The sequence below is a fragment of the Sphingomonas adhaesiva genome, from assembly GCF_002374855.1.
Classification (GTDB): domain Bacteria; phylum Pseudomonadota; class Alphaproteobacteria; order Sphingomonadales; family Sphingomonadaceae; genus Sphingomonas; species Sphingomonas adhaesiva.
This window is the reverse complement of the sequence record NZ_NWVC01000003.1, coordinates 1-57,092: the sequence shown is the minus strand read 5'-3', so window position 1 is coordinate 57,092 and position 57,092 is coordinate 1. Positions and strand designations below refer to the sequence as shown.

The 57,092-nt window shown below is 70.4% G+C and carries 48 protein-coding genes and 1 pseudogene (1 of these 49 running past the window's edge); 19 read left to right on the top strand and 30 right to left on the bottom strand.

Features of this window, described 5'->3' with window-relative positions:
• Together COA07_RS07695 and COA07_RS07690 are read left to right on the top strand one after the other, a co-directional pair.
• On the top strand, positions 1-376 hold the 3' portion of the coding sequence (locus tag COA07_RS07695) for an XdhC family protein (protein WP_066710252.1). Its footprint begins 548 nt before the window's first position; only the last 376 of its 924 coding nucleotides appear in the window; its start codon lies off the left edge, out of view; it ends in the stop codon at positions 374-376.
• A complete protein-coding gene (locus COA07_RS07690) occupies positions 363-998 on the top strand; it encodes a nucleotidyltransferase family protein (protein ID WP_066710249.1) in 636 nt (211 codons plus the stop codon). The genes COA07_RS07695 and COA07_RS07690 overlap by 14 nt, the downstream gene beginning before the upstream one ends.
• 3 nt (positions 999-1,001) lie before the next feature.
• Here COA07_RS07690 and COA07_RS07685 read toward each other — a convergent pair whose 3' ends face one another.
• From COA07_RS07685 to COA07_RS07635, 11 genes and pseudogenes are all read right to left on the bottom strand, one after another.
• On the bottom strand, positions 1,002-2,210 hold the full coding sequence (locus COA07_RS07685; protein WP_066710242.1) for an ABC transporter permease: 1,209 nt from the start codon (positions 2,208-2,210) through the stop codon (positions 1,002-1,004).
• Positions 2,210-3,016: an ABC transporter ATP-binding protein gene (locus tag COA07_RS07680; RefSeq protein ID WP_245842066.1), complete on the bottom strand. Its 807-nt coding sequence runs from the start codon at positions 3,014-3,016 to the stop codon at positions 2,210-2,212. The genes COA07_RS07685 and COA07_RS07680 overlap by 1 nt, the downstream gene beginning before the upstream one ends.
• The gene (locus COA07_RS07675) at positions 2,940-4,355 is read right to left on the bottom strand and encodes an efflux RND transporter periplasmic adaptor subunit (protein ID WP_096640749.1); all 1,416 of its coding nucleotides are present in this window, start codon (positions 4,353-4,355) and stop codon (positions 2,940-2,942) included. Before COA07_RS07675 ends, COA07_RS07680 begins: the two co-directional genes overlap by 77 nt.
• A complete protein-coding gene (locus COA07_RS07670) occupies positions 4,355-5,821 on the bottom strand; it encodes an efflux transporter outer membrane subunit (protein WP_066710864.1) in 1,467 nt (488 codons plus the stop codon). Before COA07_RS07670 ends, COA07_RS07675 begins: the two co-directional genes overlap by 1 nt.
• A gap of 86 nt (positions 5,822-5,907) precedes the next feature.
• Positions 5,908-7,902: an acetyl-CoA carboxylase biotin carboxylase subunit gene (locus tag COA07_RS07665; RefSeq protein WP_066710861.1), complete on the bottom strand. Its 1,995-nt coding sequence runs from the start codon at positions 7,900-7,902 to the stop codon at positions 5,908-5,910.
• A gap of 101 nt (positions 7,903-8,003) precedes the next feature.
• Positions 8,004-9,011 carry a biotin synthase BioB gene (gene bioB / locus COA07_RS07660; RefSeq protein WP_066710858.1) on the bottom strand — a complete coding sequence of 336 codons (1,008 nt, stop codon included), beginning with the start codon at positions 9,009-9,011 and terminating at the stop codon, positions 8,004-8,006.
• Positions 9,011-11,173: a methylmalonyl-CoA mutase gene (gene scpA / locus COA07_RS07655; RefSeq protein WP_066710855.1), complete on the bottom strand. Its 2,163-nt coding sequence runs from the start codon at positions 11,171-11,173 to the stop codon at positions 9,011-9,013. The genes bioB and scpA overlap by 1 nt, the downstream gene beginning before the upstream one ends.
• On the bottom strand, positions 11,170-11,763 hold the full coding sequence (locus tag COA07_RS07650; RefSeq protein ID WP_066710853.1) for a histidine phosphatase family protein: 594 nt from the start codon (positions 11,761-11,763) through the stop codon (positions 11,170-11,172). The genes scpA and COA07_RS07650 overlap by 4 nt, the downstream gene beginning before the upstream one ends.
• Positions 11,760-12,548 carry an enoyl-CoA hydratase-related protein gene (locus COA07_RS07645; RefSeq protein ID WP_066710850.1) on the bottom strand — a complete coding sequence of 263 codons (789 nt, stop codon included), beginning with the start codon at positions 12,546-12,548 and terminating at the stop codon, positions 11,760-11,762. Before COA07_RS07645 ends, COA07_RS07650 begins: the two co-directional genes overlap by 4 nt.
• A gap of 11 nt (positions 12,549-12,559) precedes the next feature.
• Entirely contained in the window at positions 12,560-12,979 is a 420-nt protein-coding gene (gene mce, locus COA07_RS07640; RefSeq protein ID WP_066710847.1) for a methylmalonyl-CoA epimerase, read from the bottom strand.
• Positions 12,980-13,066: 87 nt separating this feature from the next.
• Positions 13,067-14,604: pseudogene (locus COA07_RS07635) on the bottom strand (acyl-CoA carboxylase subunit beta).
• Positions 14,605-14,713: 109 nt separating this feature from the next.
• On the opposite strand from COA07_RS07635, the gene COA07_RS07630 reads away from it, so the two are divergent.
• The gene (locus COA07_RS07630; protein WP_245842065.1) at positions 14,714-16,069 is read left to right on the top strand and encodes a helix-turn-helix domain-containing protein; all 1,356 of its coding nucleotides are present in this window, start codon (positions 14,714-14,716) and stop codon (positions 16,067-16,069) included.
• Between the two features lie 7 nt (positions 16,070-16,076).
• On the opposite strand, the gene COA07_RS07625 is transcribed toward COA07_RS07630, so the two are convergent.
• Complete coding sequence (locus COA07_RS07625; protein WP_066712917.1) at positions 16,077-18,821, bottom strand: [protein-PII] uridylyltransferase; 2,745 nt, start codon at positions 18,819-18,821, stop codon at positions 16,077-16,079.
• 218 nt (positions 18,822-19,039) lie between these two features.
• Between COA07_RS07625 and COA07_RS07620 the strand changes: the two genes are divergently transcribed.
• Positions 19,040-20,167 (top strand): aspartyl/asparaginyl beta-hydroxylase domain-containing protein, encoded by a 1,128-nt coding sequence (locus COA07_RS07620; RefSeq protein WP_245842064.1) that lies wholly within the window; start codon positions 19,040-19,042, stop codon positions 20,165-20,167.
• Between the two features lie 108 nt (positions 20,168-20,275).
• Here COA07_RS07620 and mutS read toward each other — a convergent pair whose 3' ends face one another.
• Entirely contained in the window at positions 20,276-22,861 is a 2,586-nt protein-coding gene (gene mutS, locus COA07_RS07615) for a DNA mismatch repair protein MutS (RefSeq protein WP_096640878.1), read from the bottom strand.
• 132 nt (positions 22,862-22,993) lie between these two features.
• Here mutS and COA07_RS07610 point away from each other — a divergent pair, with 132 nt between their 5' ends.
• The gene (locus COA07_RS07610; protein WP_066712602.1) at positions 22,994-23,488 is read left to right on the top strand and encodes a methylated-DNA--[protein]-cysteine S-methyltransferase; all 495 of its coding nucleotides are present in this window, start codon (positions 22,994-22,996) and stop codon (positions 23,486-23,488) included.
• On the opposite strand, the gene COA07_RS07605 is transcribed toward COA07_RS07610, so the two are convergent.
• The 6 genes from COA07_RS07605 to COA07_RS07580 all read right to left on the bottom strand — a co-directional run bounded on the left by COA07_RS07605 (position 23,478) and on the right by COA07_RS07580 (position 27,691).
• Entirely contained in the window at positions 23,478-24,311 is an 834-nt protein-coding gene (locus COA07_RS07605) for an EamA family transporter (protein ID WP_066712604.1), read from the bottom strand. The two genes, COA07_RS07610 and COA07_RS07605, sit on opposite strands and share 11 nt — an antisense overlap.
• A gap of 33 nt (positions 24,312-24,344) precedes the next feature.
• Complete coding sequence (locus COA07_RS07600) at positions 24,345-25,922, bottom strand: cisplatin damage response ATP-dependent DNA ligase (protein WP_066712611.1); 1,578 nt, start codon at positions 25,920-25,922, stop codon at positions 24,345-24,347.
• 55 nt (positions 25,923-25,977) lie between these two features.
• Positions 25,978-26,163: a DUF1328 domain-containing protein gene (locus COA07_RS07595; RefSeq protein ID WP_066712615.1), complete on the bottom strand. Its 186-nt coding sequence runs from the start codon at positions 26,161-26,163 to the stop codon at positions 25,978-25,980.
• 35 nt (positions 26,164-26,198) lie between these two features.
• A complete protein-coding gene (locus COA07_RS07590) occupies positions 26,199-26,708 on the bottom strand; it encodes a Dps family protein (protein WP_066712623.1) in 510 nt (169 codons plus the stop codon).
• Positions 26,709-26,805: 97 nt separating this feature from the next.
• A complete protein-coding gene (locus COA07_RS07585) occupies positions 26,806-27,372 on the bottom strand; it encodes a TMEM165/GDT1 family protein (RefSeq protein ID WP_096640747.1) in 567 nt (188 codons plus the stop codon).
• Positions 27,373-27,382: 10 nt separating this feature from the next.
• Entirely contained in the window at positions 27,383-27,691 is a 309-nt protein-coding gene (locus COA07_RS07580) for a hypothetical protein (RefSeq protein ID WP_066487211.1), read from the bottom strand.
• Positions 27,692-27,852: 161 nt separating this feature from the next.
• Between COA07_RS07580 and rpmG the strand changes: the two genes are divergently transcribed.
• On the top strand, positions 27,853-28,020 hold the full coding sequence (gene rpmG / locus COA07_RS07575) for a 50S ribosomal protein L33 (protein WP_028967260.1): 168 nt from the start codon (positions 27,853-27,855) through the stop codon (positions 28,018-28,020).
• 138 nt (positions 28,021-28,158) lie between these two features.
• On the opposite strand, the gene COA07_RS07570 is transcribed toward rpmG, so the two are convergent.
• Complete coding sequence (locus tag COA07_RS07570; RefSeq protein ID WP_066713606.1) at positions 28,159-28,521, bottom strand: response regulator; 363 nt, start codon at positions 28,519-28,521, stop codon at positions 28,159-28,161.
• Between the two features lie 34 nt (positions 28,522-28,555).
• Between COA07_RS07570 and COA07_RS07565 the strand changes: the two genes are divergently transcribed.
• From COA07_RS07565 to COA07_RS07550, 4 genes are read left to right on the top strand one after another with little or no spacing between them, the layout of a single operon-like run.
• On the top strand, positions 28,556-28,834 hold the full coding sequence (locus tag COA07_RS07565) for a DUF3572 domain-containing protein (RefSeq protein WP_066713601.1): 279 nt from the start codon (positions 28,556-28,558) through the stop codon (positions 28,832-28,834).
• The gene (locus COA07_RS07560; protein WP_066713610.1) at positions 28,831-29,484 is read left to right on the top strand and encodes an HAD family hydrolase; all 654 of its coding nucleotides are present in this window, start codon (positions 28,831-28,833) and stop codon (positions 29,482-29,484) included. Before COA07_RS07565 ends, COA07_RS07560 begins: the two co-directional genes overlap by 4 nt.
• A 31-nt stretch (positions 29,485-29,515) precedes the next feature.
• Positions 29,516-29,986 (top strand): RidA family protein, encoded by a 471-nt coding sequence (locus COA07_RS07555; protein ID WP_066712802.1) that lies wholly within the window; start codon positions 29,516-29,518, stop codon positions 29,984-29,986.
• A gap of 31 nt (positions 29,987-30,017) precedes the next feature.
• The gene (locus COA07_RS07550; RefSeq protein ID WP_066712799.1) at positions 30,018-31,148 is read left to right on the top strand and encodes a GNAT family N-acetyltransferase; all 1,131 of its coding nucleotides are present in this window, start codon (positions 30,018-30,020) and stop codon (positions 31,146-31,148) included.
• 20 nt (positions 31,149-31,168) lie between these two features.
• Here the strand turns inward: COA07_RS07550 and COA07_RS07545 are convergent, their stop codons facing one another.
• From COA07_RS07545 to COA07_RS07535, 3 genes are read right to left on the bottom strand one after another with little or no spacing between them, the layout of a single operon-like run.
• Positions 31,169-32,863: a hypothetical protein gene (locus COA07_RS07545; RefSeq protein WP_245842063.1), complete on the bottom strand. Its 1,695-nt coding sequence runs from the start codon at positions 32,861-32,863 to the stop codon at positions 31,169-31,171.
• Between the two features lie 10 nt (positions 32,864-32,873).
• Complete coding sequence (locus COA07_RS07540; protein WP_096640745.1) at positions 32,874-34,667, bottom strand: hypothetical protein; 1,794 nt, start codon at positions 34,665-34,667, stop codon at positions 32,874-32,876.
• A 20-nt stretch (positions 34,668-34,687) separates the two neighbouring features.
• Entirely contained in the window at positions 34,688-36,199 is a 1,512-nt protein-coding gene (locus COA07_RS07535; RefSeq protein WP_066711561.1) for an NAD(P)/FAD-dependent oxidoreductase, read from the bottom strand.
• Positions 36,200-36,342: 143 nt separating this feature from the next.
• On the opposite strand from COA07_RS07535, the gene COA07_RS07530 reads away from it, so the two are divergent.
• Entirely contained in the window at positions 36,343-38,769 is a 2,427-nt protein-coding gene (locus tag COA07_RS07530) for a hypothetical protein (protein ID WP_245842062.1), read from the top strand.
• Positions 38,770-38,947: 178 nt separating this feature from the next.
• Here COA07_RS07530 and COA07_RS07525 read toward each other — a convergent pair whose 3' ends face one another.
• Positions 38,948-40,192, bottom strand: coding sequence for an argininosuccinate synthase (locus tag COA07_RS07525; protein ID WP_066711562.1), 1,245 nt, complete (start codon positions 40,190-40,192; stop codon positions 38,948-38,950).
• A 116-nt stretch (positions 40,193-40,308) separates the two neighbouring features.
• Here COA07_RS07525 and COA07_RS07520 point away from each other — a divergent pair, with 116 nt between their 5' ends.
• Both COA07_RS07520 and COA07_RS07515 read left to right on the top strand, forming a co-directional pair.
• Positions 40,309-42,351 (top strand): S46 family peptidase, encoded by a 2,043-nt coding sequence (locus tag COA07_RS07520; protein WP_066711563.1) that lies wholly within the window; start codon positions 40,309-40,311, stop codon positions 42,349-42,351.
• A gap of 87 nt (positions 42,352-42,438) precedes the next feature.
• Positions 42,439-42,876: an EF-hand domain-containing protein gene (locus tag COA07_RS07515; RefSeq protein WP_066712588.1), complete on the top strand. Its 438-nt coding sequence runs from the start codon at positions 42,439-42,441 to the stop codon at positions 42,874-42,876.
• 231 nt (positions 42,877-43,107) lie between these two features.
• On the opposite strand, the gene COA07_RS07510 is transcribed toward COA07_RS07515, so the two are convergent.
• Complete coding sequence (locus COA07_RS07510; RefSeq protein ID WP_066712590.1) at positions 43,108-44,331, bottom strand: SAM-dependent methyltransferase; 1,224 nt, start codon at positions 44,329-44,331, stop codon at positions 43,108-43,110.
• A 108-nt stretch (positions 44,332-44,439) separates the two neighbouring features.
• Here COA07_RS07510 and thrC point away from each other — a divergent pair, with 108 nt between their 5' ends.
• Positions 44,440-45,837 (top strand): threonine synthase, encoded by a 1,398-nt coding sequence (gene thrC / locus COA07_RS07505; protein ID WP_066712593.1) that lies wholly within the window; start codon positions 44,440-44,442, stop codon positions 45,835-45,837.
• A complete protein-coding gene (locus COA07_RS07500) occupies positions 45,837-46,718 on the top strand; it encodes an RsmD family RNA methyltransferase (protein WP_066712596.1) in 882 nt (293 codons plus the stop codon). Before thrC ends, COA07_RS07500 begins: the two co-directional genes overlap by 1 nt.
• Positions 46,719-46,727: 9 nt before the next feature.
• On the opposite strand, the gene COA07_RS07495 is transcribed toward COA07_RS07500, so the two are convergent.
• The 3 genes from COA07_RS07495 to COA07_RS07485 are packed head-to-tail and all read right to left on the bottom strand — an operon-like array spanning position 46,728 to position 48,348.
• Positions 46,728-47,363, bottom strand: coding sequence for a heme exporter protein CcmB (locus COA07_RS07495; protein ID WP_096640743.1), 636 nt, complete (start codon positions 47,361-47,363; stop codon positions 46,728-46,730).
• Positions 47,363-47,941, bottom strand: a complete 579-nt coding sequence (ccmA, locus tag COA07_RS07490) for a heme ABC exporter ATP-binding protein CcmA (RefSeq protein ID WP_096640741.1) — start codon at positions 47,939-47,941, stop codon at positions 47,363-47,365. The genes COA07_RS07495 and ccmA overlap by 1 nt, the downstream gene beginning before the upstream one ends.
• Positions 47,938-48,348: a metallopeptidase family protein gene (locus COA07_RS07485; protein ID WP_245842061.1), complete on the bottom strand. Its 411-nt coding sequence runs from the start codon at positions 48,346-48,348 to the stop codon at positions 47,938-47,940. The genes ccmA and COA07_RS07485 overlap by 4 nt, the downstream gene beginning before the upstream one ends.
• A gap of 52 nt (positions 48,349-48,400) precedes the next feature.
• Between COA07_RS07485 and COA07_RS07480 the strand changes: the two genes are divergently transcribed.
• Positions 48,401-48,703: a 4a-hydroxytetrahydrobiopterin dehydratase gene (locus COA07_RS07480; protein ID WP_066486435.1), complete on the top strand. Its 303-nt coding sequence runs from the start codon at positions 48,401-48,403 to the stop codon at positions 48,701-48,703.
• Positions 48,704-48,709: 6 nt separating this feature from the next.
• Here the strand turns inward: COA07_RS07480 and COA07_RS07475 are convergent, their stop codons facing one another.
• Positions 48,710-49,498: an SDR family oxidoreductase gene (locus tag COA07_RS07475; protein WP_066713408.1), complete on the bottom strand. Its 789-nt coding sequence runs from the start codon at positions 49,496-49,498 to the stop codon at positions 48,710-48,712.
• A gap of 69 nt (positions 49,499-49,567) precedes the next feature.
• Between COA07_RS07475 and COA07_RS07470 the strand changes: the two genes are divergently transcribed.
• Both COA07_RS07470 and COA07_RS07465 read left to right on the top strand, forming a co-directional pair.
• A complete protein-coding gene (locus COA07_RS07470; RefSeq protein ID WP_096640739.1) occupies positions 49,568-50,335 on the top strand; it encodes an ATP-binding cassette domain-containing protein in 768 nt (255 codons plus the stop codon).
• Positions 50,332-51,879, top strand: a complete 1,548-nt coding sequence (locus COA07_RS07465; RefSeq protein ID WP_096640737.1) for an ABC transporter permease/substrate-binding protein — start codon at positions 50,332-50,334, stop codon at positions 51,877-51,879. The genes COA07_RS07470 and COA07_RS07465 overlap by 4 nt, the downstream gene beginning before the upstream one ends.
• On the opposite strand, the gene COA07_RS07460 is transcribed toward COA07_RS07465, so the two are convergent.
• On the bottom strand, positions 51,868-54,714 hold the full coding sequence (locus COA07_RS07460; protein ID WP_096640735.1) for a TonB-dependent receptor: 2,847 nt from the start codon (positions 54,712-54,714) through the stop codon (positions 51,868-51,870). The two genes, COA07_RS07465 and COA07_RS07460, sit on opposite strands and share 12 nt — an antisense overlap.
• A 144-nt stretch (positions 54,715-54,858) precedes the next feature.
• On the opposite strand from COA07_RS07460, the gene COA07_RS07455 reads away from it, so the two are divergent.
• A complete protein-coding gene (locus tag COA07_RS07455; RefSeq protein ID WP_096640733.1) occupies positions 54,859-57,015 on the top strand; it encodes a TonB-dependent siderophore receptor in 2,157 nt (718 codons plus the stop codon).
• Positions 57,016-57,092 lie beyond the last annotated feature (77 nt).

Below are 57,092 nucleotides of genomic sequence, written 5' to 3'. Positions count from 1 at the left end.
GATCGACCCGCGCGGCCGCTTCCTGACGGAGGAACGCTTCCCCGGCGTCACCCTCGACGATCGCTGGCCGGACGAGGCGGTCGCCGCGTGGAAGCCCGGCCCCGCCACCGCGGTCGTCACGCTCAGCCACGATACCAAGATCGACGATCCCGCCCTGCTCGCCGCGCTCGCCAGCGATGCCGCCTATGTCGGCGCGCTCGGCAGCCGCCGCAGCCACGCCGCCCGGCGGGAGCGGCTGGCCGCGTCGGGCGTTACCCCCGAACAGCTCGATCGCGTCGACGGCCCGGTGGGGATCGATATCGGCGCGATCGGCCCGGCGGAGATTGCGCTGTCGATCGCCGCCGCCATGGTGGGAGCATTCCATGATCGCGGTTGAACGCAGCGTCCTCATCCTCCTCGCCGCCGGCCGGTCCGAACGGTTCGGCGACGTCGGCAGCAAGCTCGACCAGCCGTTCCTGGCCCGCCCGCTCGGCATGCACGTCGCGGTCGCGCTGGAGGATATGCCGTTTCAGGAACGCATCGCGATCGTCGACGGATGCAAGCTCGATTACGGCGCGCACGGCTACCGCGTGCTCCACAACGACGATCCCGAACGCGACATGGCCTCGTCGGTGCGGATGGGCGTCGACTGCGCGAAGGCGCTGGATGCGCAGGCGGTGGTGATCGCGCTCGCCGACATGCCGCGCGTCACCGCCGCGCACATCTACCGCCTGTTCGACGCCGCCGACAGCCCCGATGCAGTGGTCGCCTCCAGCGACGGGGTCGCGCCGCGCCCGCCCGCCTTGTTCGGGCGCAACCGCTTCGACGACGTGCTGGCGATCCGCGGCGATCAGGGCGCGCGCGATCTGATCCAGGCCGGGCGGCATGTGGTGACCAACGCGGCGGAGCTGATCGACGTCGACACCCGTGCCGATCTCGCCGCGCTGCGCGATCTGGTCCACGCGCCCGAGGCGCTCAACCGCACCGATTCGCACGCGCTGCGCGATGGCGGGAAATAGCGCCTATTCGTGCCGCAGCGCGTCGATCGGATTCAGCGCGGCGGCGCGGCGCGCGGGGAAATATCCGAACACCACCCCGATCAGCGCGGAAATGGCGAAGGCGACGACGTTGATTTCCGGCACGAACAGGAACGGCAGCCCGCCCGCCCACGACAGCGCGCCGATCGCCACCTGCGCCAGCACCAGTCCCACCAGCCCGCCCAGCATCGACAGCACCACCGCCTCGACCAGGAATTGCAGCAGCACCTCGCTCGCCACCGCGCCGATCGCCAGCCGGATGCCGATCTCGCGGGTACGTTCGGTCACCGACACCAGCATGATGTTCATGATCCCGATCCCGCCCACGATCAGGCTGATCGCCGCCACCGCGGTAACGATCCGCGTCAGCAGCTGGGTGGTGCTGGTCAGCGTGTCGCTGATCTGCTTGGTGTCGAAGATATTGAAATCGTCCTGCCGCCCGCCGGTGATGTTGCGCCGCTCGCGCAGCAGGTCGGTGATCGACGCCTGCACCGACGCGTTAGAATATCGCTGGTCGACGCCCACCAGCATCAGCCGCACGTCGCGCGTGCCGGTGAAGCGGCGCTGCACCGCGTTGATCGGCATGATGACCACATCGTCCTGGTCGCCGCCGAAGCCCGCCTGCCCGCGCGTCGACAGCACGCCGATCACGTCGCAGCTGACATTGCCCAGCCGGAACCGCAGCCCCACCGCCTCGCCCCCGCGGAACAGGTTCTGGCGCACGGTATTGCCGATGATGCACACCGCCTTGCCCGCCGATTGCTCCGCCGGGGTCCAGTTGCGCCCGCTCACCAGCGGCCATGGCTGGACCGTGAAATAGGCGTTGGTGGTGCCATTGATCGTCGTCGACCAGTTCGCGCCTTCGTAGATGGCGGTGGCCGACGCCTGTGCCTGCGGGGCGACGGCGGTGACGCCCGCGATCTGCGTGGCGATGGCGGTGACGTCCTCCGGCTTGAAATCGGGCGGGCGCGGACCACCGCCGCCGCGGCCGAAGCCCTGCCCGGGGCGGATCTGCAGGATGTTGGTGCCCAGCGAGGAGATGTTCTGCTGCACCTGCGCCGTCGTCGCCTTGCCCAGCGTCACCATCGTCACGACCGCGCCGACGCCGATCACAATCCCCAATATGGTCAGGAACGAGCGCAGCAGGTGCCGCCGGATCGACCGGATCGCCAGCAGGAAGGTCGTCCCCAGCATCAGCCGCGCTCCACCCCAACGGCCGCGACCGGCACACCCGGCGGATGCTGCGCCTCGATCCGCTCGACCAGTCCGTCGCGGAAATGCACGACGGTGCGGGCATAGGCGGCCATGTCCGGCTCGTGCGTCACCATCAGCACCGTGATCCCGCTGTCGCGGTTCAGCCCGGTCAGCAACTCCATGATCTCCACCGACCGTTCGGAATCGAGGTTGCCGGTCGGCTCGTCGGCCAGCAGCACGTCGGGCTGGGTCACGATCGCGCGGGCGATCGCCACGCGCTGCTGCTGCCCGCCCGACAGCTCCGCGGGGGTATGATCCCACCAGCGATCCAGCCCGACCTTCTCCAGCGCACCCATCGCCGCGGCACGCCGCGCCTTCTTGTCGTCGCCGCGGTACAGCAGCGGCAGTTCGACATTCTCCAGCGCGCTGGTGCGGCTCAGCAGGTTGAACCCCTGGAACACGAAGCCCAGGTAGCGCCGCCGCAGCAGCGCGCGCTGGTCCCGGTCCAGCGCCTCGACATGATGGCCGCGGAACAGGAAGGTGCCGCCGCTCGGCACGTCCAGGCACCCCAGGATGTTCATTGTCGTCGACTTGCCCGAGCCGGACGGCCCCATCACCGCGACGAAATCGCCGGTGGCGATGTCAAGGTCGACGCCCTTCAGCGCGCGGAACTGCGTGGCGCCCTCGCCATAGACCTTGGTGACGCCGCGCAGCTCGATCAGGGGCGGGTTACTGGCCACCCGCGCCGCCCCCGCCGGGCCGCCCGCCCGCCCGCCGCCGGCTGCCGCCGCCGCCGCCCGCCGCATCGTCGCCGCTCGCCAGCTGGCCGGTGATGACCTGCATCCCCGGATTCAGAGCGCCGGACAGCACCTCGGTCAGCGTGCCGTTGGTGTCGCCGGTCGTCACCTGCACCGGCTGCGGCGTGCCGTCGTCGCCCTTGACGTAGACCGTCTGCTGCGCGCCGCGCGTCAGCGTCGCGGTGCGATCCGCCCCGCCGCCGCCCCGCCGCCGCCCGCGCGGCACCAGCGATCCGGCGATCCCGCCGCCGCGTCCGCCGTCGCCCGCCCCGCTGTCGGGCTTGAACCGGAACGCGGCGTTCGGGACCAGCAGCGCGTTGCGCTTGTCGGCGGTGACGATATCGGCGGTCGCGGTCATGCCGGGGCGCAGCTGGAACGTCGGGTTGGCGACCGTCAGGTCCGCGGCATAGGACACCACCTGCCCCGTCGTCGCGCCGGTGGCGCTGCTGCCGGTCGAACTCGACGATGCGGTCGCGTTGCTGACCGTCAGGTTCGATCCCAGGTCGACGCGCGTAATCGTCGCGGGGAAGGTGCGCCCCGGAAAGGCATCCACGGTAAACGTCGCCTTCTGCCCGGTGCGCACCTCGCCCACGTCTGCCTCGTCGATCGCGACCTCCAGCTTCATCTTCGACAGGTCTTCGGCGATGACGAACAGGGTCGGGGTGTTGAACGATGCCGCCACCGTCTGTCCGGGGTCGACCTGCCGCGCCAGCACCACGCCGTTGACGGGGGAGCGGATGATCGCCCGCGCGCGCTGCGTCTGCGACTGCGCCAGCTGCGCACGCGCCGCGGTCACGTTCGCCTCCGCCACGCGCAGCGCGGCCACTGCCCGCTTCGCATCGGCCTGCCCGGTCTGCAATTCCGCCTTCGACGGGACACGGCCGTTCGACAGCCGCGACACCTCTTCCAGCCGCGCCAGCTGTGCCTGCGCCTCCGCCACCGTGGCGCGCGCCTGATTGACCTGCGCGACGTTCGCGGCCAGCTGCGCCTGCCCCGCGCGGATCTGGTCGTCGATCTGCTCGGGATCGATCAGCGCCAGCGGCTGCCCCGCAGTGACGCGGTCGTTGACGTCGACGACAACGCGCGTGACCAGCCCCGACAGCTGCGATCCGACCGTCACCTGGTTGGTCGGCGCCAGCTTCCCCGTGGCCGACACCGTGACGGTCAGATTGCCGCGCTGGACCGGCACCGTCGCGTAATCGGGCTTGTCCGATCCGCCGAACACGCATTTCGACAGCAGCAGCGCCGCAGCGACCAGCACCACCGCCAGCACGATCCACTTGATCCGGCGGCGCCATGCCGGCTGCGGCGTGACGCCCAGGAATTCGTCGGTAGCAGGATCGGCCATCAGCGGGTTCCGTCGGTAGCGGTGGTGGCGGGCGCTTCGGGGACGACGGTGGCATCCCACCCGCCGCCCAGCGCGCCGTACAATTGGATCAGCGCGGTGGCCGCATCGGCATGCGCCTGCGCCGCGGCGTTGCGCGCCGACAGCAGCGTCGCCTCCTGCTGGCTCAGCGTCGTGAAGTCGGTCAGCCCGCTGCGGTATTGCGCGCGCGACAGCAGCGCGGCGGCATTGGCCGCGTCATAGGCGATCGCCAGCTCCCGCTCGCGCCGGCGCGCGGTGTCGAGCGCGACGACGCCGTTCTCGACATCCTCCAGCGCGGTCAGCACGATGCCCTTGTACGCCGCCAGCGCGCCATCGGCGGCGGCACGCTGCCCGCGCACCTGGCTGCGCAGCCGGCCACCGTTGAAGATCGCCTGCGTCAGCCCGGCGAACAGACCGCCGGTGACGGTGTCGAGCAGGCCGCCCACCCCCGCAGCGCGGGTGTTGATGTTCCCGCTGATCGCCAGGTTGGGGTAGAGCGCCGCCTCCGCCACGCCGATCCGCGCCACCGCCGCCGCCAGCGCGCGTTCGGCCGAACGCACGTCCGGGCGCTGGCGCAGCACGTCGGCGGGGATGCCCGCGCCGACCATTGCGGGACCGTTGGGGATCGGCCGCGCGACCGCCAGCAGCGGCCGGAGCGCGCCGGGCGCCTGCGCGGTCAGCACGCCCAGCCGCGCGACCGCGGAGCTATATTGCTGCTCAAGCGAGGGGATAGACGCGGCGGTCTGCGCCCGCTGCGCCCGCGCCTGTTCCTGATCGAGCGAGGAGACCAGCCCGGCCTGTACCCGGAAACCGGCAATCTCCAGATTGTCGTCCTGCAACGCCAGGCTGGCGCGCGCATTGCCCAGTTGCGCCTGGTACAGCCGCGCGAGGACGTAATTGCGCGCCACCTCCTGCTCGACCGTCAGCAGCGTCGTGGCATAATCGAAGCCGGAGGACTGATATTGCGCGCGGCTCGCCTCGATCGTGCCGCGCACGTCCCCGAACAGGCCCAGCTGATATTGCGCGCTGGCGCCCAGCGAGAAATTGTTCGCGCCGCCGCCGCCGACATTCTGAACCGTGCCGTCGGGCAGCGTGATTGTCTGCCCCCCGCCGCGCAACGTCTCCGACCGGCTGTAGCCCGCGCTGCCGCTCAGGCTGGGGAACAGGTCCGCGCGGCTCTGTACCAGCGCTTCGCGCGCCTGCCGCAGCCGCGCGACCGCCTGCGCCACGTCCAGATTGGCCGCGGCCGCCTGTTCGACCAATTGCCCCAGCACCGGATCGTCGAAGCGCCGCCACCAGCGCGTCAGATCCTCGCGCGAGGGCGCCGCCGGCACGGAATATGACGCCGGAACGCCCAGTGCGGCGGCGGATTGCGGCTGATAGTCAGGCCCGACGCTGCACCCCGCCACGGCAAGGGCAGCGACCGCCGCGGGGACGAGGCGCTTCATGACATCGGCATGAAGCCCGCCCCCCGCGGCGTCCAGTACGAAAATGTCGCAGAATGTCGCAAGGCCGCATCACCGCGGCAATACGATCACTCCAGTTCCAGGATCACCTGATCCACCGCCAGGCTGTCGCCCGCCGCCGCGCTGACCGACTTGACCGTCGCGGCCTTCTCGGCGCGCAGGATGTTCTCCATCTTCATCGCCTCGACCACCGCCAGCGGCTGCCCAGCCTCCACCTTGTCGCCCGGCGCGACGTCCAGCCGCACCAGCAGCCCCGGCATCGGCGCGATCAGGAACTTCGACAGGTCCGGCGGCACCTTGTCGATGAGATGCTGTGCATAGGGTGCGATGCGGGCCGGCAGCACGCGCACCTTGTGGCTGGCGCCGCGCGCGTTGAGCGTGAAGCCGGTGCGCGTCCGCGTCAACTTGACGGTCAGCGGCGCGCCCGCTTCCTCGTCGAGCGGCTCGACCACGAGCAGCCGGTCGCCCGGCGTATATTCGATCGCGACCGGCAGGTCCGTACCGTCGACGGTCAGCCCGTCAGTCGAGATCGTCACGACATGATCTGCCTTGCCGATGCGCACCACCCAGTCGGCGGGCGGGCGCAGCCGGCCGCCCAGCTGGCCATCGACACGCCGCGCGCGATCCGCCTCCGCCGTCGCGGCGAACGCCGCCACCCCGGCGAGCGTGCGCAGCACGTCGTCCGACGCGGGCGCGCCGTGGAAGCCCTCGGGATATTCCTCCGCGATGAACCCGGTGGTGATGTTGCCCGACCGGAAACGCGGATGCTGCATCAGCGCCGACAGGAAATCGAGGTTGGTGCCCGGCCCCTCGATCTCGAACGCGTCCAGCGCGGCGACCTGCTTGTCGATCGCCTCTTCGCGCGTGGCGCCATGCGTGACCAGCTTGGCGATCATCGGGTCGTAGAACATGCTGACCTCGCCGCCCTCGGCCACGCCGTCATCGACGCGAACGCCGTCGCCGGCCTCCGGCGGCTGATAGCGGACCAGCCGGCCGATCGACGGCAGGAAGCCGCGATACGGATCCTCGGCATAGACGCGGTTTTCCACCGCCCAGCCGTTGATCTTCACGTCCTTCTGCGCGAACGCCAGCTTCTCGCCCGCCGCCACGCGGATCATCTGCTCGACCAGGTCCAGCCCGGTGATCTCCTCGGTGACCGGGTGCTCCACCTGAAGCCGGGTGTTCATCTCCAGGAAGTAGAAGCTCTCGCCGGTCTTGTCGGCGCCGCTGACGATTAGTTCGACCGTACCCGCACTGTAATAGCCGACCGCCCGCGCCAGCGCGACCGCCTGTTCGCCCATCGCCTTGCGCATCTTCGGCGTGACGAACGGCGACGGCGCTTCCTCGACCACCTTCTGATGGCGGCGCTGGATCGAGCATTCGCGCTCGTTCAGGTACACGATATTGCCATGCTGGTCGCCCAGCACCTGGATCTCGATATGCCGTGGGCTTTCGATGAACTTCTCGATGAAGACGCGGTCGTCGCCGAAGCTCGCCAGCCCCTCGCGCTTCGTCGCCTCGAACCCCTCGCGCACGTCCTTCTCGGACCAGGCGAGGCGCATCCCCTTGCCGCCGCCGCCGGCCGACGCCTTCATCATCACCGGATAGCCGATGTCATTGGCGATCTTCACCGCCGCATCGGTATCGGCGATCTCGCCCAGGAAGCCGGGGACGACGTTGACGCCGGCTTCCTTCGCCAGCTTCTTCGATTCGATCTTGTCGCCCATCGCGGCGATGGCCTTGGGCGGGGGGCCGACGAACGCGATGCCGGCATCGGCGCACGCCTTCGCGAAGCTCTCACGCTCCGACAGGAAGCCATAGCCGGGGTGGATGCAGTCCGCGCCCGTCTCCTTCGCCGCCTTCAGGATCAGGTCCGCCTTCAAATAGCTTTCCGCCGCCGGCGCCGGTCCCAGCCGCACCGCCTCGTCCGCCATCAGCACGTGCGGGCTGCGCGCGTCCGCGTCGGAATAGACCGCAACCGTCGCGATCCCCATCCTCTTGGCGGTGCGGAACACGCGGCACGCGATCTCGCCGCGATTGGCGACCAGGATTTTCTTGAACAACGGTCTCTCCCAGTTTTCTCGTCGTTCCCCGGCGAAGGCCGGGGCCCAGTTACGGACGTCCCGTTGCTGGACCCCGGCCTTCGCCGGGGAACAGCTCATTCCTATTCCGCCGCCTCGCACATCCGCGCGCGCATCGGCTCCTCCGCCTGCATCGGCGTCACGCCCAGCTTGGCGAACAGCGCGGCGTCGGCGCTGTCGCCGCGGTTGCCCGCGGTCAGCAGCTTGTCGCCGGTGAAGATCGAATTGGCGCCGGCCATGAAGCACAGCGCCTGAGTCGCCTCCGACATGCTCTCACGCCCCGCCGACAGCCGCACCATGCTCATCGGCATGGTGATCCGCGCGACCGCGACGGTGCGGACGAATTCGATATCGTCGATCTTGGCCAGCGGCGTGTCGGCCAGCATGTCGCCCAGCACGGTGCCCTTCACCGGCACCAGCGCGTTGACCGGCACGCTTTCGGGATGGCGCGGCAGCGTGGCGAGCGCGTGGACGAAACCGACGCGGTCACCGCGCGTCTCGCCCATCCCGACGATCCCGCCGCAGCATACGTTGATGCCCGCCTGGCGCACATTCTCCAGCGTATCCAGCCGCTCGCCGAACGTGCGCGTGGTGATGACGTCGCCGTACCGTTCGGGCGAAGTGTCGATATTGTGGTTGTAGTAATCCAGCCCCGCCTCACCGAGCCGCTGCGCCTGTTCGGGCGTCAGCATCCCCAGCGTCATGCAGGTTTCCATCCCCATGCCGCGCACGCCCTCGATCATCTGGATGATCGCATCCATGTCGCGGTCCTTGGGGTTGCGCCACGCCGCCCCCATGCAGAACCGCTGCGATCCGGCGTCCTTGGCCTCGGCGGCGCGTTGCAGCACCGCCTGCACGTCCATGAGCTTGGTCGCCTTGACCCCGCTGTCGGCCTCCACCGATTGCGAGCAATAGCCGCAATCCTCCGGGCAGCCGCCGGTCTTGATCGACAGCAAGGTGCACAATTGCACTTGCGAGGGCGCATGATGCGCGCGGTGCACCGTCTGCGCGCGGTACATCAGCTCGTCGAACGGCAGGTCGAACAGCGCCGCGATCTCGTCGCGGGTCCAGTCGTTGCGAAGGTCGGTCATCACTCGGCAGCTTCCTCTTGCGGGGGCATGTTGTGCCCGAGCAGCCGTAGCACGTCCTCCGCCGCCACGATCAAGTTCGTTCCGGGGCCGAAGATCGCCTGCACGCCCGCGTCGAACAGCGCCTGGTAATCCTGCGCCGGGATCACGCCGCCCGCGATCACCTTGATATCGGGGCGCCCGGCATCGCGCAGATGCCCGATCAGTTCGGGGATCAGCGTCTTGTGCCCCGCCGCCAGGCTGGAGGCGCCGACGACATCGACGTCCTTGTCCAGCGCCAGCTCGCTGGCTTCCTTCGGCGTCTGGAACAGCGGGCCAGGCACCACCTCGAACCCCAAGTCGCCGAACATGCTGCTGACCAGATTGGCACCGCGATCGTGGCCGTCCTGCCCCATCTTGGCGACGAACATCCGCGGCTTGCGGCCCAGCCGGCGCTCGACCGCCTCGACCCCGCGCAGCAGCCGCTCCCAGCGCCCGTCCTCCTTGTACGCGCCGCCGTAGATGCCCTTCACCGGCGTCGGCTGCGTGCCGAACCGGCCGAACACATCCTCCATCGCGCTGGAAATCTCGCCGAGCGTCGCACGGCGCCGCGCGCATTCGACCGCCAGTTCCAGAAGGTTGCCGTCGCCCTTCGCACCCTCGCGCAGCGCGTCGAGCGCGGCGCGGCACGCCTCATCGTCGCGCTCGGCCTTCATCTTGTTGATGCGGCGGATCTGCGCCTCGCGCACGGCATGGTTGTCGACGTCGAGGATCTCGATCGGATCCTCATTGTCCTTGCGATACTTGTTGACGCCGACGATCACGTCCTCGCCGCGATCGACGCGCGCGGCGCGCGCGGCGCTGGCTTCCTCGATCATCGCCTTGGGCCAGCCGGCGCCGACCGCCTTGGCCATCCCGCCCTCACGCTCGACGCGCTCGATGATCGCCCAGGCATCGTCGACCAGCCGCTTGGTCAGCGCCTCGATATAGTAACTGCCGCCAAGCGGATCGACGACATTGCACATGCCGGTCTCCTCCTGGATCACCAGCTGCGTATTGCGCGCGATCCGGGCGGAAAAATCGGTGGGCAGCGCGATCGCCTCGTCCAGCGCGTTGGTGTGGAGCGACTGCGTCCCCCCCAGCATCGCCGCCATCGCCTCGATCGTGGTGCGCATGACGTTGTTGTACGGGTCCTGCTCGGTCAACGAGACGCCGCTGGTCTGGCAATGCGTGCGCAGCATCTTGCTGCGCTCGTCCTTCGCGCCCAGCTGCGTCATGACGCGATGCCACAGCACCCGTGCAGCGCGCAGCTTGGCGATCTCCATGAAGAAGTTCATGCCGATCGCGAAAAAGAAGCTCAGCCGGCCGGCAAACCTGTCGATGTCCAGCCCGGAGGCGACACCGTATTTCACATATTCCATGCCGTCGGCGATGGTGAAGGCCAGCTCCTGCACCTGCGTCGCGCCGGCTTCCTGCATGTGATAGCCGGAAATCGAGATCGAATTGAATTTCGGCATCTCGCGGCTGGTATAGCCGAAGATGTCGCTGATGATCCGCATGCTGGGTTCGGGCGGGTAGATGTACGTGTTGCGGACCATGAACTCCTTGAGGATGTCGTTCTGGATGGTCCCGTCGAGCAATTTGCGGTCGACGCCCTGTTCCTCGCCCGCGACGATGAAGAACGCCAGGATCGGGATCACCGCGCCGTTCATCGTCATCGACACGCTCATCTGGTCAAGCGGGATGCCGTCGAACAGGATCTTCATGTCCTCGACGCTGTCGATCGCCACGCCCGCCTTGCCGACGTCGCCGGTCACGCGCGGATGGTCGCTGTCGTAACCGCGGTGGGTCGCCAGGTCGAACGCCACCGACAGCCCCTTCTGCCCCGCCTTGAGGTTGCGGTGGTAGAAGGCGTTCGATTCCTCGGCGGTGGAAAAGCCGGCATACTGCCGGATCGTCCACGGGCGGCCGGCGTACATCGATGCGCGCACGCCGCGCGTGAACGGCGCGAACCCGGGCAGGCCGGGGTCCCACTCGCCGACGTCCTCGGCGGTGTACAGCGGCTTGACGTCGATCCCCTCCGGCGTGCGCCAGGTCAGATCCTTGCCCTTGACCTCCTTGTCGGCGGCCTTCGCCCAGCTGTCCAGCGTCGGCGCGGGGGCGGCGGTGTCGTTCTTCTCGCTCATAATTCTTCCATCGGCCTCCAGCCGAACAGCGCCTCGCTCATGTCGGTGGCGAAGCCTTGGACATTGCCGCCGCGCGGATTCGCGCCGGGCGTCTTTCCCTGATCGTGCACGCGGTCGATCGCCTGCCCGCGGATCGCGCAGGCCAGCAGCGTGCCGACCCCGCCGTGGCCGACGAACAGCGTCGGCCGCGCCTCGTGCCCCGCCAGCACGTCGCGGGTCGCAGCGACGATCCGCGCCTGCGCCGCGCGCGCCGTCTCCCAGCCGCGCACCGACGCGTCCGGATCGGCAAAGAAGGCGTCGGCGGTCGCCTCGAACTCGTCGGGCGGCAGGAAGCCGGTGGCGGAGCGGTCGTTCTCCCCCATGTCCTGCGCAGTCTCCACCGGGACGCCGATCGCGTCGCCGATCAGGTGCGCCGTTTCCTGCGCCTTGTCCTCGTCGCTGCTGACGATCCGCTCGATCGCGTGCAGCCAGGCACGGTGGCGGATCGCCTCCACCCGCGCCCGCCCGACGGCGGACAGGCCCCATTGCGGCACGGGTACCGCGGGGTCGATCCGCACCTCGGGGTGCGACAGGTAGAGCGCGGTGGTCACCGGCCCGTGAACGCGGGCTTGCGCTTCTGGATGAAGCTCAGCGCGCCTTCGCGCGCGTCGGCGGTGCCGCCGGCGCGGCGCTGGCCCTCCGCCTCGGCGCGCAGCACCTGGTCGAACGATCCGTCCAGCGCGGTCAGGATGTTGCGCCGCATCGTCGACAGCGCCACCGTCGGCCCCGCCGCCAGCTTCGTCGCCAGCGCCAGCGCCTCGTCCATCAGCGCCGCATCGTCGACCGCCTTGTAGATCAGCCCCCATTCCTGCGCCTGTTCGGCGCCGATCCGTTCGCCCAGCATCATCATTTGCGTCGCGCGCGGCTTCCCTATCGCCTTGGTCAGCAGCCAGGTCGAGCCGCCGTCCGGGACCAGCCCGATGTTGACGAATGCCTGGAGGAAATAGGCCGATCGCCCCGCGAACACGAAATCGCCCGCCAGTCCGATCGAACAGCCGACCCCCGCCGCCGGGCCGTTGACCGCGGTGACGACCGGAATGTCGAGCTGCATGATCTGGCTGAGCGCCGGGTTGTAATGGTTCATCAGCGCGCGATGGCTGGCGTCCCCGCCGGTCACCGCACTGTCGCCGCCGCGCGCCTGCAGGTCCGCGCCCGAACAGAACGCGCGGCCCGCGCCGGTGATCAGCAGCGCACGCGCCCCCTGCAGGTCATACAGCGCGACCGACAGGTCGTCCGCCATCTGCAGCGATGCGGCGTTGAGCCGCTCCGGCCGGTTGAGCGTGACGACCAGCACGTCGCCCTTCCGTTCGGTCAGGATCGTTTCATATTCGGCCACGGCTTCTCTCCTCAATGGTCGCCTTTTGGCGACTCCATCAGTTCGACGAGCATCCCGCCGAAGTCCTTGGGGTGAACGAACACGATCGGGGTGCCGTGCGCACCGATCCGCGGTTCGCCCAGCACCGTCGCCCCGTTCGCCTTCAAATGGGCGACGGCGGCATGGATGTCGGGCACCTCGAAACAGACGTGGTGCTGCCCGCCGGCCGGGTTCTTCTTCAGGAACCCAGCGATCGGCGAGTTCTGGTCATACGGCTCGATCAGCTCGATCTGCGTATTGGGCGCGTCGATGAAACACACCTTCACGCCCTGCGCGGGCAGGTCGAACGGCTCGCCGATCGCCGCGGCGCCGAGCAGGGTGCGGTAGGTTTCGATCGATGCGGCGATCGACGGCGTCGCGACGCCGACATGGTTGAGGCGGCCGAGGTTCATGCATCCTGTCCTTTTGCCGTCACTCCGGCAGAAGCCGGGGTCTTCGGATGGCGGGAGATGCCAGCCTTCGCTGGCATGACGATCCCGTCACAACGGAATGTTGTCATGCTTCTTCCACGGATTCTCCAGCGCCTTGTGCCGCAGCTTGCGCAGGCCCAGCGCGATGCGGCGACGCGTCGAATGCGGCTGGATCACCTCGTCGATGAAGCCCTTGCTCGCCGCGACGAACGGGTTGGCGAAGCGCGCTTCGTATTCGCGGGTCTTTTCCGCGATCCCTTCCTCGTTCAGCCCGCGGAAGATGATCTCCACCGCACCCTTCGCGCCCATCACCGCGATCTCCGCGGTCGGCCAGGCGTAGTTGAGGTCGCCGCGCAGGTGCTTGGACGCCATCACGTCATAGGCGCCGCCATAGGCCTTGCGCGTGATGACGGTGATCTTCGGCACGGTCGCCTCGGCATAGGCGAACAGCAGCTTGGCGCCATGCTTGATGATGCCGTTATGCTCCTGCGCGGTGCCGGGCAGGAAGCCGGGGACATCGACGAAGGTGACGATCGGAATGTCGAACGCGTCGCAAACGCGTCGCAGAAGCGCACGAAGCGCGCCGCCTTCTTCGACGAATTGATATCCAGCACCCCCGCCAGCACCATCGGCTGGTTGGCGACGATCCCGACGGTCCGCCCCTCGATCCGGCCGAAACCGGTGATGACGTTGCCGGCGTGCGCGGGCTGCACCTCGAAGAAATCGCCCTCGTCCACCACCTTACGGATCAGCTCGTGCATGTCGTAGGGCTGGTTGGCATTGGCGGGGATCAGCGTGTCGAGGCTGTCCTCGATCCGGTCCCACGGGTCGTCGGTCGGCCGTTCCGGCACGCCATCGCGGTTCGACGCGGGCAGGAAGTCGATGAAGTCGCGCGCCGCCAGCAGCGTCTCGATATCGTCCTCGAACGCGACGTCGGCGACGCTGGTCTTGGTGGTGTGGGTGATCGCGCCGCCCAACGCCTCCTGCGTCACCACCTCGTTCGTCACCGTCTTCACCACGTCGGGACCGGTGACGAACATGTAGCTGCTGTCCTTCACCATGAAGATGAAGTCGGTCATCGCCGGGGAATAGACCGCGCCGCCCGCGCACGGCCCCATGATGAGGCTGAGCTGCGGCACCACGCCGCTCGCCAGCACGTTGCGCTGGAACACCTCGGCATAGCCGCCCAGCGACGCCACGCCTTCCTGGATGCGCGCGCCGCCCGAATCGTTCAGGCCAATTACCGGCGCGCCGACCTTCATCGCCATGTCCATGACCTTGCAGATCTTCTGCGCATGGCGTTCGGACAGCGAGCCGCCGAAGACGGTGAAATCCTGGCTGAACACGAACACCAGCCGGCCGTTGATCGTCCCCGATCCGGTGATGACGCCGTCACCGGGGATCACCTGTTCCTGCATCCCGAAATCGACGCAATTGTGCTCGACGAACATGTCGAGCTCCTCGAAGCTGCCCTCGTCCAGCAGCACGTCGAGCCGCTCGCGCGCGGTCAGCTTGCCCTTGGCATGCTGCGCGTCGATGCGCTTTTGCCCGCCGCCCAGACGCGCGGCGGCGCGCTTCTTTTCGAGTTCGGCGATCGTCGACGACATCCATCTCTCCCAAGACGTGGTGGCGGCCTTCCTGCCGCGCGACCGCGACCAGCGCAAATGCGAAGTTGCGAAGTTGCGAATGGTCGGGTTGCAAACTAGACGCCGGGGGATGAAACAGCGCCTCTACGCCGGCCAGACGCTGCGCAACCTGCGCCGCGCCGCGCATCTTAACCAGCGCGCGATGGCGGCGCGGCTGGGCGTGTCGGTCAGCTATTTGTCGCAGCTGGAAAGCGATACGCGCCCGCTGACCGCCGCGGTCACCGCGACGCTGGCGCAGCATTTCCCCGCCGCGCTTGCCGGGATCGAGGGGGAGGCGCCCGCGCGGCGGCTGGCGGCGCTGGGCCATGCGCTGGCCGATCCCGCGGTCGCGCCGCTGCCGCCCGAGGCGATCGCGCAACTCGCCAGCGAGCAGCCCGACCTCGCCGACCGCCTGATCGCGCTCCACGCTGCCAAGCGCGCCGCCGAGGAGCGCGTCGCGCTGGCGGAGGAGGCGATGACCGCAGGCGTCGGCGCGCGGCTGCCGTGGGAGGCGGTGCGCGACTGGTTCCACGACGCGGGCAATTACGTCGACGCGCTCGACCGCGCGGCGGAGGCGCTGGCCGACCGCGATCCGCCCGCCGCGCTGCTGGCCGCGCACGGCATCCGCATCGCCACCGACGCCGACGAGGATGCGCCGCTGGCACGTTTTGCGGGCGGGACGCTGACGCTCAACGCCGCGCTGCCGGAGGAAAGCCGCCGCTTCCTGATCGCGCACCGGCTGGCCGCGCTCGCCTTCGCCGACGCGATCGAGGCGATCGTCGCCGACGCGCCGCTCGCGCAGCCGGAGGCGCGGCGGCTGCTGGCGATCGGGCTGGCCAATTATGCCGCGGGGGCGCTGGTGATGCCGTATCGCGCCTTCCGGGCCGAGGCGCGGCGGCTGCGTCATGACATCGACCGGCTGTCGCGGCGCTTCGGCGTCAGCTTCGAACAGGCGTGCCACCGGCTTTCCACGCTGCAACGCCCCGGCGAGGAGGGCATCCCCTTCTATTTCTGCCGGGTCGACATGGCGGGGAACATCACCAAGCGGCATTCGGCGACGCGGCTGCAGTTCGCGCGCTTCGGCGGCGCCTGCCCGTTGTGGCACGTTCACGAAGCGGTCGCGATCCCCGACCGCATCCTGGTGCAGCACGCCGAGACGCCCGACGGCGTGCGCTATATCTCGATGGCCAAGGGGCTGGTGAAGCCGTCGGGGCGCTTCGCCCGCGCGCCGCGCCGCTATGCCGTGGCGCTGGGGTGCGAGGCGGTTCATGCCGCCGACTTCGTCTATGCCGACGCGGTCGATCGCGCCGGGCCGCCGACCCCGATCGGCATCAGCTGCCGGCTGTGCCCGCGCACCGATTGCGACCAGCGCGCCTTCCCCCCCACCGATCGCGCGATCGCGGTGGAGGGCGAGGTGCGCGGCGTGGTGCCGTACCGGGTGGTGTGACGCACCCTCACGCCGCCTCCTCGTACGGAACCCCCGCCGCCGCGGCGAGCAGGCGCTTTTCCAGGGTCTTGAGCCGCGCGCCGGGGGCCAGTTTGTCGCCGGTCAGGTCGGTGAGGTAGAAGGTGTCGACCGCGCGCTCGCCATAGGTGGCGACATGCGCGCTGTGGATCGTCACCTTCGACACGAACAGGGCATAGGCCAGCTGGTTGAGCAAGGCCGGGCGGTCGCGCGCGGCCACCTCCACCACGGTGAAGCGGTTCGACGCCTTGTTGTCGATCAGCACCGACGGTTCGATGCGGAAGGCGTCGGCGCGGGTGCGCGGCAGCGCCTTGGCCTTCAGCCGGTCGGTCATCTTGCCGCGCCCGGCCAGTGCATCCTCGATTGCCCTGGTCAGCCGGCCGAGCTGATCCGCTTCGTCGAACGGGCGGCCGAGCGGGTCCTGGACCAGGAAATTGTCGAGCGCCATGCCGTCGCGGGTCGTGTGGATGCGCGCGTCGATGATGTTGCCGCCCGCGACATGGATCGCGCCGGCGATGCGGCTGAACAGACCCGGGTGATCGGCGGCATAGACGGTGACCAGGGTCGCGCCGCGATCGGGATAGACCCGCGCGTCGATCGACAGCAGCGCATCGCCGGCCGCCGACACGAAGGCGGCGTTGTGCGCCAGCACGTCGGCCGGCTCGGCGATCCAATACGCCTCCGGCATGCGGTGGGCATAGTCGGCGAGCCGCGCCGCATCCCAGCCCATCGCGTCGGCGACGCCCTGCTGGCGCGCCGCGATCCGTTCCGTGCGGCCCTTCTGCTTGTGCCCCAGCCGCAGCACTTCCTCCGACCGGTCGAACAGGTCGTCGAGCAGCTGCCCCTTCCACCCGTTCCACGTCCCCGGCCCGACCGCGCAGATATCCACCACCGTCAGCACCAGCAGCAGCCGCAGCCGCTCCGGGCTTTGCACCACTTCGGCGAAGTCGAGGATCGTCTTGAAATCGGTCAGGTCGCGCTTGAACGCGGTATGCGACATCAACAGGTGGTGGCGCACCAGCCAGGCGACCGTCTCGGTTTCCGCCGCGGTCAGCCCGAAGCGCGGGCACACCCGTTCGGCTACCTCGGCGCCCAGGATCGAATGGTCGCCGCCGCGCCCCTTGGCGATATCGTGCAGCAGCACCGCGACATACAGGACGCGGCGCGACACGATCTGCTCCATCATCGCGCTGGCCAGCATATGGTCGGTGCGCGATTCGCCCTTCTCCATCCGCGACAGCAGGCCGATGGCGCGGATCGTATGTTCGTCCACCGTATAATGGTGGTACATGTCGAACTGCATCTGCGCGACGACGCGCGCGAAATCGGGCAGGAAACGGCCCAGCACGCCGGTTTCGTTCATCCAGCGCAGCACCAGCTCCGGATCGTTGCGGCTGGTCAGCACGTCGAGGAACAGCGCATTGGCGCGCGCATCGCGCCGCACCGTCGCGGCCAGCCGCGCATCGCGGGTGGCGCAGCGCAGCGCCAGCGGGTGGATTTCCATGCGACGTTCGGCCGCCAACGCGAACACCTCCAGCAGGCGCACCGGATCGTCCTGGAAGAAGGCGTCGTCGGGCAGCGCGATCCGCCCGCGGTCGACGGTGAAGCCGTTCAGCTTCTGCGGCGCGCGGCGCAGCCGCGGCAGGCCGTAGCGGCGGCGCGCGGCGAACTTCTCGTCCAGATGCGCCAGGAACAATCCGGTCAGCGAACCGACCGCCTTGGCCTGGATGAAGTAGAATTGCATGAAGCGTTCGACCGCGGACTTGCCGGGGCGCGCGGCGTAACGCATCCGCTCCGCGATCTCGCGCTGATAGTCGAAGGTCAGCCGGTCCTCCGCCCGCCCCGCGATCAGGTGCAGGTGGCAGCGCACCGCCCACAGGAAATTGTCGGCGCGGTGGAAGGCGCGATATTCGTCGGGAGTGAACAGCCCGACGTCGACCAGCTGCGCCGCGCGGTTGACGTCATAGACGTATTTGCCGATCCAGAACAGCGCGTGCAGGTCGCGCAGCGCGCCCTTCCCCTCCTTCACGTTCGGTTCGACGACATAGCGCGTGTCGCCCATGCGCAGGTGGCGGGCATCGCGCTCGGCCAGCTTGTCGGCGATGAACTGGCGTTCGGTACCGCTGCGCACGTCGTCGCGGAAACGGCGCGCGGCATCGGCGTACAGCGCCTCGTCCCCCCAGACGAACCGCCCTTCCAGCAGCGCGGTGCGCACCGTCACGTCGCCCTTCGCCTCGCGCACCATATCGTCGAGCGAGCGGCTGGAGTGGCCGATCTTCAGCCCCAGATCCCACAGGGTATAGAGCATCGATTCGATCGCCTGCTCGGCCCAGGGGGTCTGTTTCCACGGCGTCACGAACCCGATGTCGACATCGGAGAAGGGCGCCATCTCGCCCCGGCCATAGCCGCCGACCGCGATCAGCAGCAGCCGTTCGGCGGCGGTCGGGTTGCTGCGCGGATAGAGCCGCTGCGTCGTGAAATCGGCCAGCGCGATCAGTAATTTGTCGACCAGATACGCCTGGGCGTTGGCCGCCTCGATCCCGCGCGTCGGGTGGGTTTCCAGCCGCCGCGCGATTTCCGCGCGCCCCTCGTCCAGCGCGGCGCGCAGGATCACGCCCGCCGCGCGGCGGGCGGCCGCCTTGTCGTGCGGGTCGATGCCCGCGAGCCGTTCGGCCAGGACGCGCCCGTCGACGATCGACCGGCGATGGGAAAGATGATCGAAACGCCCGCTCATGCCCCCCGCCATAGGCGATCGTTCCCGCCCCGTCGAACCCCGCCGGATGGTGGCGAATGTTGCGAATGTTGAGACGATCGCACCCCTTCTCAACCAACCGCCGCCACACTCACCGCCCTCCTCCCCTTCCAGGGGAGGAATTCGCACCGGGGTACGACCGCCGGCCGATGTAGGACAGCGATCTCGCGCGGCCCGCGACCTTCCGCTAGGCTGGCGCGATGGCGACACGGGACGGACAGGCGCAGCGCGCGCAGGCGGGATGGGCGGCGTGGCAGCGCGGCGAGGCGGGCGCGGCGCGCGAGGCGTTCGAGGAGGTCGCCGCCGCCGGGGTGGCGACGCCGCAATTGTGGCTGTTGCTGGCGCAGGCGCGCGCGGTGACCGGGGCGGAGCGCGCCGCGGTGGCCGGCGCGCTCGACCGGGTGCTGGCCGCCGAGCCGTTCAACCTCCACGCGCTGGTGATGCGCGGCGACCATGCCGAGGACGATCGCGCCGCCTGCTCCTTCTACGGCCTGGCGCTGTCGCGCGCGAGCGAGGCGGAGCGCCGCCAGCCGATGCTGGTGGAGGCGCAGGCGCGGCTGGCGGCGGCATCCGCGCGCTTTTCCGACCATCTGCGCGCGCAGGTGGCCAATGCCGATGCCGGGCCACGCTTCGCCGAGGCGGTGGCGCTGGTGACGGGCGAGAGGCAATTGTACCTGCAACAGCCGACCAGCTTCTTCTTCCCCGGCCTGCCGCATCGCCAGTTCTTCGACGCGGGCGAGTTCGACTGGGCGCCCGCGCTGACCGCTGCGGCGCCCGCGATCCGTGCCGAGCTGGACGCGCTGATCGCCAGCGGATCGGGGGCGCAGCCCTATGTGCAGAGCGATGCGCGGCGCGCGAACCGCGGCCACGCGCTGCTCGACGATGCGCGGTGGAGCGCGTTCCACCTGATCGAGAACGGCGCACCGCATCCGCTCAACGCCGCGCGCTGCCCGGCGACGCTGGCGGCGCTGGCGCAGGCGCCGCTGCCGCAGATTGCGGGCCGCTCGCCGATGGCGCTGTTCTCGGTCCTGCAGCCGCACACCCATATCCCGCCGCACAACGGGATGCTCAACACGCGGCTGATCGTCCACCTGCCGCTGATCGTGCCGGACGGCTGCCGGCTGCGCGTGGGGAACGAGGAACGCGCGGTGCGCGCGGGCGAACTGATGATCTTCGACGATTCGATCGAGCATGAGGCGTGGAACGACAGCGACGACGGGCGCGTCGTGCTGTTGTTCGAGGTATGGCGCCCGGAACTGAGCGCGGCGGAGCGCGACGCGCTGACGACGCTGTTCGGGGCGATCGGCATCTATCAGGGCGGGCAGTAAAGGCGGGGCAGCAGGACGTCGCCCCAGCGAAGGCTGGGGCCTCTGGCCGCCGGCCGCGCGCTTGCGGCATGAGATCCCAGCCTTCGCTGGGATGACGGCCAGCAGCTGCTACCCCTCCGCCCCCGTCTCCCGCGCCAGCGCCTTCAGCCGGTACAGCGTGTCGAGCGCTTCGCGCGGGGTCAGCGCGTCGACGTCGATCGCCTCCACCTCGGCGCGGATCGCGTCGCACGCTTCCTCCTCGGCCTGCGCGGCGGCGGCGAACAGCGGCAGGTCGTCCAGCCCGGCGGCCAGCCCGCCGGTCTTGGCGCGGCCCGCCTCCAGCTTCGCCAGCACCGCCTTGGCGCGCTGCACCGTGGCGGGCGGCATTCCCGCCAGCCGCGCCACCGCCAGGCCGTAGCTGCGATCGGCGGGGCCGTCCGCGAGTTCGTGGAGCAGCACCAGCTCGCCCTTCCACTCACGCGCGCGGACGTGGTGGAGGCTGAGCGCGTCGCAGCGTTCGGCCAGCCGCGTCAGTTCGTGGTAATGCGTCGCGAACAGGCAGCGGCAGCGATTGTCCTCATGGATCGCCTCCACCACCGCCCAGGCGATGGCGAGGCCGTCGTAGGTGGAGGTGCCGCGCCCGACCTCATCCAGGATCACGAAGCTGTCGGGGGTCGCCTGCGCCAGGATCGCGGCGGTCTCGACCATCTCGACCATGAAGGTGGAGCGGCCGCGCGCCAGATTGTCCGACGCGCCGACGCGGCTGAACAACCGGTCGACCAGCCCCAGCCGCGCGGCGGCGGCGGGAACGTAGCTGCCCGCCTGCGCCAGCACCGCGATCAGCGCATTCTGGCGCAGGAAGGTGGACTTGCCGCCCATGTTCGGCCCGGTCACCAGCCACAGCCGCGATCGGTCGCCCAGCACGCAATCGTTGGCGACGAAGCGGTCGCCGGAGCGTGCCAGCGCCGCCTCCACCACCGGATGGCGGCCATCGCGCACCTCGAAACAGGGGGTGTCGGCGAACGCCGGGCGCGCCCATGCCCCCTCCACCGCGCGTTCAGCCAGCGCGGCGGCGACGTCGATCCGTGCCAGCGCATCGGCAGTGGCCGCGATCGCGTCGCGGCACGCGAGCGCGGCGGCGGTCAGCTCCTCCAGATGCGCCGCCTCCGCCGCCAGCGCATGGGCGCCCGCCTGCGTCACGCTGGTGGCGACATCGTGCAGTTCGGGCGCGTTGAAGCGGACGACGCCGGCCAGCGTCTGGCGGTGGGTGAAGCCCGAATCGGCGCGCATCAGCGGGTCGGCGGCCTTGGCCGGCACCTCGATATGATAACCGAGCACGCCGTTGTGGCGGATCTTCAGCGTGGCGATGCCGGTGCGGTCGCGGAACGTCGCCTCCAGCGCGGCGATCGCGCGGCGCCCGCCGCTGCCGGTGTCGCGCAGCGCGTCGAGCGCGGCGTCATAGCCCGCGGCGATATAGCCGCCGTCCGAAGCCTCGATCGGCGGGGCGGGCACTAAAGCGCGCTTGAGCAGGTCGATCAGCGCCCCGTGGCCGCGCAGCCGTGGCGCCAGATCGGCGAGCAGCGCGGGGGCTGCGTCGATCGCGCCCAGCCGGTCGCCCAGCGCCCAGGCGCCGTCCAGCCCGTCGCGCAGCTGCGCCAGGTCGCGCGGGCCGCCGCGCCCCGCCGCCAGCCGCCCGAGCGCGCGGCCGATATCGGGCAGCGCGCGCAGCGCCGCGCGCACGCGGTCGCGCAGGGCCGCATCGTCGTGGAACAGCGCGACCAGCGCCAGCCGCGCCTCGATCGCCGCACGCGCCATCAGCGGCGCGCCGATATCGGCGGCCAGCAGCCGCGCGCCCGCGCCGGTGACGGTGCGATCGACCGCGTCGAGCAGGCTGCCCTTGCGCGCGCCTGATTGCGTCGCGGTCAGTTCCAGGCTCTCGCGCGTCGCCGCGTCGATCGCCATCGCCTCGCGCGCGGCGAGCAGCACCGGGGGGCGCAGGAACGGCAATTGCCCCTTGGCGGTGTGATCGAGATACGCGACCAGCCCGCCCGCCGCGGCCAGCGCGGCGCGCCCGAACGTGCCGAACCCGTCGAGCGTCGCGACGCCGAACAATCGCTTCAGCCGCGCCTCGCCCGCCGCGCTGTCGAAATCGGCGCGCGGGCGCCACACGGTGGCGGGCGCGTCGCTGCCGTCGGCGGCGACCACCTCCGCCGCGGCCAGCCGGGCCAGTTCCGCACCCAGCCCGGCGGCATCGCAGGCGATCACCTCGAACCGGCCGGTGGATACGTCGGCGGCGGCCAGCGCGATCTCGCCCCCCGCCTCGCCCACCGCGACGCACCAGTTGGCGGCGCGCGCATCCAGCAGCGCCTCCTCCGTCAGCGTGCCGGCGGTGACGACGCGCACGATCGCGCGGTTGACCAGCGCCTTCGACCCGCGCGCCTTGCGCGCCGCATCGGGCGTCTCGGTCTGCTCCGCGATCGCGACGCGGTGCCCCGCCTTGATGAGGCGTTGCAGATAGGCGGTTGCGGCATGGACGGGGACGCCGCACATCGGCACCTTTTCCCCGGCATGTTCGCCGCGTGCGGTCAGCGCGATGTCCAGCACCTGCGCGGCGATGCGCGCATCGTCGAAGAACAGTTCGAAGAAATCGCCCATGCGGTAGAAGAGCAGGCAATCCTGCGCCTCGGCCTTCAGCGCGTGATATTGCGCCATCATCGGGGTGGGGGTGTCGGCCATCGCGGCGGGATAGAGCGGATGGCGGGCCGGTGCAAAGCGGGTGTTGAGCCGGACGGTTCGGGCGCAAGCGGCGGGACGCGCGGCGCGGCGCGATCCGCTATCGCGGGCGACATGACGCTCTATTCCGCCCCGTTCGATTCGCCGGTCGGCACGCTGACGCTGGTCGCCGACGATGCCGGCCTTATCGCGATCCTGTGGCCCGACGATGCGCCCGGGCGGGTGCGGCTGGAGGACGCGCGCGACGACGCCGCGCACCCGGTGCTGTCCGCCACCGCCGCGCAGCTGGCCGAGTATTTCGCGGGCGGGCGCACCGCGTTCGACCTGCCGCTGGCACCGCGCGGCAGCGATTTCCAGCGCGCGGTGTGGCGCGCGCTGGACACGATCCCGTTCGGCGAGACGCGCAGCTATGCCGATATCGCGCGCGCCATCGGCCGGCCGGGGGCGGCGCGCGCGGTCGGGGCGGCGAACGGGCGCAACCCGATCTCGATCGTCACGCCCTGCCACCGCGTCGTCGGCACATCGGGCGCGCTGACCGGCTTTGCCGGCGGGCTGGCGACCAAGCGATGGCTGCTGGCGTGGGAAGCGCGCGGGGCCGCTATCGCATGAGGATCAGCGCGGCGCCGGTCAGGATGCCCAGCACCGCGCCGACGCGGCGCGCATCCACCCGTTCGCGCAGCGCGACGACGCCGATCACCAGCGCGGTGACCATCCCCGTCTCGCGCAGCGCCGCCAGCGGGGCGGTCGGGCCGAGCGCGAAGGCCGACAGCGCCAGGCCGTAGGTGACGATCGACAGCGCGCCGGCCACCGCGCCGGGGCGCCATTGCGTGCGCAGCTGGCGGAAAATGCCGCCGCGCGATGCCGCGCCGAACATCGCCAGCACCACCGCCCCCATCACCACGAACAGCCAGACGATATAGCTGCCCGGCGTCGGCGCCGCGCGCACGCCCTGCGCATCGACGACCGTATAGCCCGCGATGGTCAGCCCGGTGAACAGCGACCAGCCCAGCGCCGCGCCGCCGATATGCCGCCCGACCGCCAGCATCAGCATCGCCGCGACGATCAGCGCGATCCCCGCCACCTGCGCCGGCGTGGCGGGTTCGCCCAGGATGCCGATCGTCACCAGGGCGGTGACCACCGGGGCGGTGCCGCGCAGCACCGGATAGGCGGCGGTCAGGTCCGCGACCTGATAGGCGCGGATCAGCGCATAGAGATACACCGCATGGCCCGCCGCGCTGGCCGCCAGCCAGCCCCATGCGCCGTGCGGCAGCGGGACCAGCGCCAGCGCGGGCAGCAGGATGATCGCCGCCGCGCCGTCGGTGAAGGCGCGCGCCGCCATCTTGTCGCGCCCGCCCTTCACGATCGCGTTGACGACGGCATGGATCGACCCGGAGGCGATCATCATCGCGGCGGCGAGCGGATAGGCGGACATGCCCCGTCCGTAGCGCAGCGCGCGCTATCCGCGCTACGTCACCAGCGCGCGCAGCGCCTCCAGCGTATCGGCTTCCTCGGCCGGCTTGTCGGTGCGGATGCGCGCGATGCGGGGGAAGCGCATCGCCACGCCCGATTTGTGGCGTTTCGATTCGTGGATCGAATCGAACGCGATTTCCAGCACCAGCGACTTCTCCACCTCGCGCACCGGGCCGAAGCGCGCCAGCGTGTGCCCGCGCACGAACCGGTCGAGCTGGCGCAGTTCCTCGTCGGTGATCCCCGAATAGGCCTTGCCCACCGGCAACAACTCGCCCTCGGCGGTCCAGCAGCCGAAGGTATAGTCGCTGTAATAGGACGATCGCCGACCGTTGCCGCGCTGCGCGTACATCATCACGCAATCGGCGGTCAGCGGATCGCGTTTCCATTTGTACCACAGCCCGGTGCGCCGCCCGGCGACATAGGGGCTGTCGCGCCGCTTGAGCATCACCCCCTCGATCGCGGCGTCGCGCGCGCCGGCGCGGATCCCCTCCAGCGCGGTGAAATCGGGCGCGTCGATCACCGCGCTGACGTCGAAACGCGCGGGATCGAGCCGCGCGGCGAACGCCTCCAGCCGTGCGCGCCGCGCGGTCCAGGGCAGGGCGCGCAAATCCTCGTCGCCGTCGAACAATATGTCGTACAGGCGGACGAAGGCCGGCGCCTCCGCCAGCATCTTCGCCGATACCAGCTTGCGCCCGAGCCGCTGCTGGAGCGCGTTGAAGCTGCCTGCCTCGCCCGCCTGCGCCTGGCCGCGCACCATCAGCTCCCCGTCCACCGCGCCGTACGTGGAAAAGGCGGCGGCGACGTCCGGGAAGGCGCGGGTCACGTCGTCGCCAGTGCGGCTGTACAGGCGCGTTTCCCCCGCGACATGCACCAGCTGGACGCGGATGCCGTCCCATTTCCACTCGGCGGCATAATCGGCCAGGTCGACGCGCAATTCCTCCAGCGGATGCGCGAGCATGAACGGGCGGAACACCGGCACGTCGGCGGCGGTCGGCTGCTCCCCCGTCCCCTCCGCCCAGGCGAACAGCGCGGGATAGGGCGGGTCGATGCCGTGCCACACCTCCTCCACCGCATCGACATCGAGGCCGAAGGCATCGGCGAGCGCCTGTTTCGCCAGCCGCGCGGATACGCCGACCCGCAGGCCCCCCGTCGCCATCTTGATGAGCGCGAAGCGTTCGTCGGCGTCCATCCGGTCGAGCATCTCCGCCAGCGCGGCGGGCGCATCGGAGCGCGACAGGTGCAGCAGCCGCTCGACCACCGCGGCGACGCCGAGCGATTCGGTATCGTCGGGCGGCACCGTCGGTTCGGGCCACAGCAGCGCGACCGTTTCGGCGGTGTCGCCGACATAGTCGCGGCTCATGCGGAACAGCACGGGATCGACGCGCGCCTCGATCAGCGCGCGGATCACCGCGGGTTTCACGCCGGGAATGTCGATCTCCCCGGTCAGCGCGGCGAGCGCCCAGCCGCGATCGGGATCGGGGGTGGCGCGCAGATAGTCGCCGATCAGCTTCAGCTTGGCGTTGCGCGACCGGGTGTAGATGAGGGCATCGAGGAGCGCGGCGAAGGCGTGCATGTCATGCGCAACGCATCATCGGGCCGCCGCGCTCCCCGCGCCGTACATCGAACGCTCAGTCGATTGCGTCCTTCACCGCCTTGCCCGCGATCAGCCCCAGGACGAGGAAGATGACGAACAGCGCGATCGCGATGAAGAACAGGATCTTGGCGATCCCCACGAACGCGCCGCCGATGCCGCCGAAGCCGAGTGCGCCCAGCACCAGCCCGACGATGAGGAAGATGACGGCCCATTTCAGCATGGCGGCGCTCCGTTACGTGGGGGTGGAAATGCGGATCAGCCCTTGCGGCTGGCCTCGAACAGGAACCAGGCGCGTTCCTCGGCCTGGTCGGTCCATTCGTCGACGATGCCGCTGGTGGCATTGTCCTTGGCTTCCTCGGCGGCGTCCTTCACCTCGCGGAAGCGTTCGACCAGCTTGAGGTTGTCGTCGCGCAGTTCGGCCAGCATGTCGGCCGGGCCAACGAATTCGCGGTCGTTGTCGACGATCGACTGGCGGCGCGAAATGTCGCCGATCGAGCGCAGGGTGGTGTTGCCGGTCTTGCGCACACGCTCGGCGATGGCATCGGTCACCGCCAGGATCTGCGCCGCCTGATCGTCCATCAGCAGGTGATAGTCACGGAAATGCGGGCCGGACACGTGCCAGTGGAAATTCTTGGTCTTGAGGTACAGCGCGTAGCAATCCGCCAGCGAGGCGTTGAGCGCGTCGGCGACACTGCGCGTGTCGTTGCGCGCCAGATCGGTCGGGGTCTTCAGGGCGGGGTTGGTCTCTGCCACGGTCGGCTCCATGCGGCTGGGATTTGGTATCGCTGCTGTAACGACGCGCGCGGCGAATGGCTCCGGCAAGAATCTCGTTCAGGGTGAGCGGTGCGTCAGATCAGCGGCGTCAGATCAAGGAAAGGGCCGACAGGCCGGTCACCACGCCCGCGATCGTCAGCACCGCCGCGCTGCCAAGCCGGATCGCGCGGTGCGGCAGCCGCTGCCACCCCGCCTCCCCCAGCGCCACCGCCGCGGCGACGACCGCCAGCGCGCCGATCGTCGCGCCGACCGCCGCCGCCCAGGGCAGCACGCTGCGCGCGCCCAGCGCCGCGGCGACGAACTGCATCCGGTCGCCCAGCACCATCACGAACAGCCCCAGCAGCGCGGTGGCGGCGCGGCCGATCCGCCAGCCGGCCAGATCGTCGGGCCGGCGATGCCGCCATCCGGTCCCCAGCCCCGCCAGCAGCAGCGCGAGCGCGAGCAGCAGCAGCCGCGCCTCCGGCGTCAGCAGCGGCGCGACCGCCAGCCCGGCGGCGACCCCGATCGCGTAATTGACCGCCAGCGCGACCGCGGCGGCCGCGACGACCAGCGCGGGCGCGCGCCAGCGATCGGCCAGGATCGCCGCCAGCCACCCGGTCCGGTCGCCGGCCTGGGTGATCGCGCCCAGCACCAGCGCCGCCATCAGCGCATCCATCGGCGCCCGATCAGTGCGCGAAGCGGACCGTGCAGGCGGCGGCGAAGGCGCGGGAGGCGGCCTCGTCCTGCCGGTCACTGGCCACCGCCTCGGCCAGCAGCGCAAGCCAATGGTGGACCAGCGCGCCGCGCTCCCCGCGGGCCAGCGCCGATTCGAGCAGATGCGCCACGGTCACCGCGGGCAGCATATGGTGCCGGTGCGCGATCGCGCGGATGCGATCGACGTCGCCGGCGATTCGCGCCGGCCCGCCGCGCCATTCGATCGCCGCGATACGGTGCGACAGTTCCGCCTTCACATCCGTGATATCAGTGGCTTGCATCGGTCCTGCTCCTCGATGGACAGCCTCTCACACACCGGTTACGGCGGGCTTAATCGCAGGGCGGCGCTTGACTTGCGCGCGCAGTTGCGCCAATCGCCCGCGTCTGTCGCGGCGGAGGTGCCTTCGCCGCTATTTTTCGTTCATTCGCTTAGGAATTGGTCATGGCCAAGCCGACCACCGTCAAGATCAAGCTCGTCAGCACCGCGGACACCGGCTTCTTCTACGTCACCAAGAAGAATCCGCGCACCAAGACCGAGAAGCTGAGCTTCAACAAGTACGACCCGGTCGTGCGCAAGCATGTCGAGTTCAAGGAAGCCAAGATCAAGTGACCGGCCGAGTCGCGTAGGCGACCGTCCGGTCATCCCGGCGAAGACCGGGATCCAGGCCAAGGACGCGACGCCGCGACTCGTCATCACGTTTACCGGGAGCCGCAGGCATGCTGCCAGCGGCTCTTTTCGTGCGTCGGGTCAGACCAACTGGCTGACCGCCGCCATGAAGCGTGCCAGCGTGATCGGTTTCGACACATAGGCATTGGCGCCGGCGGCCCGGATCCGCTCCTCATCCTCGCGCCCGGCATAGGCAGTGACCGCCATGATCGGGATGTGGCGCAGCGCCTCGTCCTGCTTCAGTTCCAGGATCAGTTCGTAGCCGGTGACATGCGGCATCTGGATGTCCATGACGATCAGGTCGGGCGTCACCTCGCGCGCGCGCGCCACCGCCTCGCGCCCGTCGCGTACCGGCTCGACGGCGAAGCCGTGCGCGCGCAGCAGGTCGCAGAACAGCTTCAGGTTCAGTTCGTTGTCCTCGACAACGAGCACGGTTTTTGCCACGCGGGATCGGTCTCCTCCGGCGCGACGATAGAGAATGGTTCCGACCGACACAAATCAGATTGACGCCGCGACGGTGGCGTTGGCCGCGCTCGGCTGGACGCTGGGCGACGACGATCGCGCGGCGCGGCTGGTGGCGCTGACCGGGCTGGCACCGGGCGACCTGCGCGCGCGGCTGGGCGAGCCGGCAGTGCTGGCGGCGGTGCTGGCGTTCCTGGAGGCGCATGAGCCGGACCTGATCGCCTGTGCCGAGGCGACCGGCACCACGCCCGTGCGGCTGGTCGCGGCGCGTGCGGCGCTGGAGCAGGCGGCATGACGCGCCCCCACCCCCGGGGGACCCGCCCCCTGCTGATCTGCGACTGCGACGAAGTGCTGCTGCACATGCTGCGCCACTTCTCCGCGTGGCTGGACGAGGCGCATGACGTCGACTTCGCGTTCGGCAGCTGGGAACTGGCGAAGAACATGAAGCGCCGCGGCGACGGCCCGCCGCTGACGCAGGAGGAGATGCGCGGTTTCCTGGGCGGGTTCTTCCCGCACCAGATGGCGCGCCAGACGCTGGTGCCGCACGCGCGCGAATCGCTGGCGTGGCTGGCCGAGCGCGCGGACATCGTGATCCTCACCAACCTGCAGGACGATTGCCGCACGCACCGCATCGAACAGCTGACCGCCTTCGGGATCGAGCATCGCGTCGAATGCAACCAGGGCGGCAAGGGCGGGCCGGTGGCGCAGTTGGTCGCCGAACATGGCGATCCCGTCACGGTGTTCGTCGACGACCTGCCGCACCACCACCAGTCGGTCGCCGAGCATGCCCCCGGCGTATGGCGGCTGCATATGGTGTCGGAGCCGGAACTGGCGCCCGGCGTCCCCACCGCGCCCGCGGCGCATGCACGGATCGACGACTGGCGCGCGGCGCGCGAATGGATCGCCGACCGCTTCGCCGCAGGAGCGGCGGCGGCAGCGGCTTGACCGCGCGCGCGCGCCGCCGCAAGCAGCGCGCATGACCGATCGCATCGACCGCACGCTCCAGGAACTGGGGCTGGAACTGCCGCAGGCCGCGGCCCCCGTCGCCGCCTATGTCCCCGTCGTCGAGGCGGGCGGGCTGCTCCACATTTCCGGCCAGCTGCCGTTCCGCGACGGCGCGGTCGTCACCGGGCGGCTGGGCGACGACGTGTCGCTGGAAGCGGGGCAGGACGCGGCGCAGCGCTGCGCGCTGATGCTGGTCGCGCAGATCAAGGCGCATATCGGCAACCTGGAGCGCGTCGTGCGCATCGTGAAGCTGGGTGTGTTCGTCAATTCCACCCCCGACTTCATCGACCAGCCCAAGGTGGCGAACGGCGCGTCGGAACTGATGGTCAAGCTGTTCGGCGACGCGGGCAGGCACGCACGCTCCGCGGTGGGCGTCGCGGTGCTGCCGCTGGGCGCGGCGGTGGAGGTCGATGCGATCGTCGAGGTCGCGCCCGCCCTTTGATCGCGGCCGCGCGCGCCTTACATCAGGCGCGATGACCCCGCTTACCGCGCGAATCGCCGACGGCGTCGCCGCCATCCCCGCGGACCAGTGGGATGCGTGCGCCGGCGCCGCCAACCCGTTCGTCGGCCACGCCTTCCTGACCGCGCTCGAACGGTCGGGCAGCGTCGGCGGGCGCAGCGGGTGGCAACCGATCCCGATCGTGGTGGACGGCGCTGATGGCGCCCCCGCCGCCATCGCGCCGGCCTATGCCAAGACGCACAGCCAGGGCGAATATGTCTTCGACCACGGCTGGGCCGATGCGTGGGAGCGCGCGGGCGGCAGCTATTATCCCAAGCTTCAGGTGGCCGCGCCCTTCACCCCCGTGCCCGGCCCGCGGCTGCTGCTGCGCGATCCGGCCGCCGCGCCTGCGCTGATCGCCGCGATCGAGGCGGTGACCGACCGGCACCAGCTGTCGTCGGCGCACGCCACCTTCGTCGCGCCGGCGCAGCTGCCCGCGTTCGAGGCGGCCGGCTGGCTGATCCGCGAGGGGACGCAGTTCCACTGGACCAACCACGGCTATGCCACGTTCGACGATTTCCTGGACGCGCTGGCCAGCCGCAAGCGCAAGGCGATCCGCAAGGAACGCGCCGCCGCGGTCGAGGGGCTGACGATCCGCCACCTGACCGGGGCGGCGATCGGCGAGCGCGAGTGGGACGCCTTCTGGACGTTCTACCAGGATACCGGCAGCCGCAAATGGGGGCGCCCGTACCTGACGCGCGCGTTCTTCCCGATGCTGGGCGCGGCGCTGGGCGAGCGCGTCCTGCTGATCCTGGCGGAACGCGACGGGGTGCCGATCGCGGGCGCGCTCAACCTGATCGGGGCGGACACGCTGTACGGCCGCTACTGGGGCTGTACCGAGGACGTGCCGTTCCTGCATTTCGAGCTGTGCTATTACCAGGCGATCGACGCGGCGATCGCACGCGGGCTGGCGAGCGTCGAGGCGGGCGCGCAGGGCGAGCACAAGCTGGCGCGCGGCTATGCCCCGGTGCCGACCTGGTCGGCGCATTACATCCCCGACCCCAATTTTCGCCGCGCGGTCGCCGATTTCGTCGCGCGCGAACGCGCCGCGGTGGAAAGCGAGCAGACGTTCCTGGAAGAGCTGACCCCGTTCCGCAAGGGGTAGTGCCGGTCGGTCGTGCCCGCTCAGTCGTGCCCGGTCAGCCGGTTCTGCTCGGCGCGCACCTGTTCCAGCCGTTCGCGCCGTTCCTGCCGTTCGCGGCGGCGCTTCATCGCCTCGATCAGCCATTTGGGCACGCCCAGTTCCTCGTCGGTCGCGGTCGGCGCGGGCACGTCGTGATCGACGCGGAACAGCACCGAATCGCTTCCGTCCGCGCGCCAGATCGGCACCAGCCCGGCGGTGTAGCGCGGGTTGTAGGCGGGCGGGCGGATCAGCCAGACATAGTCGAACGCATCGCGCGGGAAGCGCGCCAGCGCGTAATTGACCGGGCGCCACCATTCGCGCGCGCACTTCACCTCGGTCACGATCTGCGTCGGGTCGTGCGCGAAGCCGCCGGCGGCGCGATAGCGGACGGTCAGCAGCTGCGCGCCGGCCATCGACCATTGATCGTCGGTATAGGCCATGCGCCGTTCCAGCGCGATCGCGGGCAGGTGTTCCAGCCGCGACATGCGCCAGGCGTTGTGGCAATTGTGCCCGACGAAGCCGATCACCTTCGCCCCCACCGGCAGGTGCGGCAGCGCGGCCAGTTCGGTGTCGTAATCGCGATCGAACTGCCAGTAGCTGATCGTGGTGCCGCCCAGCCGGATCAGGAAGAACGCCAGCCCCAGCCCCGCCAGGATCGCGCCGTGGCGGATCGTCGTCCCCGGTTTCGGCCGGATCGCGATGATCGCGATGGCGACCATGTACGGCGCCATGCGCATGTCGGCATAGGCCGATCCGAACACGATCCGCGGCAGCACGATATAGACCGCCAGCATGAACAGCGCCGACAGGCCCAGGTGCCGCGAATAGCCGATGCGCGGATCGCGCAGCGCCTTGAACAGCACCAGGTAGATGACCGCCATGCTGCCCACGTCGAACCACAGCCAGCGGTCGCGCAGCGCCATCAGCACCCAGGCGATCTTGGTGCGCCAGTAGAAGAAGTCGGCGGTCTGCCCGGTGACGTCGTCGCCCGATCGCCACGCGACCATCAGCAGCATCGGCAGCGCCAGCGGGACGCAGCCCAGCCCGGCGCGCACCCACGCCGCCAGCCAGTGCCCGGCGCCGGTATCAGCGCGCCGGTCGTGCTGGCGGATCAGCTCGCTGGAAAAGGCCAGCACGCCCAGCACGCCCCAGCCGAACGTGTGGCACACCCACAACAGGCACGACAGCGGCACGAAGACGGCCGCGCGCAGGCCGATCCGCCCCTGCCGCGCCATCCGCACCCACAAGGCGAACAGGCACAGCGCCAGCCCCATCGACAGCGCGAAATTGACGAAGCCGAACTGGAACGGATAGCTGTAGGCCAGCGGCAGCGCGAACAGCGCGGTGGGCGGGATGCGCCCGTGCACCTCGCGCGCGATCCACAACAGCCCCGCCACCGTCAGCAGCGGGATCGCCATCACGATCAGCTTCACCGCCGGTTCCAGCCCGATCAGCGGCGCCAGCGGCTCGATCAGCAGATCGACCCCCAGGTTGCCGATCAGCGACCATTGGAAGCGGAACCACTGGTCGAACCACGGATACAGATCGCGGTCGAGCTGGACGCGGTAGCGGCCCATATGGCCGGGCAGGTCGACGATCGGCGGGATATCCGGCCAGATCAGCGGCACGCACGCCGCCAGCGCGGCCGCGATCACGAACCAGCGCGTCTGCCACCAATGGAGCCGGTCCCCGTGCATCCGCAGCGCCTTAGGGGTTCGCGGGCGGTCCCTGCAAGGGGCGGATGACGCGCCAGGCCAGTGCCGGCCCCTTCACCGCCACCGGGCGCAGCCACGCGACGCGCTCGCCGCGCTCCAGCCGCGCCCACAATCCTTGCGGCGCGGTGAAGCGGTAGAGATCCAGTTCGTTCATTCCGGGGCAGGCGACCAGATAGTCCGCACCGCTGGCCAGCACGATCGTGCGCGCGGTGTCGGGCGCGGCGGTGAAGGCATGGATCACCGTGTCCATCGCCGCCGCGCCGCGATGGTATCCGCCCGCGATCGCGCGGTGCGGGGTCGCCGCCAGCAGCGCGGGGGTGACGTCGATCGGCGCGAACAGCGTCGCCGGCGGCAACGCGCCCACCGTCGCGATATCGGCGGCATTGGCGCAGGCGCGGCGATGCGCCACCAGCCCCGCCTCCGCCGCCGCATCCGTCGTCCCCGCGACCAGCGTCAGGAGCGAGGCGACCTGTCCCGGCGAGGCGAGCAGGAACGCAGCCACCGTCGCGACGATGCGCGGGCCGGCGGAGTCGATCCGCCGCGCGCGGGTCAGCAGCGCCAGCAGCAGCGTCGCCGCGCCGGGCACCGCCAGCGCATTGGCGGTGCCGCCCGCGCGATTGACCATGATCGCGATCCCGAACGCCGCCGCCTGCAACGCGATCAGCAGCGTCCAGCGCGCGCGGATGGCGGGATCGCCGGCCAGCGCGCGCGCGCGCACCGCCCCGACCAGCCCCATCACCGGCAGGCCGATCGTCACCGCGGCCCAGTCGATGTCCTGTTCCCACAGCGGCCGGCCTTCCCGGACGAGCACGTACCAGAGGCGGAACACCCGCGGCGGCAGCGTCGCGAACGGTCCCGACAGGCAGGCGGGCGACAGCGCCGCGACCGCCCCGCCCGCCAGCGCGCCGCCCAGCGCCAGCGCCGCCAGCCGCGCCGGCAGGCCCAGCCGCGCCACCGCCGTCGCCAGCAGCACGCCGGCCGCCGCTGCGCCCAGCGCCGCGATCCATCCCGGCGCCATCGCATCGCACGCCGGCGCCCACATCGCCGGCCCGCGCGTCGCCGCCTGGAGCAGCGCGGCGGTGACGAACAGCGCCACCGCCAGCGCGGGCGCGCGCGCGTCGACCGGGCGCCACGCCCAGACGAGCACCGCGATCGCCGCGATCGCGGCGGCGATCGGCAATCCTTCCAGCGATATGGTCAGCAGCGCGCCCAGCGCCGCGCCCGCCAGCGCGCCCATGCGCCACGACGGCGCGGCCAGCAGCGCGCGCACCGCCACCAGCGTCAGCACGATCTGCCACCCGTGGTGGTCGATGCGCAGCGGGCGCATCTGTGCCAGCAGCGGCGGGGCGAAGGCGATCATCAGCACCGACAGCGGCACCGGCGCCATCCCCGCAAGGCGCCGGGTGATCGACGCGACCAGCGCCATCGCCGCCAGCAGCGTCAGCATCGGCACCAGCACCGCCGCGACCCGATCGGCCGCGACCGCCCCCAGCAGCGGGCGCAGCGCGAGCATGACCGCGGCCAGCGGCAGGTCGACCAGCCGCGACCAGTGCATCGGGAAGGCGCCGCCGTTCAGCCGGTGCTGCGCGACGTCGAACCAGCCCTGTCCGGCCAGCCAGTCGCGTACCTCGACGATGCGCATCGCATCATCGGCATCGGGAAAGCGCAGCGCGGCGATATCGCCGGCGCTGATCGCCAGCAGGATCAGCGCGGTGAACAGCCACCCGCCCAGCACCGCCGCGACGAAGCGGCGGTCGTCGGACGGCGCGGGAAGGTCGGCGGACAAGGGGGCAGACCGACGGCGCGTCAGGCCGCCTTCAGCCGGCCCGGCACCTGCCGCACGCTGGCGAGCGCGGCGGCTTCGCCCTCGCTGCCGGCCTCGTGATATTCGGCATCCTCGTTCACCGCCCAGATGTCGTAGACGCGCGCGCCGGCCTCGATATTGCGGACGGTCAGCATCGCGGTCATCATCGCGTGATCCTGGTTGTTGTAGCGGTGCATGCCGTTGCGCCCGACGCAGTGGAGCGTGGGATAGCGCGCCTCGATCTCGCGGCGCAGCATGTCGACGTTCTGGGCATAATCCTCGTCATAGACGGGATAGGCCTTTTCCTGGCGCACCACCGCGCCGCCCTCGACATGCGCGGGATCGCACAGGCCCAGCGCGGCCATCTCGGCGGTGGCCAGCGCGATCAGTTCCTCGTCACTGGACGACCACAGGCCGTCGCCCTCGAAGCAGAAATATTCGAGGCCCACGCACGCGATCGCCGGATCGGGGACCATTTCGGGCGACCAGCTGCGGAAATTCTGGATGCGGCCGACCTTCACCTTGGGATCGTGGATGTAGATCCAGTTGTCCGGGAACAGATCGGGCGAGCGGATCATCAGCGCGACGGTCAGGAAATCGCGATACTTGAGGTTCGCGGCCTCCGGCAGCGTCGCGGGCAGCGGGTGGAGCCGGCTGGCCAGCTCGCGCATCGGCGCCGAGGAGATGACGTGCGCGGCGTTGATCGCCACGCCCGCATCGCCGTGCGTCGCCGCGACCGTCCACCGCTGCGTCGCGCCGTTGAAGGTCAGCTGGCGCAGGGCATGGCCCATCATGACATGCCCGCCGCGCTCCACGATGCGGTCGCGCGCGGCATCCCACATCATCCCCGGCCCCAGCCGCGGGTAGCGGAAGCTTTCCAGCAGCGTCTTGGTCTGCATCCCGTCGTTGGGCACCTTGTTCAGCCCCAGCGACCGCTTCAGCCCGTCGACCACCGCGCCCCACAGCGACAGCCCCTTGATCCGCTGCGCCGCCCAGTCGGCGCTCATCTCGTCGCAGGGCATCCCCCACACCTTCTCGGTATAGGTCTTGAAGAAGATCGAATAGAGCTTCCGGCCGAAGGCGTTGACGGTCCAGTCCTCGAAGCTCTTCACTTGGCGGTTGGGCAGCAGCTTCGCCTTGGCGAAGCTCAGCATGCACAGCGTCGAGCGCACCAGCCCCAAATTGCCCAGCGCCTCGAACGCGCGCAGCGGATAGCTGTAGAACTTGCCCTCGTAATAGATGCGGCTCATCCGCGGGCGTTCGATGAAATCGTCCGGCAGGATCTCGTTCCAGAGGTCGACGACCTCCTTCGACCGCGAGAAGAAGCGGTGCCCGCCGATGTCGAAGCGGAAGCCGTTGTGCTCCACGGTACGGCTGATCCCGCCGACATAGACGGGATCCTTCTCGATGATCGCCACCGAATAGCCCGCCTTGGTCAGCAGATAGCCGGCGGTCAGCCCCGCCGGCCCCGCACCGATGATCGCGACGTCCACCACCGCGCCCTCTTTGGCCATCCGTCGTCCCCGCCCCTTGCCGGCTGCGCCCGATCGCGCATGGTTCGTCGCCGGACATGCCGCAGGATGGTTGACGGACCGTTAACGCCGCCCGCCCCGCCGACGGTGGCCAGCGGGCGCGCGGCTGTTCTATAGGGGCGGACATGCGGGCGATGCGACACGGGCTGACCACGGCGGCGCTGGCCGCGACCTTCCTTGCCGGTGCGATCCCGGCGGCGGTGCGTGCGCAACAGGCGAGCAACAGCTTCGACCTGGCCGGACCGCCGCTGACCATGACGGTGACGCGCGGCGATGCCACGCTGCCGATCGGGCAGGTGCCGGGCCTGCGCGCGGGCGACAGGCTGGTGCTGAAGGCCGACCTGCCCGCCGACCAGGCGGCGCGCTACGTCCTCGTCCTCGCCTTCCTGCGCGGGGCGACCAATCCGCCGCCCAAGAACTGGTTCTTCCGCGCCGACACCTGGGTGCCGAAGAAGGGGACGATCACCGCCACCGTGCCGGAGGGCGCGGAACAGGCGATCGCGCTGCTCGCCCCCGAAACGGGCGGCGATTACGGTGCGGTGGTGCAGGCGGTGCGCGGGCGGCCCGGCGTGTTCGTGCGCGCGGCGCAGGACCTGTTCCAGGCGTCGCTGGACCGTGCGCGGCTCGACGCCTTCGTCGCCGGCATCGCCCGCGCCGAGGAGGCATCGGCCGAGCGGCTGGAGCCGGTGTCGACCGCGCTGGCGGGATCGCTGGCGATCCGGCTGGACGCCAATTGCCTGTCGCGCCCGCGCGCGTTGCAGGCCGCCTGCCTGACGCAGAACCGCGAGGGGATGGTGCTGCAGACCGGCGGCGGCGCGTCGCTGGCCGAGACGATCGGCGGCACAACCACCCAATTCGCCTACAGCCTGGCCGCCACCAAGGAAGCGGGCGCGGGGCTGTACAGCCCGTACATCTCGCTGGCGCGCGATTTCGCGCGGCTGTTCGGCGTGTTCCGCAGCGCCAATTACCAATATGCCCCCACGCTGGCGGTCAGCCACGGCGACCGGATGCGGTTGCAGCTCAACAACCCGCCGTCGTTCCAGAACCCCAAGTCGGTGCTGGTCGTCCCGCTGCCCGCGATCGGCGCGGGCGCGCCGCCGACGCTGCGCGCGGGCAGCAAGGCGCCGCTGTGCCTCGTGCGGCCCGGACAGGTGCTGCCGCTGGAGGATGCGCCGCTGGTGTTCGCCACCGATTATGCGCGCGACCTGTCGCTGCGGCTGACGCTGGCGGACGGCAAGACGATGGACATGCCGGTCACCGCCGACGCCGCGCGCGGCGGGCTGGTCGTCGCGCTGGATAGCGCGCGGCTGGGGCAGCAGACGATCGGCGAGGCGGTGCTGACCGGGCGCTGGGGGTTCGACACGTTCACCGGCCCGCGCTTCCTGCTCCAGAACGGTGCGCCGACCGCCTGGGCGCCGAAGCCCGACAATGCGGTGGTGGTGGGGCGCGACACGCCGCTGACGCTGCAGGGCGGCGCGGCATCGTGCGTCGAGCAGGTGTCGCTGCGCGACCGCGCCGGCGCGGTGAAGGCGGTGGCGTGGAAGGCGAGCGGCGCGGACGAGATCACCGCCACGCTGCCGCTGGCGCGCACCCGCGCGGGCGAACTGACGCTGCTGGTGTCGCAATATGGCGACGCCGCGCCCGCCGCACTGACGCTGAAGGGGCAGAGCGAGGCGAGCCGGCTGGAGGGGTTCACGCTCTACACCGGCGACAAGGACGGGCGGCTGGTCGGCGCGCGGCTGGACCAGGTGGCGAAGCTGGAGGTCGCGGGGCTGACCTTCACCCCCGGGCCGCTGACGCGCGACCCCGGCGGCGGCGACCGCATGGTGCTGACCACCGACGGCGCGACCGAGACGGTGGCGCTGGGCATATCGGACGCCAAGGTGACGCTGGCGGACGGGCGCACCACCAATGTCCGCGCGACGATCACCCCGCCGCGCCCGCGCGTGGAGCTGATCAGCCGCAACGTCGATCCCCCCGCCCCGGCGGCCGGCGACGTGGCGCTGCCGCTCACCCTGCCCGACAACGTGCTGTCGCAGGATGCGCGGCTGACCTTTTCGGCGCGCGCGGTGAACACCCGGCTGAGCGCGGCGGACGCGATCGAGGTGGCGACGGCGGACGACAGCGCGAGCGCGAAGCTGACCGTCGCGGGCGGCGGGTTGCAGCTGCTGGGCGGCGACGTGGCGGTGGCGACGCTGTCACCGCGCGCGCTGCTGGGCGCGGGCGCGGTCGGCGCGATCAAGATGCGGCTGGTGCAGGGCGACCTGGCCGGCGAATGGCAGCCGCTGGCGCGGGTCGTCCGCCTGCCGCGCGTCACCGGTGTCACCTGTCCCACGGCGACCGGCGCGTGCACGCTGACCGGCGAGCAATTGTTCCTGATCGCGGGCGTCGCGACGGAGGCCGATCCGGCCAGGGCGCAGGCGGTGCCGCTGGGCTTCGTCGGCGAGAAGCTGGAGGTGCCGCACCCCGCCAACGGCGCGCTATTCCTGAAGCTGCACGACGCGCCCGGCGACATGGTGCGGGTGACGGTGCCCGCGAAGCGGGGGAAGTAGCGGGGGCGCGGGGCGGGGGCGCGAATGTCGCGCCCCGCGCCCCGCACGGGCCGTCACCCCGGACCTGTTCCGGGGTCCACCGTTCCGCACGATCGACGCCCATGGTGCGCGGCACGGTGGATGCCGGAACACGTCCGGCATGACGGCAGGGTAGCCCTCGCCGCCGTGACGCCCGTACTTACCGGTCGCGCCGCCCCAGCAGGCGCAGGCGCAGCGCGTTCAGCTTGATGAAGCCGGCCGCGTCGCGCTGGTCGTAGGCGCCCTGGTCGTCCTCGAACGTCACGACCTTTTCCGAATAGAGCGAGTGCGGCGACTTGCGGCCGGTAACGATGACGTTGCCCTTGTACAGCTTCAGCCGGACGGTGCCCGTCACCTTTTCCTGGCTGTGGTCGACCGCCGCCTGCAGCATCTCGCGCTCGGGCGAGAACCAGAAGCCGTTATAGACCAGCTCGGCATAGCGCGGCGCCAGTTCGTCCTTCAGATGCGCGGCGCCGCGATCGAGCGTGATCTGCTCGATGCCCCGGTGCGCCAGGGCGTAGATGGTGCCGCCGGGCGTTTCGTACATGCCGCGGCTCTTCATACCGACGAAACGGTTCTCGACCAGGTCGAGGCGGCCGATGCCGTGCTTGCGGCCCAGATCGTTGAGCTTGGCCAGCAGCGTCGCGGGCGAGCACGCCTCGCCGTTCAGCGCCACGCCGTCGCCACGCTCGAAATCGATCGTGATGACCTCGGGCTGGTCGGGCGCGTCCTCCGGGTTGACGGTGCGCGAATAGACATAGTCGGGCACCTCGTCCCACGGATCCTCCAGCACCTTGCCCTCGGACGAGGTGTGCAGCAGGTTGGCGTCGGTGGAGAATGGCGCCTCGCCGCGCTTGTCCTTCGACACCGGGATCTGGTGCGATTCGGCGAATTCGATCAGCTTCGTGCGGCTGGTCAGGTCCCATTCGCGCCACGGCGCGATCACCTTGATATCCGGGTTGAGCGCATAATAGCCCAGTTCGAAGCGGACCTGATCGTTGCCCTTGCCGGTCGCGCCATGGCTGACCGCGTCGGCGCCGACCAGCTTCGCGATCTCGATCTGCCGCTTCGCGATCAGCGGGCGCGCGATCGAGGTGCCGAGCAGGTACAGCCCCTCGTACAGCGCGTTCGCACGCATCATCGGGAAGACGTAATCCTTCACGAATTCCTCGCGCAGGTCGTCGATGAAGATGTGCTCGGGCTTGATCCCCATCAGCTCGGCCTTGGCGCGCGCGGGTTCCAGTTCCTCGCCCTGCCCCAGGTCGGCGGTGAAGGTGACCACCTCGCAACCATATTCGGTCTGGAGCCATTTCAGGATCACGCTGGTGTCCAGCCCCCCGGAATAGGCGAGAACCACCCGGTTGATGCCGGCTTCGCCGGTTGGACGCTTGATCTGATCGGTCATGAGGCAGCTTCCTTTCGCGCGGGCCGCTACGCGCTCGCGCCCATAAGGGCAACCATCTTGCCGACGCGGGCGGGTTGGCGCACAAGCCGACGCAACAAAATTACCTAGGGGTTGTGATGAAGAAGCTGACCGCTGTTTCGCTGGCGACGGTGCTGACCGCGTCGCCCGCGCTGGCCGACGAAGGCATGTGGACGTTCGATGCCTTTCCCGCCGCCCGCATGAAGGCCGCTTACGGCTGGGCGCCCGACAAGGCGTGGCTGGACCGCGCGCAGGCCGCCGCGGTGCGGCTGACCGGCGGCTGTTCCGCCTCGTTCGTCAGTGGCGAGGGGCTGATCCTGACCAACCATCACTGCATCGCGCAATGCGCACAGGACCTGTCGTCGAAGGACACCGACTATCTGGCCAACGGCTTCGTCGCGGCGGACCGCGCGCGCGAGCTGAAATGCCCCGGCCAGCAGGCCGAGGTGGTCACCGCGATCACCGACGTCACCCCGCGCGTGATGAAGGCGATCGGCACGCTGACCGGCGAGGCGCTGACCAAGGCGCGCGACGCCGCGATCGCGACGATCGAGGCGGAGGCGTGCACCGACAAGGAGACGACGCGCTGCCAGGTCGTCACGCTGTACGGCGGCGGCGAGTACAAGCTGTACCGGTATCGCAAATATTCCGACGTGCGGCTGGTATGGGCGCCGGAATTCGCCGCGGCGTTCTTCGGCGGCGACCCGGACAATTTTAACTTCCCGCGCTACGCGCTCGATGCCTCGTTCCTGCGCGCCTATGAAAACGGCAAGCCCGCCGCGACGCCGCAGCACCTGACGTGGAACCCGCGCGCGCCGATCGAGGGCGAGGCGACGTTCGTCGTCGGCAATCCGGGGCGCACCCAGCGGCTGCTGACGCAGGACCAGCTGGCGTTCCAGCGCCAGTTCACGCTGCCGCTGATGACGACGTTGCTGTCGGAGATGCGCGGCCGGCTGATCGCGGCGAGCGAGCAGTCGCCGGACCGCCGGCGCGAGGCGGCCGACACGCTGTTCGGGATCGAGAACAGCTACAAGGTCTATTGGGGACAGGCGCGCGCGCTGGACGATGCGGGCTTTGCGGGCAAGCTGAAGGCGAACGAGGCCGACCTGAAGGCGAAGGCGGGCAAGCGGCTGGGCGATCCGTGGGGCGATATCGCCCGCGCGACCGACGCCTATCGCGACATCGCGCTGGATCACTTCTTCCTGGAACAGCGCGCGGGGATGTTCTCGACGCTGTACGGCTATGCCCGCACGATCGTGCGCGCCGCCGCCGAGCGCGAGAAGCCCAATGCCGAGCGGCTGCCCGGCTATACCGATTCGGCGCTGCCGCTGCTGGGCAAGCAGCTGACCGACGCCACGCCGACCTATCCGTGGCTGGAGGAGACCGCGCTGTCGTTCTGGCTGTCGAAGACGCGCGAATATCTGGGCGCCGATTCGCCGCAGGTGAAGGCGCTGCTGGGCCGCGATTCGCCCGAGCAGCTGGCGGACCGGCTGGTCACCGGCACGAAGCTGGCCGACCCGGCCGCCCGCAAGGCGCTGTTCGACGGCGGCATGGCCGCGGTGCGCGCGTCGAAGGATCCGCTGATCCAGTTCGTGCTGCGCAACGATCCCGCCGCGCGCGCGCTGCGCACCGCCTATGCGCAGAAGGTCGACGCCCCCGTCACCGCCGCGCAGGCCAAGCTCGCCCGCGCGCGCTTCGCGGCCTATGGCGCGGGCAATTATCCCGATGCCACGTTCACGCTGCGCATCAGCTACGGCAAGGTCGATGGCTGGATGGAGCGCGGCGCGAAGGTGCCGTACCGCACGACGCTGGCGGGCCTGTACGAGCGCGCGACCGGGCAGGAGCCGTTCGTGCTGGCCAAGGGCTATGCCGCGGCCAAGGCGCGGCTGGACATGGCCACGACGTTCGATTTCGTCACCACCAACGACATCATCGGTGGCAATTCCGGATCGCCGGTGATCGCGAAGGACGGGTCGGTGATCGGCGCGGCGTTCGACGGCAACATCCACTCGCTGGGCGGCAATTTCGGCTACGACCCGGTGCTGAACCGCACCGTGGTCGTCTCCACCCAGGCGGTGCAGCAGGCGCTGGAGAAGGTCTATCCCGCGCCCGCGCTGGTGCGCGAGCTGGCGGCGCGCTGAGGCGCCGCGGACGGCCCCCCGGCCGCGCAGCCGCGCACGGGGGGCCGTTCAGCCCGCGTACAAGCGCGCAGCGCGATAGCGCGCGGCATGAAGACCGCTTCCCCCACGACGCTGGCCGCCGCGCTGGTCGCCTTCCTGTCCATCCCCGCGCTGACCGCGGTATCGTTCGCGCAGGAAACCCGCGCGGGCGCCACCGCCAAGCTGGACGCCGAATTCGCCGCGTCCGACACCAACAAGGACGGGTTCCTGTCGCCGGCCGAGGTGGAAGCGCGGATGATGCGCATGAAGATGGCGGGCGGGCGCACGCTGGACGCCGTCCACGCCAAGCGCGTCGCCGCGTTGTTCATGGCGCGCGCCGACGCGAACAAGGACGGCAAGGTCAGCAAGGCCGAATCGGCGGCGCTGATGGGCACCGTCTTTTCCGCCTACGACCTCAACCACGACGGCAAGGTCGATGCGTCCGAGGCCGCCAAGGCGCGCGCCGCCGCCAAGGCGATGGCCCAGGGCGCGCCCGCGGCGAAGTGACCCGCCGCGGCTTGCTCTCCGTCACCGCGGAACACCCGTCACCCCGGCGGAGGCGGGACGTTTCCAAACCCATGCCGTCATGCCGGACTAGTTCCGGCATCCACGTTTCCGCACACAGGCAAGCGCCTGATTTCGCGGCACAGTGGACCCCGGAACACGTCCGGGGTGACGAAGGTGTTTCGCGAGAAACCTCCATATCGTCCGGCGTGACACCCATCCCCGCCGCGTCGCCTATCCGCGCAGCCGACGCTCCTCCTCGACCATATAGTCGCGCGTCAGCGGAAGGGTGGTGCGGTCGCGCGCGAACTGGATCTGGTAGTTGACGAGCGACCCGTTGGTGAAGCTGGCCGCCGCCCCCGCCAGATAGAAGGTCCACATCCGGTAGAAGCGTTCGTCGTACAGCGCGACGATCGCGTCCTTCTGCGCCACGGTCCGGTCGTACCAGGCGCGCAGCGTCAGCGCGTAATGCAGCCGCAGCACCTCGATATCGGTGACGAACCAGCGGATGAAATCGTTCGATTCCAGGATTTCCGACAGCGACGGGATATAGCCGCCGGGGAAGATGTACTTGTCGGTGAACTTGTCGGTGAAGTTCGGCCCGTCCGCCCGCCCGATCGTGTGCAGCAGCATGACGCCCTGCGGGGTCAGCAGGTCGCGGCATTTCGACAGATAGGTGCGGAAATTCTTGGTGCCGACATGTTCGAACATGCCGACCGACACGATCCGGTCGAACGTGCCGGTCATATCGCGATAGTCGATCAGCTCGAACCGCACCTTGTCAGCCACCCCCGCTTCCTGCGCGCGGCGGCGTGCGACCTTCAGCTGTTCCTCCGACAGGGTGATGCCCAGCACCTCGGCGCCCGTATGGGCGTGGATGTACAGCGCCATCCCGCCCCAGCCGCAGCCGATGTCGAGCACGCGCATCCCCGGCTCGACCGCCAGCTTGGCGAGGATATGCGCCTTCTTGTCGGCCTGCGCGGTGTCCAGGTCGTTCGCGGCATCGGTGTAATAGGCGCAGCTGTACTGTTTGTCGGCGTCGAGGAACAGATCGTACAACCGGTCCGACAGATCGTAGTGGTGCGCCACGTTGCGCTTCGACCGGATCGTCTGATTGCGGGTCAGCGCGTGGCGGATCTTCCCCCGGATCGTGCGCCAGCGATTCGCCGCCAGGTTGTTGACGCCGTTCTCCCAGCGCGAATTGCCGGTCGCCAGCATCAGCAGGTCCATGATGTCGCCCTGCTCAATGGTCAGCCGGCCGTCCATGAACGCCTCCGCCACACCGAGCGACGGATCGGCCAGGATCGCGCGATAGACGCCGGTATCGTGGATCGTGAACGACACCGGCGCCAGCGCCGGATCGGGGGTGCCGAAGGTCGCGGTGCTGCCATCGGGCTTGGTGAGGGTGAGCTGGCCACGCCGGATCGCGCGCGACAGGAAGTGATCGATGAGCGCCATGCCGCGCTTGCTAACCCCATGGCACCCGCCGCCGCAACCTTTGCCGCCCGCACGCCGCGCGCTTCGGGCGTTGCATGGGCGCGGCCAAGGACGTAGGCGCCTGCTTCCATGCGCTACGTCAGTACCCGTGGGACCGCCCCCTCGCTCGATTTCGCGGGCGTCACGCTCGCCGGCCTCGCCTCCGACGGGGGGCTGTACGTGCCCGAACGCTGGCCGACGCTGTCGCCGGACGCGATCGCGGCGCTGGCCGGGCTGAGCTATGTCGACACCGCGGTGGCGGTGATGATGCCGTTCGTCGAAGGATCGCTGACCCGCGAGGAACTGACCGAACTGTGCACCGCCGCCTATGGCCGGTTCGATCATGCCGCGATCACCCCGCTGGTGCAGATCGACCACGACCAGTGGCTGCTGGAACTGTTCCACGGCCCGACGCTGGCGTTCAAGGACGTGGCGCTGCAATTGCTGGGGCAGTTGTTCGAACGCTTCCTGAAGGGGTCGGACCAGCATCTGACGATCATCGGCGCGACCAGCGGCGATACCGGATCGGCCGCGATCGACGCGGTCGCCGGGCGCGCCGGCGTCGACATCTTCATGCTCCACCCCGAAGGCCGGGTCAGCGACGTGCAGCGCCGGCAGATGACCACGGTGGGCGCGCCCAACGTCCACAATATCGCGATCCGCGGCGATTTCGACACCGCGCAGGCGCTGGTGAAGGCGATGTTCAACGATGCCGCCTTCGCCAGGCGGTTCCGGCTGTCGGCGGTCAATTCGATCAACTGGGCGCGGCTGATGGCGCAGGTGGTCTATTATTTCTACGCCGCGGTGCGGCTGGGGGCGCCGGGACGCAGCGTGGCGTTCAGCGTGCCGACCGGCAATTTCGGCGACGTCTTCGCCGGCTATGTCGCGGCGAGGATGGGGCTGCCGGTGGCCCGGCTGGTGGTGGCCACCAACGTCAACGACATTTTGGCGCGCGCGCTGGCCAGCGGCGATTATTCCAGCCGGCAGGTGGTGGCGACCGCGACGCCGTCGATGGATATCCAGGTGTCGAGCAATTTCGAACGGCTGCTGTTCGACCTGGGCGGGCGCGATGGCGCGGCGCTGGCCGGGCAGATGAAGGGGTTCGAGGCGACGCGCGCGATGCAGCTGACCAATGCGCAGCGCGACGGCGCGGCCGGGCTGTTCGTGGGTGAGCGCGTCGATGCCGACGACATGGCGCTGGCGATGCGCCATGCGTGCGAGACCGCGGCGCAGGTGATCGACCCGCACACCGCGATCGGTCTGGCCGCCGCGCGCCGCCACACCGCGCCGGGCGTGCCGATGGTGACGCTGGCGACCGCGCATCCCGCCAAGTTCCGCGACGCGGTGGAACGCGCCACCGGCGTGCGCCCCGCGCTGCCCGCGCGCGTCGGCGACCTGTTCGACCGCGAGGAGCGGTTCACGGTGCTGGACGCGACCTATGACGCGGTGTCGGGATACGTCGCGGCCCATGCGGTGCCGCGCGGCTGATGCAGCTGGTCACGCTCACCGGGGAGCCGTGGGCCGATTACGGGCTGGTCGATTCGGGCCATGGCCGCAAGCTGGAACGCTATGGCCGGTTCCGCTTCATCCGCCCGGAACCGCAGGCGCTGTGGGCGCCCGCGAAGCCCGACTGGCAGGCGCATGGCGAATTCGTCCCCGGCAGCGACGAGGACGGCGGCGGGCAATGGCAGTTCCGCGAACCGGTACCGCGCGACGGCTGGCCGCTGGCGTGGGTAGAAGGCGACGCGCGCGTGCGCTTCACCGCGCAGACCACACCGTTCCGGCACCTGGGCTTCTTCCCCGACATGGCGCCGGTATGGTCGTGGATGCGCGGGCGGCTGGACGGCTCGGACGCGGCCGAATGCCTGAACCTGTTTGGCTATACCGGGGTCGGCACGCTGGCGATGTCGGCGGTCGGCGCGAAGATGGTGCATGTCGACGCTTCCAAGAAATCGGTCGAGGCGGCGCGCGGCAATGCGGCGCTGTCGGGGCTGGCCGATGCGCCGGTGCGCTGGATCGTCGACGATGCCGCCAAGTTCGTCGCGCGCGAGGTGCGGCGCGGGCGGCGCTACGACGGCATCCTGCTCGATCCGCCCAAGTACGGGCGCGGCCCGGATGGCGAGATCTGGCGGCTGGAGGAGCATCTGCCCGCGCTGATAGCCGATTGCCGCCGACTGCTGGACGCGCAATCGCGCTACCTGTTCCTGACCGTCTATGCGGTGCGCATGTCCGCGCTGGCGATCGGCGAGATGCTGCGCCAGGCGTTCGCGGACCTGCCGGGCACGGTCGAGGCGGGCGAACTGGCGGTGCGCGAGGAAGCCCGCGGGCTGACGCTGCCGACCGCGATCTGGGCGCGCTGGTCGCGATAGTTTCGACGGCTATTCCATCGCCATGCGGATCGCCGCGCCGGCGACGATCGGCCCGCCGACCGTCAGCAGCAGGCTGACCGCGGCCAGCAGCTTCAGCCCGCCCGCCCCGCCGTCGATCGCGCCCGCGCCGAAGATCAGCAGCGGCACTGCCAGCGGCAGCATGACAAGGCCCGCCACCGCGCCCGCGCCGCGCAGCCCCGCGACCAGCGCGCCGGTGGTGACCGCCAGCGCCGCCAGCCCCGGCGTGCCGATCGCCAGCCCGGCGGCGACCAGCGCCAGCCGGTCGCCGGACAGGTTCAGCAGCGCCGCCGCCGGGATCGTCGCCAGCAGCAGCGGCGGGGCGAAGGCGATCCAGTGCGCCAGCGTCTTGGCCGCCGCGATCGTCACCGGCGACACACCGCGCACCGCCAGCTGGTCGACCACCCCCGCCTCCAGATCGGGGGCGACCAGCCGCTCGACCGGCAGCAGCGCCGCCAGCAGCGCCGCAGCCCACACGATCCCGCCGCCGACCCGCGCCAGCAACGCCGCATCGGGGCCGATCGCGAACGGGAACAATACCGTCACCAGCAGGAAGAACGCGACCACCAGCGTCGCGCCGCCGCCGGCATAGCCGCGCCGCACGTCGCGCCACACCAATGCGCCCATCACAGCGCCACCTGCGCCGCATCGGGCAGCGCCAGCGGCTGGTGCGTGGCCACCACCACCGCGCCGCCAGTCGCGCGGTGCCCGGCGATCAGCTGTTCCAGCCGCTCCACCGCGCCCGCGTCCAGCCCGCTCGCCGGTTCGTCGAGCAGCCACACGTCGGCGCCCGACGCCACCACCCGCGCCAGCGCGGCGCGGCGCCGCTGCCCGGTCGACAGGAAGCGTACCGGCACGTCGGCCAGATCGCCCAGCAGCATCGCGTCCAGCGCCGCGGCGACGCGCACGTCCGGCAGGGCGCGCGCATCCTGCGCCGCCCAGAAGGCGAGCGCATCGGCCAGCGCGCGTTCGGGGTCAAGCGCGGCGGCCTCCCCCATCCACGCCACGGTCCCCTCGCGCTCGACATGTCCGGCGGCGGGGCGCAGCAGCCCGGCCAGGACGCGCAACAGGCTCGACTTGCCGACGCCATTGGGGCCGGCGACCACCGCCGCGCCGCCCGGCGCGACCGCCAGGTCGATCCCCTCGACCAGCACGCGCCCGCCGCGCGCCACCGTCACGTCCACGGCGCGGACCGCGCCGCTCAATCCGCCACCGCCGCTTCCAGCGCGTGCATGTCGTCGTCGGACAGGCCGAAATGGTGCCCGATTTCATGAATCGTGACATGCGCGACCAGATCGTCGAGCCGCACGCCGCTCTCGCACCATTCGGCCAGCATCGCCTGGCGGTACAGATGGATGCGATCGGGCAGCGCGCCGCTGTCGAACGCCGATTTCTCGCCGACCGGGCGCCCGTGGTACAGCCCGGTCAGGTCGAGCGGATGGTCGATGCCCAGCGCGTCCAGCGTCTCGGCATCCGCCTCCTCCTCGACCACCAGCACCACATCGCCCAGATGCGCGCGGAACGCCTCGGGCAGCCGCGCGATCACCGCGCGCGCCTGCGTCTCGATCGCGTCAGCGGAGGGCGGCGCGCCCATTGCCTCTTGCCCGTCCATGCCGCCGGCCATACCGCTCGGCGATCACCCGCCGCAAGCGCAGAGGCACGTCATGACCCGCACGATCGAACAATTGAGCGAAGCCGAACGCGCCGACGCGCTCGATACGCTACCCGACTGGGATTATGACGAGGCGCGCGACGCGATCACCCGGTCGATCGTGTTCACCGATTTCGCGGAGGCGTTCGGGTTCATGACGCAGGTGGCGCTGCTGGCTGAACGCGCCGACCACCATCCGGAATGGACCAATGTGTGGAACCGGGTGGAAATCCTGCTGACCACGCACGACGCCGGCGGGCTGTCGGCGCTGGACGTCGAATTGGCAACGGCGATCGATTCGATCCTGGGCGGCTGAGGGAGATCAGCGCCCCAACAGCACGCGGCTGCGCATCATCCGGCGCAGCCGGCCCGGCATCCAGCGCGCCGCGAAGGTCAGCCGGCGCGCGGTCTTGCCGACCGGCGAATGCACCCTGTCGCCGTGGACCGCATCCCACGCCGCCTGCGCGACGACCTCGACCGGCGTGAATTCCAGCCCGGATTCGACCACCGCCTCGCGCGCGGTGCGGTTGGTCCCGGCCAGGCCGATCGACAAGAGGTTGGTGTCGATGAAGCCGGGCAGCAGGTCGCGCACCTTGATCGCGTCGACCGACCATTCGGCGTCGAGCGCCTCCGTCAGTCCGCGCACCGCGAACTTCGTGGCGGAATAGGCCGACAGCCCGGCGCTGCCGTAGATCGCGGAGGCGGAAGCGGTGTTGAGCAGGCACGATCCCGGCGTCGCCTTCAGATACGGATAGGCGAGCCGCGCGCCATAGGCGACGCCGCGGAAGTTGATGTCGATCACGCGGTCGAGCGCGTCCAGCCCCATGTCCCCGAACGCGCCGCCGGCCGCGATGCCGGCGTTGTTGAACAGCACGTCCAGCCGCCCGCCCGACAGCGCGGTGAATTCGGCCAGCACATGTTCCCATTCCGACGGGTCGCGCACGTCCATGACATGCGTCGAGGTGCGATCCGCGGGCAGCATCGCGGCGGTGTCCGCCAGCGCGCGCTGGTCGATATCCGCCAGCCCGACGCGCCAGCCCTGCGCCGAAAAGTGGAGCGCCACCGCGCGACCGATGCCCGATCCGCCGCCGGTAATCAGGATCGCCTTCATCACCTTATCCCCTCCCCCGCCGCTCGCGCGGCTTGTGCCGGCCCCATCCTTCCCGCATCGTGCGCGACGATGCCAGAACAATCGCCCGGCCCCACCGTCTCGTTCGACGGCGTCATCAAGCGTTACGGCGACGGTGCGGCTGTCGACGGCGTGACGCTGGACATCGCCGGCGGCAGCTTCGTCGCGCTGGTCGGCACGTCGGGGTCGGGCAAGTCGACGCTGCTGAAGACGGTCAACCGGCTGGTCGTGCCCGATGCGGGGCGCGTCGCGATCGACGGGCGCGACGTGGCGGACGATCCGCCCGCGCGGCTGCGGCGGCGGATCGGCTATGTCTTCCAGAATGTCGGGCTGTTCCCGCACCTCTCGGTGGGGGACAATATCGCGATGCCGCTGGTGCTGGCGGGGCGGCGCGATCCGGCGCGGGTGGCCGCGATGCTGGACCTGGTCGAGCTGCCGCGCGCCTTTGCGACGCGGATGCCCGCCGAACTGTCGGGCGGACAGCGCCAGCGCGTCGGCGTGGCGCGCGCGCTGGCCGCCGAGGCGCGGCTGTTGTTGATGGACGAGCCGTTCGGCGCGCTCGACCCCGTCACGCGCGAGGCGCTGGCGGGTGCGATCCGCCGGCTGCACGCGGACCTGTCGCTGACCACGATCATGGTGACGCACGACATGGCGGAGGCGCTGCTGAACGCCACGCGCGTCCTGGTGATGCAGGCCGGACGGATCGTCGCCGACGCCGCCCCCGCCGCAATGCTGGCCGGACAGGCGGGCGCGGCCGCCGACGCGCTGGTCGCGGTGCCGCGCGCGCAGGCCGAGCGGCTGACGGCGATGACGCGATGAGCGACGCGCTTGCCCGTGTCCCCGCGCTGGCCGCGCAGCATCTGCTGCTGGCGATGGCGGCGCTGGCGCTGGCGCTGCTGATCGCGCTGCCGCTGGGGGTGCGCGCCGCGCGCGCGCCGCGGCTGGCGGGGGTGGTGCTGGGCGCGGCCAGCCTGATCCAGACGATCCCCAGCCTAGCGCTGCTCGCGCTCTTCTATCCGGTGCTGCTGTGGGTGTCGTCGCTGGTCGGCGGCGGGGTGCCCGCCTTGGGGTTCCTGCCCGCGCTGCTGGCGCTGACGCTCTATGCGCTGCTGCCGATCGTCCGCAACCTCGTCACCGGCTTCGCCGCGCTCGACCCGGCGGTGCTGGAGGCGGCGGACGGGATCGGGATGACGCCGGCGCAGAAGCTGGCGCGCGTCGAAGCGCCGCTGGTGCTGCCGATCGCGATGGCCGGGGTGCGCACCGCGGCGGTGTGGACGATCGGCGCGGCGACGCTGTCGACCACGGTCGGGCAACCCAGCCTGGGCGACCTGATCTTCGCCGGATTGCAGACGCAGGCCTGGGCGCTGGTGATCGCGGGCTGCGTGTCCTCCGCCGCGCTGGCGCTGGGAGTCGATGCGCTGCTGGGACTGGCGGAGCGTGCCGCGGGGCGGCGGCGGTGGGGCATGGTCGCGGCGGCGGGCGGCGCGTTGCTGGCGGCGACGGTGCTGGCCAGCGTGCCGCTGTGGCCGCGCGGCGGGCACGACCGGACGGTGGTGGTCGGCGCCAAGAACTTCTCCGAACAATATATCCTGGCGCGGCTGATCGGCGATCGGCTGACGCGCGCGGGCTATACCGTCCGCTATCGCGACGGGCTGGGATCGGCGGTGGCGTTCGGCGCGGTCGCGGGGGGCGATATCGACGTCTATGTCGATTATGCCGGCACGATCTGGGGCGCGGAGATGAAGCGGCAGGACGTCGTGCCGCGCGCGCAGCAATTGCGCGCCGTCGCCGAATGGACGCGCGCGACGCACGGCGTCACGCTGCTGGGGACGCTGGGGTTCGAGAACGCCTATGCCTTTGCGATGCGCGGCGCCGATGCGCGCGCGCGCGGGATCGCGACGCTGGACGATCTGGTACCGGCCGCGCCGCGGCTGGCGCTGGGCGCGGACCTGGAATTCCTCGATCGCGCCGAATGGGCGGCGATCCGCCGCGCCTATCCGCTGCGCTTCGCCTCCGCCACGCCGTACAGCCCGACGTTCATGTACCGCGCGCTGGAAAGCGGGCGCGCGGACGTCATCAGCGCCTTTTCGTCCGACGGGCGGATCGCGGCGGACGGGTTGACCGTGCTGCGCGATCCGAAGGGGGCGATTCCCGGGTACGACGCGATCCTGCTGATCGCGCCGCGGCGGCGCGACGATGCGCGGTTCCGCGCCGCGCTGGCGCCGCTGGTCGGGCGCATCCCGGTCGATGCGATGCGCGCGGCCAATTACCGCGTCGATCGCGACCGGGACAAGCAGACGCCCGAGGCCGCGGCGCGATGGCTGGCGGCGCGGATCGGGCTGGCGTCGCCGTCAGAAGAATAGCTTGCGCAGCACCACCCGCACGGTGCGGCCCAGCGGATCGAGGTAATCGGGCTGGAAGCCGATCGGCACCTGCCCGGTCTGGTCGGTGACGCGCTGGCGGGTGTTGAACAGGTTGTCGACCTGCACCGTCACGCGCGTGCCGCGCATCCACGGATGCGCCTTCACCCAGTCCAGCCGACCGCCCAGATCGGCGAACAGCCGCAGGTTGGCGGTCGCCAGGCTGCCGAAGTTCAGCGTCTGCGGCGCCGCGGCCGTACCGCCCGCGACCCGCGTCGCGCTCTGGAAGTTGACCGACAGGCGCGCGCCCAGCCCGTTGTTGACGTAACCGGCCTGCCCCTCCAGCTCGTGCCGCGGCTGCCCGCCCGCGCTGCCGATCGCATCGCCCTCCAGCAGGTTCAGCACCGGTCCGCCGTCCGCGATCGTCACGCGATCGGTCAGGTGCCAGGTGTGGTAGAGCGCGAATTGCAGCCGACCGCCGGCCTGCCCGCCCCCGCCGCCGAACCGCCCACCGCCGCCGAAGCCGCCGCGCGGACGATCGCCGCCGCCCGCCCCGGCCCCGGCCCCGGCCCCGCCACCTGGCCGCGCGCCGGCCGCGCCCCCGTTGCCGTCCGCGCCGCCGCGCCAGCCACCCGGCGGGCGCAGCCCCTCGAACGGATTCGGCCCGGTGCCCGCGCGATAGGCCTCGATCTGGCGTTGCAGCTGCGATTTCAGCCGGAACGACACGTTCACGCCATAGCGGATTTGCGACTGCTCGCTGCGCGCGAAGTTGATCGGACGCGAATCGATCTGCAACAGATTGTCCGCCGCATCGCGTTGGAACCGCCCGGGAAACGCCTGCGCGATCGCCGCCGTCGCCGCGGGGAAGGCGGCGATCGGATCGTCGGTGCTCTGCCGCGTGAAATCGGCGCGGAAGCTGATGTCCTTCTGCTTCCACGGGGTCAGGTTCAGCCCCAGTTTCAGCGCGTGGCGATTGTCCGCGACCAGCCCGCGGTTGCCGCCGGTGATGGTCGTCACCGTCGCCGTCGTGCCCCGCACGTAATCGAACACGCGTACCCCGGGCGTGGTCACCAGCGGATTGCCGAGCTGCTGTGCGCTGGGCGCCTCGTCCTGATCGGTGACGGAGGCGATCACCCGCACCGCATCGATCGGCGACCAGTTGACGCCATAGCCGATCGTCCACAGCGTGCCGAAGTCGGACAGATGATCCGCCGCCAGATTGCCGTTGAGCGACAGGTTGCCGATCCCCGCCAGCACGTCCGCGCTGCGGCTGGCGATCGGCAGGTCCAGGTTGACCTGCATGTTGCCGATATCGCGCGCGACGTCGCCCGGGGGACTGGCGACGCCGCCGCGGGTCGAGCGGCTGCTGAAATCGCTGGTCGACGCGCCGATGCGGATGCTGGTGTTGGCATCGCCCGCGGGCAGCGCGAACACCGGCCCGCTCGCCAGCGCGTCCAGCCCGGCGGTGGTCGATCGCGAGCGGCCGACATTGTCGGGCAACCGCCCCAATGACAGCCCGGAAGATAGGGGAGCATAGGGATTGGCGGTGGCATCGCCCGCCAGCAGCCGCGCCTGGAACGCGGCACCGTCCAGCCCCGCCTGCGTCACGGTATCGCTGTCGGCGCGATCGACGCTGCCGGTCACCGACCAGCGCCAGCGGCCCTTGTCGCCGTTCAGCGTGCTGCCCAGGTGCAGGTTGGTCGTGTCCACGACCTGCGTCAGCGGGCCGATGCCGTCGAACGCGCGCGACACGGTCACCGGCTGCGAAAAGGGGGAGAAGGGATTGCCGACCGGCAGCTGCAGCGACAGCGTCGCCAGCCCGCGATCGGCGACGGTGCGGGTGTGGTCGACGGTCGCGTTCAGGCTGGCGGCGACATTGCCGAAGATGGTGGTGGCATAGGTGCCGTTCGCCGCGACGTTGCGCGACGACGCCAGCAGCGTGCGGTACGCGCCCTGATCGGTGGTATTGGGGGTGGCGGCGAAATCGCCGATCGCCGGCGCCGCGCTCGCCGCAGACGCGGGCACCCCGGCGACATTGCCCAGCCCCGGCCCCAGCGCGCCCGCGCCCACGACATTGCCGGCGATCGCGGCGGTGGCGGGGGGCTGGCGGATATCGCGTTCCGCCTCGCTCAGCGCGCCGGCGCGATTGTATTCGAGGTGGAGGTTGATGCGATCGTCGCGGCGGATGCGGACGATATCGGCCTCCGCCCCGCCCTGCTCGCGCCCGCCCTCGGTCGCCGCGCGACCGTTCAACTCCGCGGTCACCGCGCGGAAGCGGCGGCGCAGCACGAAGTTCACCACGCGCTGGTCGGCGCGATAGCCGTATTTGAGCGCCACTTCTTCCGGCAGGATATCGACGCGCGCAATCGCCTCGGTCGGCAGGTCGCGGATTTCCTGGAAGCCGGAGATGCGCCGCCCGTTGAGCAGGATCACCGGCCCGCCCCCGGCCCCGCGCCCGGACGTCGTCTGCGGGGTGAGTTCGGCGAGCAGTTCGGTAACCGATCCGACGCCGTAGCTGCGGATGTCGGCGGGCGACAATTGCTGTTCGGGCGGGATATCGCCGATCACCGCGCCGGGTTGGCGGCGCGACCCGGTGACGACGATATCGGGCGCGCCCTCCTCCTCGTCCTCCTCGGACGCCGGCGGCGGCGCGGTGCGCGGCGTGGGTTGCGCGGCGAGCGTCGGGGCGGGCGCGGACACCGGGTCGGGCGACGCCGCGGCCGCGCCGGCGGGCGGCACGGTGCCCGGCGTCTGCTCCGCACCGCTCGCGCCGACTTGCGCCACGGCGGCAGCGGGAAGGCCCGCCACCCCGGCCAGCAACCAACAGATCGAACGCATCGGCACGTCTCCTTCGCCTGCGTCCACGCAACGACGGCGGCGAGCGCGCTAACGCGCAAATGTCGCAGGAGTTTGCCGGACCTTCGCACTTGCACCCATCGACTGCGATAGTTATTGCGAGGCGATAGCATTAAAGGGGCGCAGATGAACCGGTGGAGCGTGACGGCCGCATTGGCCGGGGTGATGGCGTGCGCGCCCGCGACAGCGCAGGCGGCGGACAATGCGGGCGACGACATCGTCGTGACCGGGCGCGCGCAGCGGCTCTACCGCGTCGACACCACCACCGTGGGCAAGAGCGCCGAAAGTCCGCTCGACATTCCGCAGGCGCTGCAGGTGGTCAATGCGGAGCTGTTCGCCGATCAGGGCGCGCGCGACGCGACCGACATCTATCGCGACATTTCGGGCATCAGCGCGTTCAGCTACGCCGGCGTCACCTTTCGCGGCTTCCGGCAGGACCAGTCCTTCTACGACGGCCAGCGCGGCAATCCCTTCATCGGCTTTTCGGTGCCGCAACTGTTCACGATCAGCCGGGTCGAGGTGCTGAAGGGACCGGCGGGGCTGTTCTTCGGCCCCGGATCGCCGGGCGGCATCATCAACTATGTGTCGAAGACACCCAGCGAGGCCGCCGCACTGCGTACGGTCGCGACGCTCGGCAGCTACGATCGCGCGGGGATTTCGTCGGAGGCGACCGGCCGGATCGACCGCGACGGCGTCGTCACCTACCGGCTGGGCGGCTTCTACGAAGCGATGGCGCCGTTCCGCTACAACACGCGCAACACCTCGCTGATCGGGGACGGCGGCGTGTCGTTCCGCACCAACGATCACGGGATGCTGACCGTGCAGGCGACGGTCTACGACAATCTGCTGCGCGGCAACCGGCTGCGCGGGGTGCCGGTGGACGATGCGGGCAACTTCCTGGGCGATATCCGGTGGAACGCCAACGAGCCGAGCGATCGCCTGCATCTCGCGTCCCAGGCCTATCAGGCGCGCTACGCGACCGGCATCGGCAGCGCAGTGACGTTCGACGCGGGCGTCCGCTATTTCGACGCGACCGAGACGCAGGGCTATCACGAACCGCGCGGCTTTGTCGCCGGCAGCGACGACCTGATCGCGCGCGAATTCCGCGACCAGGTCCGCGCCGTCGACGGCCTTTCGTTCATGGCAAACGCGACCGCGACGGTGCGGCTGGCGGGGATGGAGCATCGGTTCCAGGCGGGTGCCGACTGGTACGACGAACGCAGCATCCTCGATTCGCGCATCCTGCGCGCGGGCGTCGCGCCGCTCAGCCTGCGCAACCCGGTCTATCGCGATGACGCACGCGACGCCGCCCGGGCGGCAAGTGTGCCGACCGCGACCACCGATACCCGCACGACGCGCCGGGGCGCCTACCTGCAGGACCGGATCGCGATCACCGATGCGCTGTTGCTGGTCGGCGGGGTGCGATATGATCGGTTCGACGACGCGGTAACCACCGCCACCGCCGGGCGGACCACCGCCACGTCATCCTACGGCGACGGCCGCGTTACCCTCCGTGGCGGTGCGATCCTCAAGCCGCGCCCGGGCGTGTCGCTGTACGCCAGCTGGTCGGGCAGCTTCGAGCCGCAAAGCCCCGCCAGCCAGAACACCAGCGCCGGCGGCCCGTTCGCCCCGGTGACCGGCAACCAGGTGGAAGGCGGGGTCAAGTCGGTGCTGCTGGGCGGGCGGGTCCAGGCGAATGCGGCGGTCTATCGCATCGTTCGCCGCAACATCCTTCAGGTCGATCCGACGCTTCCGCCGCAGAACGGTGTCGATCAGCTGCGCCCGATCGGCGAGGTGACCAGCAAGGGCGTCGAGGTGGATGTGGCGACCGATATCACCCCGAACTGGGTGCTGCTGGCCAATTACGCCTATAACGATACCCGGATCACCGGGACCGTCGCGGGCCAGTCGGTCACCAACGCGGTCGGCGATCGCTTCGCCAATGCGCCGCGCCATCAGCTGGGGTTCTGGACCCGCTATCAGATCCCCGCGATCGGTACGGCGCTGGGCTTCGGCGGGGAGCATCTCTCGCGCCGGCTGACGTTGTCGAACCAGGCCGTGCCCGCATACACGATCTTCGACCTGTCGGTCACGAAGGCGCTGGGACCGGCCGAACTGATGCTGCGCGTCGATAACCTGTTCGACCGCCGCTACACCGCCTCGGGCTTCAGCAAGCAGACGGGGAGTTTTCCTGGCGAGCCGCGTTCGTTGTTGGCGGAGTTGCGGTTGCGGCGTAAGCGTGGCGTGAGGACCGCAGTTTATGCGGCTTGGGCTGTTGGCTGATCTGTCTGGGGCACCCAGTTCCACGGCATCAGCTCGTCCCAGCGGGTGGCGGGCCAGTCGCCGGCGACCCTGGCGAT

Excerpts from the sequence above, each read along its gene's own strand:
- COA07_RS07690 (WP_066710249.1), top strand. The coding sequence starts at position 363 with ATGATCGCGGTTGAACGCAGCGTCCTCATCCTCCTCGCCGCCGGCCGG.
- COA07_RS07685 (WP_066710242.1), bottom strand. The coding sequence starts at position 2,210 with ATGCTGGGGACGACCTTCCTGCTGGCGATCCGGTCGATCCGGCGGCAC.
- COA07_RS07680 (WP_245842066.1), bottom strand. The coding sequence starts at position 3,016 with ATGCGGCGGGCGGCGGCGGCGGCAGCCGGCGGCGGGCGGGCGGGCGGC.
- COA07_RS07675 (WP_096640749.1), bottom strand. The coding sequence starts at position 4,355 with ATGGCCGATCCTGCTACCGACGAATTCCTGGGCGTCACGCCGCAGCCG.
- COA07_RS07670 (WP_066710864.1), bottom strand. The coding sequence starts at position 5,821 with ATGAAGCGCCTCGTCCCCGCGGCGGTCGCTGCCCTTGCCGTGGCGGGG.
- bioB (WP_066710858.1), bottom strand. The coding sequence starts at position 9,011 with ATGACCGACCTTCGCAACGACTGGACCCGCGACGAGATCGCGGCGCTG.
- scpA (WP_066710855.1), bottom strand. The coding sequence starts at position 11,173 with ATGAGCGAGAAGAACGACACCGCCGCCCCCGCGCCGACGCTGGACAGC.
- mce (WP_066710847.1), bottom strand. The coding sequence starts at position 12,979 with ATGAACCTCGGCCGCCTCAACCATGTCGGCGTCGCGACGCCGTCGATC.
- COA07_RS07630 (WP_245842065.1), top strand. The coding sequence starts at position 14,714 with ATGAAACAGCGCCTCTACGCCGGCCAGACGCTGCGCAACCTGCGCCGC.
- COA07_RS07625 (WP_066712917.1), bottom strand. The coding sequence starts at position 18,821 with ATGAGCGGGCGTTTCGATCATCTTTCCCATCGCCGGTCGATCGTCGAC.
- COA07_RS07620 (WP_245842064.1), top strand. The coding sequence starts at position 19,040 with ATGGCGACACGGGACGGACAGGCGCAGCGCGCGCAGGCGGGATGGGCG.
- mutS (WP_096640878.1), bottom strand. The coding sequence starts at position 22,861 with ATGATGGCGCAATATCACGCGCTGAAGGCCGAGGCGCAGGATTGCCTG.
- COA07_RS07610 (WP_066712602.1), top strand. The coding sequence starts at position 22,994 with ATGACGCTCTATTCCGCCCCGTTCGATTCGCCGGTCGGCACGCTGACG.
- COA07_RS07605 (WP_066712604.1), bottom strand. The coding sequence starts at position 24,311 with ATGTCCGCCTATCCGCTCGCCGCCGCGATGATGATCGCCTCCGGGTCG.
- COA07_RS07600 (WP_066712611.1), bottom strand. The coding sequence starts at position 25,922 with ATGCACGCCTTCGCCGCGCTCCTCGATGCCCTCATCTACACCCGGTCG.
- COA07_RS07595 (WP_066712615.1), bottom strand. The coding sequence starts at position 26,163 with ATGCTGAAATGGGCCGTCATCTTCCTCATCGTCGGGCTGGTGCTGGGC.
- COA07_RS07590 (WP_066712623.1), bottom strand. The coding sequence starts at position 26,708 with ATGGAGCCGACCGTGGCAGAGACCAACCCCGCCCTGAAGACCCCGACC.
- COA07_RS07585 (WP_096640747.1), bottom strand. The coding sequence starts at position 27,372 with ATGGATGCGCTGATGGCGGCGCTGGTGCTGGGCGCGATCACCCAGGCC.
- COA07_RS07580 (WP_066487211.1), bottom strand. The coding sequence starts at position 27,691 with ATGCAAGCCACTGATATCACGGATGTGAAGGCGGAACTGTCGCACCGT.
- rpmG (WP_028967260.1), top strand. The coding sequence starts at position 27,853 with ATGGCCAAGCCGACCACCGTCAAGATCAAGCTCGTCAGCACCGCGGAC.
- COA07_RS07565 (WP_066713601.1), top strand. The coding sequence starts at position 28,556 with ATGGTTCCGACCGACACAAATCAGATTGACGCCGCGACGGTGGCGTTG.
- COA07_RS07560 (WP_066713610.1), top strand. The coding sequence starts at position 28,831 with ATGACGCGCCCCCACCCCCGGGGGACCCGCCCCCTGCTGATCTGCGAC.
- COA07_RS07555 (WP_066712802.1), top strand. The coding sequence starts at position 29,516 with ATGACCGATCGCATCGACCGCACGCTCCAGGAACTGGGGCTGGAACTG.
- COA07_RS07550 (WP_066712799.1), top strand. The coding sequence starts at position 30,018 with ATGACCCCGCTTACCGCGCGAATCGCCGACGGCGTCGCCGCCATCCCC.
- COA07_RS07545 (WP_245842063.1), bottom strand. The coding sequence starts at position 32,863 with ATGCACGGGGACCGGCTCCATTGGTGGCAGACGCGCTGGTTCGTGATC.
- COA07_RS07535 (WP_066711561.1), bottom strand. The coding sequence starts at position 36,199 with ATGGCCAAAGAGGGCGCGGTGGTGGACGTCGCGATCATCGGTGCGGGG.
- COA07_RS07530 (WP_245842062.1), top strand. The coding sequence starts at position 36,343 with ATGCGGGCGATGCGACACGGGCTGACCACGGCGGCGCTGGCCGCGACC.
- COA07_RS07525 (WP_066711562.1), bottom strand. The coding sequence starts at position 40,192 with ATGACCGATCAGATCAAGCGTCCAACCGGCGAAGCCGGCATCAACCGG.
- COA07_RS07520 (WP_066711563.1), top strand. The coding sequence starts at position 40,309 with ATGAAGAAGCTGACCGCTGTTTCGCTGGCGACGGTGCTGACCGCGTCG.
- COA07_RS07515 (WP_066712588.1), top strand. The coding sequence starts at position 42,439 with ATGAAGACCGCTTCCCCCACGACGCTGGCCGCCGCGCTGGTCGCCTTC.
- COA07_RS07510 (WP_066712590.1), bottom strand. The coding sequence starts at position 44,331 with ATGGCGCTCATCGATCACTTCCTGTCGCGCGCGATCCGGCGTGGCCAG.
- thrC (WP_066712593.1), top strand. The coding sequence starts at position 44,440 with ATGCGCTACGTCAGTACCCGTGGGACCGCCCCCTCGCTCGATTTCGCG.
- COA07_RS07500 (WP_066712596.1), top strand. The coding sequence starts at position 45,837 with ATGCAGCTGGTCACGCTCACCGGGGAGCCGTGGGCCGATTACGGGCTG.
- COA07_RS07495 (WP_096640743.1), bottom strand. The coding sequence starts at position 47,363 with ATGGGCGCATTGGTGTGGCGCGACGTGCGGCGCGGCTATGCCGGCGGC.
- COA07_RS07485 (WP_245842061.1), bottom strand. The coding sequence starts at position 48,348 with ATGGACGGGCAAGAGGCAATGGGCGCGCCGCCCTCCGCTGACGCGATC.
- COA07_RS07480 (WP_066486435.1), top strand. The coding sequence starts at position 48,401 with ATGACCCGCACGATCGAACAATTGAGCGAAGCCGAACGCGCCGACGCG.
- COA07_RS07475 (WP_066713408.1), bottom strand. The coding sequence starts at position 49,498 with ATGAAGGCGATCCTGATTACCGGCGGCGGATCGGGCATCGGTCGCGCG.
- COA07_RS07470 (WP_096640739.1), top strand. The coding sequence starts at position 49,568 with ATGCCAGAACAATCGCCCGGCCCCACCGTCTCGTTCGACGGCGTCATC.
- COA07_RS07465 (WP_096640737.1), top strand. The coding sequence starts at position 50,332 with ATGAGCGACGCGCTTGCCCGTGTCCCCGCGCTGGCCGCGCAGCATCTG.
- COA07_RS07460 (WP_096640735.1), bottom strand. The coding sequence starts at position 54,714 with ATGCGTTCGATCTGTTGGTTGCTGGCCGGGGTGGCGGGCCTTCCCGCT.
- COA07_RS07455 (WP_096640733.1), top strand. The coding sequence starts at position 54,859 with ATGAACCGGTGGAGCGTGACGGCCGCATTGGCCGGGGTGATGGCGTGC.